Raw genomic sequence first — 44,528 nt, forward strand, 5'->3', positions numbered from 1 at the left:
AGGGTCGTCTTGCCATGGTCTACGTGCCCAATCGTGCCGATGTTTACGTGCGGCTTCGTCCGCTCGAATTTCTGCTTTGCCATAAGCTTGATACTCCACAAGGTTTTGAGGTAGTGCTGGTCACCACCCAACGTTATTTCACTTTATCTCGATGAGAGGGGGCCAAACCCCTCACTTTTCAGCCACTCACACCCACCCGAGGACGTGAAGAACAAATCCTTTTCCGACACACTACAACAGGTCAGACTGCACCTGATGGGGATGAAGCACATCCGACCAGCAGGCATAGAGGGCAGTGGGCAGCAAGCGCCCGGAGCGTTCTTCGCGGAGGGTCAACTCCCCCGCGCTTGTCGAACCTGAACGCCGACTGAAAGCTGCCGTCAGCAAATTGTACAAGGTCAACGCGGACACATTCGTCGCATAAGCATTGAGCAACAACCCAAGGGACTGGTCACTCAAGAGTTGCACACACTGCGCAACAAGTTCAGGCAAATGCTCATTCAAGCGCCAGATTTCCCCTTTGGGGCCACGGCCAAAGACGGGAGGATCCATCACAATCAAGTCATAGTGGCGTCCACGGCGAATCTCGCGTGCAACAAACTTGCCAACATCATCAACGAGCCAGCGAATTGGCGCTGCTTCGAGGCCAGAAAGGCGTTGATTATCCTGCGCCCACCGCACAGCTGGCTTGGACGCATCGACGTGGGTCACTGCGGCACCGTGAGCTGCGGCATAGATACTCGTCAAGCCAGTATAACCAAAGAGCACAAGCACCGACGGTCGAGGGCTTCTGGCGAGCACATCTGCGAGCCAGGGCCAATGAGCGCTATGCTCGGGAAAGATCCCGGTATGACGAAACGGGGTTGGGCGAACCCAGAACGCTAAATTGTCATAGTGCAACGGCCACTGTTCAGGCAACTGACGGCGCGCAACCCAGTGACCAGGGGTATCATCGCCGCTGCGAGCTTTCGCAAAGGTTGCATCAGCACGCAACCACTCTTGTTCGGTCAACGTCACCGGCCAGATCGCCTGGGTATCGGGCCGTACTAGGGTATAGGAACCAAAACGTTCGAGCCTGGCACCGCCACCTGTATCAAGGAGGGCATATTCCCGCCAGGGTGGCGGTGCCAGCAAATGCAACTCAGGCATGCGTACTCAACTCGCACTTCGCTTTTCGATAATCTCTTTCGCAAGCGCGTCGGGCAACGCCTCGTAGTGATCGAACTCCATCGAAGAGGTTGCACGGCCCTGGGTCGCAGAACGAAGGTCGGTGGTATAGCCAAACATCGTTGCGAGGGGCACATAGGCTTTGACAATCTGCGCATTGCCGCGTGCTTCCATCCCTTCAACACGGCCACGGCGCGAGTTCAAATCACCGAGCACGGTTCCAAGGAAATCCTCGGGGGTTGTCGTTTCGACCTTCATAATTGGCTCAAGCAACTGGGGGCGGCCCTTACGAACACCGTCCTTCAGCGACATTGAAGCAGCAATCTTAAAAGCCATTTCGGACGAGTCAACCTCGTGGAATGAGCCATCATAGAGGATTGCTTTGAGGTCAACCACGGGGAACCCGGCCATCACACCGGTCTGCATGGCCTCTTTGATCCCCTGTTCAACGGCGGGAATATACTCACGAGGAACCGTCCCACCGACAATCTGGTTCACAAACTCAAAGCCAGCCCCAGGCTCTTGTGGTTGAAACTTAATCTTCACGTGAGCAAACTGGCCTTTACCACCAGTCTGGCGAACAAAGCGAGTCTCGATATCAGAAGCTGTGCTAATCGTCTCGCGATACGAAACCTGAGGCTTGCCCTGATTAGCTTCGACCTTATACTCACGGCGCATACGGTCAACAATCACCTCGAGGTGAAGCTCACCCATCCCCTTAATAATCGTCTGACCGGTTTCCTGGTCGGTATAGACACGGAAAGTCGGATCTTCCTCACTGAGACGATTCAGGGCAATAGCCATCTTATCTTGATCAGCCTTCGTCTTGGGCTCAATGGCCAACTCAACAACCGGCTCGGGGAAGCGAATACTCTCGAGCACAATCGGCTTATCGGGGTCACAGATAGTATCGCCGGTAAAACTCTGCTTAGGACCAACCATTGCCGCGATATCACCGGCATAGACCGTATCAATATCTTCGCGATGGTTTGCATGCATCTGGAGAATGCGTCCGAGGCGCTCACGCTGACCGCGGGTACTATTGAGGACATAGCTCCCCTTCTCGATCGTGCCAGAGTAGACCCGGAAATAGGCCAACTTCCCAACGTAGGGATCGGCAACAATCTTGAAGACAAGGCCAGAGAACGGTGCCTCATCGGTAACCTCGCGCAGGAGCAACTCAGCATCGTCTTCGCCAAGCAGATGACCGGGGAAAGTCCCCTGGATAGGGGGGCGTTCGAGAGGCGAAGGAAGAAACTCAACGACAGCATCAAGGAGTTTCTGGACGCCCTTATTTTTCAGTGCAGCACCACACAGAACAGGAACGAGCTTGCCCTCAATTGTAGCCTTACGGAGACCACGCTTGAGTTCTTCAAGGCTCAAATCCTCGCCCTCAAGATAGAGCAGGGTCAACTCATCATCGGTCTCAGCAATCATCTCAACGAGATCGGCACGCGCATTCTGGGCGCGAGCAAGCATATTCTCGGGCACATCCACTTCCTGAACATCCTTGCCGAGATCGTCGTTATAGATTGTTGCGCGCATCGTCAAGAGATCGACAACGCCTTTGAAGGTATCTTCAGCGCCAATAGGCAACTGAATAACTGCTGGTTTCGCACCCAGGCGGTCAACAATCATATCAACACAGCGCTCAAAACTTGCGCCGGTGCGATCCATCTTATTGACAAAGCAGACACGGGGCACACTATACTTATCAGCCTGACGCCAGACCGTCTCAGACTGAGGCTCAACCCCAGCGACCCCATCAAAGACCACGACGCCACCATCGAGGACACGCAGCGAGCGCTCGACCTCAACGGTAAAATCAACGTGGCCGGGCGTATCAATAATATTGACCCGATAGACTGTATCACCGAGTTTCCACTGCGCCGTAGTTGCAGCCGAGGTAATCGTAATCCCGCGCTCTTGCTCCTGGGGCATCCAGTCCATCGTCGCGGTTCCCTCATGAACCTCGCCGATTTTATAGGTGCGCCCGGTATAGAAGAGAATGCGCTCGGTTGTGGTGGTCTTGCCCGCATCAATGTGAGCAATAATCCCAATATTTCGCACTTTATCAAGTTCGAACTGGCGTGGCATACCGTCCCCTACTCCTAGGTCAGGCGAGCATATCGCCTCTTATAGGACTCACAGCAAGCATCAAACAGGAGAACTTCTGTTGAGCGCTTAGAGCCGTCCATAATGGGCAAAGGCACGATTTGCCTCAGCCATCTTATGTACATCTTCCTTACGTTTAATCGTCGTCCCGGTATTGTTATAGGCATCTACAATCTCATTGGCGAGACGCTCGTGCATCGGGCGACCACTACGTGAGCGAGCAGCAGTCAAGAGCCAGCGCATTGCGAGGGCATAGCGGCGGTCGCTCTTAACTTCAACAGGCACCTGATAGGTTGCGCCGCCAACGCGCTTGGGTTTAACCTCAATAGCGGGACTGGCATTGCGTAGCGCAATCTCAAACACCTCAAGTTGCGGCTTCCTGGTGCGCTCAGCGGCAATATCGAGCGCATCATAGACAATGCACTCGGCGACGCTCTTTTTACCGCGTTCCATCACTTTATTGATGAACTTCTGCACCAACACACTATTGTAGCGTGCATCAGGTGGCGGGATCCGCTTTTCAATATTTCCACGACGGGGCATAGAATTTCCTCAATGCTTGTAGCTGACAGATTGTGCAGCAACGAAGGCTGACAGAGCGACCGTTTTGCTTTGCGCCGTGCAGCAATTAGCGCTTCTTGCCAATCGCCTGGGCATTCTTCTTGGTACCGTACTTCGAGCGACCCTGTTTACGACCATTCACCCCCTGGGTATCGAGGGTACCGCGCACGATATGGTAGCGCACACCCGGCAAGTCTTTGACACGGCCACCGCGGATCAGCACCACCGAGTGCTCTTGCAGATTATGGCCCTCACCAGGGATATAGGCCGTTACCTCGATCTGATTAGACAGGCGGACACGGGCAATTTTGCGCAGAGCCGAATTCGGCTTCTTGGGCGTCACCGTTGCAACCTTGGTACACACCCCACGCTTCTGAGGTGAACCCTTGCCACGCGTCAACTTGCCCTTCAACGAATTGTACGTGAACCGCAGTGCAGGAGCCTTGGTCTTCTTCTCGACCGGCTTACGCGGTTTCCGTACGAGCTGATTAATAGTTGGCATCCAGCACTCCTACAGACTAAAGCTCGCTCATCAACATCCAATGTTCAGACAAAATAATATCCGAGCCCCGTATCTGGTCATAGCAGAAGCTACGCCTTAGAGTGGGCCGGTTTGACACACAGAGGACTATTCAGCGCGTGCCATGGCACGACGATAAAGGAGTATACCATTTGGCGGGGGGGTTGTCAAACGAGGAAAGCGTACAATTTTCACTACCAATTGTTGCCAGAGTAATCATTGACGCAGTATAGTGCAAATGTTATGATAAGCAAAATTTGCGTGCTGCCAAGGGAAGAAAGGCCTGGCTGCGATATGGATGAACCAATTATTGTTGCGATTCGTGAGATCTACTGGAACGTAGATCGTTTTGGCAAACTGGCTCCCATCTTTCTCTATGGTCTGATCCTGGTCACATCAATTGTGATGACCTGGGGTATTTTGCGTGATATTGGGCGATGGCGTAAAGGGCGTCCTGATGCACGCATTGACCAACTTCCCGCACGTACCGTTGAGTTTCTGGCCCAAGTCTTTGGCCAAAAGAAGGTACTGCGTGATCGTCGGCCAGGGATGATGCATGCTCTAATCTTTTTTGGTTTTCTGACCCTCTTTATTGGCACCGACATTATTGCGGTTGAAGAGGATTTTACGTTGCCGATGATGGGGGAGGATGCAGGCAAGATTCTTGTCGGCACGTTTTATCAGAGCTACGAATTTATTATGGATACGCTAGGGCTTGTTTTTGTGGCAGGCCTGAGCTGGGCTGCGTGGCGGCGGTATCGGATCAAAGAACCGCGCCTTGATAATCGGCGTACCGACGCGTGGGTGTTGTGGGTTTTGCTCTTCATTGGCATTGGCGGCTTTTTGATCGAGGGGTTGCGCATTGCCAATCAAGAAATTGGCGGCATTCCCGTCTATGAGCAGGCGTGGGCACGCCTAGCATATGTCGGCTTTGCGCTAGCCGTCGTCTTCAAAGCCATCGGGCTAGGGGATGGCAGTGCCATCGGGCTCAACCTTCACATTCTGCTCTGGTTCACCCATGCGGCAGCGACGGGAGCATTCATTGCGACACTACCGTTTAGTAAATTCAAGCACATCTTTTACACCCCGCTCAACACCTTTTTTCGGGATACAGCGCCACGCGGTGCCCTTGAGACCATTCCGGCGCTGGAAGCGGAAATCGAGAAAGACGAGCCCCGTCTAGGCATTGCGACGCTGGGTGATCTGAGTTGGAAGCACCGGCTCGATCTTGATGCCTGTATGCGGTGTGGGCGGTGTCAAGCGGCCTGTCCGGCGCACGCATCGGGGGCGGATCTTTCACCGAAGTATATTATTACCAAATTGCACGACTTGATGCGGGAAGAGCCGATCCATTTCAAAGATGGCACCGTCAAACTTGTCGCGCAGCTTGACATGGATGGACAAGAGGATGAAGAGGGAGGCAGGGGAACGATTGATAACGAGCGGGTACCCCTATACGAAAACCTCTTTACCGAAAATGAACTGTGGAGTTGCACGACATGTTATGCGTGTGTCCACGAATGCCCGGCGATGATCGAGCATGTTGACGATATTGTGGGTGCACGGCGACACCTCACGATGATTGCGAGCGAAGTGCCACAAGGGGTCAAACGGGTGCTTGAAGGCATCGAGCGTGCCGGCAACCCGTGGCGCTTGCCAGCCGGTGAACGGACAGCCTGGGCGGAGGGGTTGGATATCCCGATTATGGCCGAGCAAGAAGAGGCGGACGTACTCTTCTGGGTTGGCTGTGCGCCGAGTTACGACGAACGCAGCAAACGGGTCGCACGAGCCTTTGTGCAACTATTGCAACAAGCTGGCGTTAACTTTGCCATCCTTGGTGACGAAGAGACGTGCAACGGCGATCCGGCGCGACGCATGGGGGAAGAATTGCTCTATCAAGCACAGGTAGAGCAGAACATCGAGACGATGAAGCAATACAAATTCAAGACCATCGTCACGACGTGTCCCCACTGCTTCAACACAATCAAGAACGAATATCCTCAGTTCGGTGGTGGTGCGGGCGTTGACTATGACGTTATCCACCACACCGAATTCCTAGCGCGGCTGGTAGCCGAGGGCAAACTGAAGCCAGTGAAGCCGCTTGGCGAAAAGGTCGTGTATCACGACCCGTGTTACATCGGCCGTTACAACGACATCTATGATGCACCTCGTGAGCTACTGAAGAGCATTCCGGGGGTTGAACTGGTCGAAGCGCCGGATCGCAATCGCGAGCGCTCGATGTGTTGTGGCGGTGGTGGTGGCAATGTCTGGCTAGAGGGTTGGGGCAAAGAGCAGGTCAACTACATCCGGCTCGAGCAGTTGACCGAGGCACAACCAGCGACACTCGCGATGAGCTGCCCATTCTGCATGGTGATGTTTGAAGATGCCGCCAAGAACACTGGGCGGGATGAAAGCCTACGGCGGCGCGATATTGCAGAATTGCTCCTGGAGTCACTGGAACCTACGGCATGAGGGAAGCAGACATATAGACGTACTGAAGGCCAGCAATGCTGGCCTTCAGTGTGTCATCAGATTAAATTTAGAGGGAAGCTAAATTAATAGCGGCGATTGCCAAAGCCACCACTATCATGACGGGGGCCACGCGGACCGCCTTTATCTTCAGCTTCATTCACACGAAGAGGACGCCCCCCGATCTCAAGGCCATCGGTGTCACGGATCACCTTGGCAAGATCCTCCACTTCCATCTCAACAAAACCAAACCCCCGCGAGCGCCCGGTATCACGATCATAAATAACGCGAGCACTCTGCACCGAGCCATGCTCACGAAACACAGCTTCGAGTTGCTGATCGTCAATACCCCACGCGAGATTACCGACAAAGAGCTTTACTTGCATTCCGATCCCACTCCTGCGTGCCAGGCTACACCGTGACACACTGCACCGGCAAGGGCAAGCGCCCCTGCGTTCATCAATTCGGGCGACACGTCGAAGCAATACATTGAGTCACTTCGTGGAGAAATGTCGTCAAAACAGGCAAACCTTCCGAAACGACTCGGTGGAAAGGCCGACACACACGATCTTCATTGTTCGTGTGCCATGGCCTAGCTAAGCAAACGCCGCGGGCTGCACCTCGGTCGGGGAGGCACATGCATTCAAGGAGACGAAACCTATTGCAAAGGAGGCTCTTGCGACATCGTGACGCTGTTAGATATGGAAAGTGTACCACATACATATCACTTTGAGAAGCCCCCATGATGACTTTCAGGCAAATTTTGTACAAATAGTACGAGAGGGCATCTATTCACACGATAGCATCAAAAGGTATCATGAGAAATTATTCTTTTTGCAATTATTGATTTAGCGTACTAGAGCAAACCTAACGAGTTTGTCAAAGCATTTACGTACTTGCTCACGGCTATGCCGCGAGCAAGCACACAGTACCTTTACAAATACTTAAGACCAGAGAAGAATTTTGGGAAGATATGATCGTTTTCGGGGATTATTTGTGTAATATGTCACAGATTTAGCAATCTACGTCCCGAGGGACGCTACTTTGCTCAAAAAAACAGCCCGCGTCGTGGGCTGTTTTTCGAGCGAAGCAGGGGATGGAGGAGATAGGCTAGCGGGTTAGCAATAGCGGTCAAACCAGGCGAGGGTACGCCGCAAATGGTCAACGCGGTGGGCAGGTTCACCGGTGCGGGTAAGTTCGTGGCCTTCACGGGGGTAGCGAACAAATTCAACAACTTTCTTCTGGCGACGGAGGAAAGAAAAGAGTTGTTCGGCCTCGCTGATGGGAACACGGTAATCACACTCGCTATGCAAAAGCAAGAGAGGGGCAGTTATTTTATGGGCGTGGGCAAGAGGCGAGTGAACCCACAACTCTTCGGCCATTTCCCAGGGATAGCCATTGAACTCAATTTCGATCAACTCGTGGGCATCGGATGTAGAGGGGTGAGAGATGAGATTGTAGACACCGCGGGCGGCTACTCCACAGACAAAACGATCAGTGTGAGCCAACAACCAGGCGGTCATATAGCCGCCATAGGAGCCACCGGTAACGGCAATGCGCGCAGGATCAATGCCCCCGCGGGACAGCATGGCGTCAACACCTGCCTCGATATCAGGGGCATCGGCATAGCCCCAATTGCCACGGATGGCATCGCGCCACTGTTCGCCATAGCCTTCGGAGCCGCGTGGATTGCAGAAGAAGACGACATAGCCTGCGGCGGCCATCGTTTGCCATTCATGCCACATCGAACGGAAAGCCGGCCCCCACATCGTATGCGGACCGCCGTGAATCGAGACAATCATCGGATGAGGTTGATCGGGTTGCCAGGCAGGCGGATAGAGGGCCCATCCCTGAACCTCCTGACCATCGGGGGCAAGGTAGAGAATTTCATTGAGCGGAACCACAACACGCTGGTCGAGGTAGGCTTGATTGAGTGTGGTCAACTGGCGTTCGGTGCCATCAGCGTGGAGCAAGAAGAGTTCACCGGGATTCGCGGGGCTACTAGCGAGAAACGCGATCGTGCCATCACGGGCGACATCAAAGCCATTGACCATGCGCAAGCCGGGGACAAGAGTTATGCCATTGCGGTAGGTTGGCGTACCAGGCAAGCCAAGACTATACAGATGCTGATCACCGCGCCAGCCAGCCGTAAAGATGATGCCCTGGCTATCGGGTTGCCAGCGGAACTGTTCCACATTGAGATCGGTATGAGCAGTCAAATCCTCTGGCTCGCCGCCCTCAGCCGGAATGATAGCGACACGGTTACCATCGGCGAGAAGTTTTTGCTCATCGAGGCAAAGAAAAGCGATCATCGTGCCATCGGGCGAAGGTTGAGGATCGAAATAGGAGAAGCCGGGTTTGGTAAGAACGATGGGTTGAGCGCCACTAAGGGGAAGACGGAGCACATCATAGAAAGCGAAGAGCGAGTCGGCCTCGGGATCACGAGTCGCGGTACTAAGCAGGCTCTGACCATCGGGCATCCAGGTAGGGGCACCAAAGTGGATATCGCCATCGGTAAGGCGGCGTGGCCGGGGAAGTTGTTCGACATCATCAAGCGGCACATCAATGACATAGACGTGGCGGCGACGGTGGTCAAAGAAACTGGTGCCACTACGATAGGGGAGGCGCGTGATCACGCGTGGATCGATGCACTGCTCTTCTTCATGACGGCGCTGCTCGACGGCGCGTTGTGCGTCCCAGGCGGTAGCGGGGGCAGGCGAGGGTTCAGCGTGCTCACGGGCACGTTCTTCTTCGCTAACAGGGGCAAGAAAAGCAATCTGGCGACCATCAGGGCTCCAGACCGGATCACTGGCGCCATTGGGCATGGCCGTGAGTTGTTGAGCCTCACCGCCGGCGAGTTGAAGGCGATAGAGTTGTCCCTGAGGATCATCGCGACGTGAAACAAAGACCAGACTCTGACCATCGGGATTCCAGCGTGGTTGATAATCGAACAGCCCATGGGTCAAGCGGCGTGAGTGTCCAGTTGCGACAGAGGTAAGCACAAGGCGACGATGGTAACGATTCTCGTGCTTATTGGTCGTCACATAAACCGACACAATCGACCGGCCATCAGGACTAATCCGAACATCTTCAAGGGAGCCAAGCGAATAGAGATCTTCAACGGTTATGGGAGTGCGCTGAGTATCCACAGAGCATATCCTTACACAAGAGTTACGATGGAACAAAAGACAGTTATACGCCTTCTTCACATACGATAATTGTACCATATCTTGAGCACCTGTTACTAGCTGAGCATCAAAAACAAACTTGACAAGTAATTTTATTCAGATTATACTCAACCTGTTGTAGATTCTACAGATATATGGCAACAGAAAAGACAACTTTTAAATATCTAAGCAGATTACTCTAACGAATTCTCAAACAAACGGCTTTCTTAAAAGACTGCGGACACAATAATCCCAACATAATGTACAAACCTGTCAGGAGGAGACGACATGTCTATACAAGGAATAATCGGTATGGAAGAGCCTATTGCAGTCTTATTATTTCACACGGCTATGAGCAGAGGCCAATCGTTAAGTGATTTTGCCGAAGAAGTAGGGATTGGAACAATCTCATTGCGGCAATTTATGCTGGGCAAAACGACACGGCCACGTGAACGCACCATGGAAGCGCTTAGTAGCGTGCTCGATCTACCCATAGAAGAGATACGGCAGCGTATGGGGCGCCAGCCAGAGGCAGCCCCACCGTTTGGTGAATGGCTGAAGGCACAGATGGAAGGGCGTTTTTCGCGGTCACGGTTGAACCGTGAGGCGAAGATCAGTGATGGTGCCATGCGCAACTATCTCAGTAATCGCACCTTACCGGATGCCGATCAGTCACAACGGCTCGCCGAAGTGCTAGGAGTTGACACTCTTGCGCTCGCACGGATCATTGTTGCCAACCAATTTGCCGAAGCAGGCATCGTGCTGACGAACAGCTCGATGGTGGCCCCGATCAATAACGAAGCCGAGGGAAGCGACGGAGGAGCGCCGGTTGCGGAGGCGGATCTTAACGGATCAGGCGGGAAGCCAAGCGGACAGGAACTGTCGAGCGACGAAGTGCAACTACTTGGCCTATGGCGACAGTTGCACCCACAGGCAAAACGAGCAACGCTGGGCTACCTAGCTATTCTCGCGACTGAATAAGACGCCCAGATTCACATGAGGGGTGGGCCGCTAAGCGGCCCACCCCTCATGCGGATCTGAGGGACAACGACAACTTGCGCCTGCGCTTGACTCCTGGTACGATGCCTCAGCCTAATAGAGGAGGCTATGCGATACGTGAAACCTATGCGACTTATGGTGAGCATGATCAGCTTGATGCTGCTCGGTGTTACGATGGTGGTGTTAAGCGGATGCACGACGCGACCACTGCTTGGCGAGGTAAGCCTGAGTGCAACGTCGTTTAACCCAACCGAAGCGAGTCGGCCCCTGGATATTCGTTATGCGGTAGGCCGTGACGCAACCGTTGATATTTATCTGAATGATAGTACTGGTGAGCAGTTTAACCTGCGACGCAGAGACATACGCCCTGGCAGTCGTGAACCCTACATTTTGCGGTTTGATGGTACCGTACCGGTTGACGACCCAATAATTGTGCGGCGGATGTTGTCACCTGGAACCTATGAACTGGTCATCGCAGCGGAGGGAAACGATGGGCAACGGAGTGAACAGCGGCACAACCTGACGATTACCGGCAATGAGATAGGGTTACCAACCATCGAGAACCTGGTCGTGTCGCCCTCAATCATTTCGCCCAATGCCGATGCAATTGATGACATTGCAGAAATCACCTACCGACTGCCGGTGACAGCAACCGTTGACATTATGATGACGGCACCTGATGGTGAAGTCATCCCAGTAGTCACCCGCGAAGAGGTAGGGCCATACGAACAGCACCACATCTGGAATGGCAAACGACCGAATCAATCGCTCTTGTCGGCGGGCATCTACACCTACACGGTGCGGGCAGAAGATGCATATGGCAACATTGTGCAGCAACAGGGACAACTTGGACTCGAAGATGTCGGGCAACCCGAAGCGCGCATTGTTGCGGCGCACATCGCCCCGCAGCGCGTCATGCTGGGAGACGTCATTACCGTGACCATGCGGGTGCGCAATACCGGCGATGTCCCGATCCGCACGTACGGGCCACCGAGCGGCTTCGCCTACACGACCGATGAAGTCTTTTCGTCGGTTGAGCAAGGACGTTACACGGCCCAGGCGGGTGGCTTCTGGCGGGTCGGCATGGATTGGGACGCCAATAGTGGGGGTGGACCGCGGCGCTACCCATTCCGCTGGGCCATTTCGCCCCGGCCAACCGAAGAGTGGGCGATCCCAGGGGTCGAAGACTTCTTGATGCCAGGCGAAGAGGTCGAGATTGTTGGACAGATTCGCATTTTGCAGCGTGAGACCCGAATGGGTTTTTATGTCGGGTTGATCCAGGATGGAGTCGGCTTCTTTCAGGATCGCACGGCACGAACAATTATCGAAGTCGGTTTCTAAACTATGGAACTTGGTGATATTCTGCGTACAGCCTTAGAGAATCTAGGGCGGCGCAAAGTACGTACGATCCTGACGTCAACCGGGGTCATTGTGGGCATCTTGACGATTGTCACAATGGTTTCGCTCGGTGTTGGCGTACAACGCGAGGTACGGGCGCAATTTGCGGCGTTAGGGCTGGAGAATGTCTTTGTCAACCCCGGCGTCCAGCGTAACGATGATTTTTTTACCCAGTTTGGCACACCACGCCGATCGAATCCGATCACGCCTGAGGTGGTTGCGCAATGGGAAGCCTTGCCAACGGTGCAGGGCGTCGTTGCCCAGATCAATCTTGATGATGTGACATCGTTGATCGAGTTTGCCAATGGCGATCTCACCTCGATCCGCGTGACAGGGCAGCAAGTCTTTGCCAACCCGTTTCGCAGTGAAGCGTCGGCGCTGGCAGGCGACATTAGCCCGGTGCAACAAGCAGGGCGAGTCGTGCTTGCGGCGGGTGCGTTGCCAGAGGGAGTTGAGGCGGGAGAACTTGTCGGACAAACAATCACGATTGTGCTCCGCAGTCCACGCGGTGAAAGTGAGCGCTTCCCGCTGATTGTTGCCGGGGTAAGCGACCTACCTGACAACGAAGTCCAGGCGACCGTCGCTGATATGGCGACGATGAAATCGTGGTGGTTCAATGTCCCGGACTACCTGCAAACCCAGGGGTACGATCTGGCGGTGGTGCGGGCAAATGACGTCGCAGCGGCGGCAGTGCTTGTGCGCACCTTTCGCGAAGAGGGGTACCGCGTACAATCACTCGAACTAATCCTCGAACAGGCGAACCGGGTTTTTGCGGTAATCAACGTCATGCTTGCCTCAGTTGGCGGATTGGCGCTCTTTGTGGCGAGCCTCGGGATCGTCAATACCATGATTATGGCGATCTACGAGCGCACGCGCGAAATTGGCACGCTGAAAGCGATTGGTGCATCACGGGGGGATATTCGCAACCTGTTTATGATCGAGGCAGGGCTAATCGGGTTGCTTGGTGGAGCGTTTGGGATTGTAGGCGGATGGCTACTAGGCCTATTGCTCAACGAAGTGATTGCCTGGTACATTGCGCGCGAGCAACTCCCGATTGCGGCGACCTTCTTTGTGACCCCGTGGTGGCTCGCGCTGGCAGCGCTCGTCTTTGCCGCACTGATCGGGATCGTGGCGGGACTCTACCCGGCAGCGCGAGCGGCACGGCTTGATCCGTTGGTAGCGCTGCGTTACGAATAAACACCGCCTTCGGCTTGACATGCCGTGCTCGGCCAACCTATGGTTGGCCGAGCACGGCGTTGTCTAACATACGCCTTTTGGCTGATGGCTAGCTCGCCCGTGTGTGCTACCCTGGCTGAGATGAGCAGATGATGGGCCCGGTTGCGCTTGGCGAGGCGCCGGTCGCGCTCTTGCAGATAAGGAGATGATTTTGCATCAGCAGAGCGAGTTTACAATTAAAGATGCCTATCAGTACAACCATGCAAGTCGGTGGCAATGGATTGTCGCGCATGTGGTGCGGTACAAATGGCTGGCGCTGGTAGCGATAGGCTGTTATATTTTGGGATGGATTGCCTATGCAGGTGCACAGGTCTTCATTGGACGTGCCGCCGAAGAGATTCTGCAGCCGAGTGCCGCCCAGGGGTTGCTGATGCTGGCGCTGATCATCATGGGGCTACTGGCGCTGGATGGCATTTCGATGCTGATTGGTACGCTTGCCGCTGAGACGGTGGCATCGCACTTCGAAGCCGATGCACGTCAGGAGCTCTATGCGAGTCTGCTGGGGAAGAATAAGGCGTTTCATGATCGGCAACGAGCTGGCGACATTATGGCACGGGCGACCGACGACACGCAGCAGTTGAGCAGCATGATCGTGCCCGGATCGAGTCTGATTTTTGAAACCATCCTGGGAATTCTGATTCCGATCACGTTTATCGCGCTGACACGGCTTGAACTAGCACTGATTCCCCTCGGCTTTGTAGCGGCCTATATTCTGCTAGCGCGGTCACATATTCGGCGCTTACAACCGGTGATCGACCGTCAGCGCGAGCAATACGGCACGCTGAACGCGGGGCTCGAAGAGAGTCTTTCGGGGATCGAAGTCGTGAAAGCGAGCGCACGCGAAATCTTTGAGCAAGGCAAATTTCGGCGTAACGCACGGATCTTCCGCGATCTCTTTGTGCAGCAAGGCGCTATCGAGGCACGCTATCTGCCACTGCTGGTCTATGGCATTGCGGCGGGCCTGACCTTCCTCCATGCGATGTGGCTTTATCGGCAGAGCGTGATTGATCTTGGCTCGGTCATTACGGTGATCGGACTGATGAATGTTTTGCGGTTTCCGACCTTTATTTCGATCTTTGCGTTTTCAGTTTTTCAGGCTGGTTTATCAAGTGCCGGACGTATTCTGAGCATTATCAAAGCCGAGACTGACTTGCATGAGAATGCAACCGGATATGCGGCCCCGATGCGTGGTGCCATCACGTTTGAACATGTGAGTTTTGGATATGCGCGGCGGGGGGCAACGGGCACAATTGAAGCACCATCGGCCGAGGCACACACACCTGCGGCAACTCTTGAGGCGGTATCGTTTGACGTTGTACCGGGGCAGACGGTCGCCATTGTAGGACAGACTGGCAGTGGCAAGAGTGCGCTGACACAACTCGTGAACCGTACGTATGACGCGACGAAGGGACGGGTTCTGATTGACGGGGTCGATGTGCGTGACTGGAGTCTTGATGCGCTACGGTCACAGATTGGCAAGATCGAGCAAGACATTTTTCTCTTCTCGCGGAGCATCGGGGAAAACATTGCGTTCGGGGCACCGGGAGCGACGCAGGCCGAGATTGAAGCCGCCGCCCACGCTGCTCAGGCGCATGCGTTTATCATGAGTTTTCCCGATGGCTACGCGACGGTTGTGGGGGAACGGGGCGTCACGCTTTCGGGGGGGCAACGTCAACGCATTGCGCTGGCGCGAGCCTTCCTGAGTAATCCGCGCATTCTGATCCTGGACGATAGCACGAGTGCAATTGATAGTGCAACTGAGGATCAGATTCAGCAAGCGATCCGCAAAGCCCAGGAGGGGCGCACCGTACTTTTGATCACCCACCGGCTCTCACAGATCCGCTGGGCCGACCAGATCCTGGTGCTTGACAGTGGCCGACTGGTAGCAGCAGGAAGTCACGACGAACTGCTACGATGCTCACGTCACTACCGGCGGATCTTTGCCCGATTTGACGTTGATCTGCCGCCACTCGAAGATGAAGCGACGCCGGTGCGGCGAGCAGCATAAGCGGTGGGTGGGGAATGTGCGTGGGCGGCAGGCAAGCCTGCCGCCCACGCACGGCAGAGGATGAAGGCTCGGCGGGGGCAACGCAAGGCCTGCCGCCCACGCACGGCAGAGGATGAAGGCTCGGCGGGGGCAACGCAAGGCCTGCCGCCCACGCACGGCAGAGGATGAAGGCTCGGCGGGGGCAACGCAAGGCCTGCCGCCCACGCACGGCAGAGGATGAAGGCTCGGCGGGGGCAACGCAAGGCCTGCCGCCCACGCACGGCAGAGGATGAAGGGTCGGCGGGGCAACGCAAGGCCTGCCGCCCACGCACGGCAGAGGATTTGGAGTGGCGTTCTTAAGACCTTCGCCGGAGGGTGTTTATCCTGGAGGAATCCATGGGTTTTATTTTTGACGGTCTGGATGCAGAAGAATACGACCGTAAATACGGCGATAAGATTCTAGTCAAACGGATTCTGAGCTACTTTCGGCCTGAAGCGCCGAAGATGATCATTGCTGCCGGGATGATTATTGCAACTGCGCTGCTTGATGCGGTGATACCGATCTTTATTGCACAGAATCTTGATCGTCTGCAGCCAGACACACCCTTTACGCAACTCGGCATGGTTGCCTTGGGCCTGGTCGCGCTGGCATCGACATCGTGGGTCTTCAACTTTATCCGTCAGACGCGCTCATCGCAGGCGGTCGGTGCGGTGGTACTCAAACTGCGCGAGGACGCGGCCGACGCCGTATTACGGCGTGATCTCTCGTTTTACGACCAGTTCCCGACAGGCAAGATCGTCAGTCGAGTGACGTCGGATACGGCAGCCTTCTCGCAAGTGATGGTACTGACGATGGAATTGATGAGTCGGCTGTTGCTCGTTGTGGTGCTGCTGATCTATCTGGCAACGATCAACCTGCAACTGACGCTCGTGTTACTGGGCCTGGCCCCTTTTATTGTCGGGGCAGCACTGGGTTTTCGAGCGCTAGCGCGGAAAACGATCACCGCATCGCGGCGGATGAATGCGACCGTGAGCGCCCATGTGCAAGAGACTGTGAGCGGCATCGGGGTCGCCAAGACCTTTCGGCAAGAGCCAGCGATCTACAACGAGTTTGTGCGGGTGAACAACCAGAGTCGGCGGGTGAATATGCGCACGCGCTACACCTTTAGCAGCATCTTCCCGCTGCTCAACATCCTGGCTGGCATCGGCACCGCGCTGCTTGTCTATCTTGGGGGCATGCAAGTACGGGGTGGTGGGCTGACACCAGGCGAATGGTTCCTCTTTATCCAGGGTTTGGCGCTCTTCTGGTTCCCACTGACCAGCATTGCCTCGTTCTGGAGTCAGTTCCAGCTTGGTCTAGCGGCAGGCGAGCGGGTCTTTGCCCTGATTGATGCCGAGCCAGAGGTCGTGCAACGAGGTGATGTGCGGCTACCGGAACTGAAAGGAGCGATCCGTTTTGCGCATGTCAATTTTGCGTACCGTCCAGGTGAGCCAGTTCTGCATGACTTCAACCTGACGATCCATCCGGGCGAAACGATTGCGCTGGTCGGACACACGGGGTCGGGCAAGAGCAGCATTGCGCGACTGGTTGCACGCTTCTACGAATTTCAAGAGGGCAGCATCACGCTTGATGGCACAGACATCCGCACCCTGAACCTGGCAGCATACCGCACACGATTGGGCATTGTCACGCAAGCGCCGTTTCTGTTTGATGGAACGGTACGCGAAAATATCCGCTATGGGCGACCGGAAGCCAGTGACGAAGCGGTGCGCGCAGTGGCAGAGCGGGTCGGTGGGGGAGACTGGATTGCAGGGTTGCCAGAGGGACTGGAGAGTCAGGTTGGCGAGCGGGGAGGGGGCCTCTCGATGGGGCAACGGCAGCTTGTCGCGCTAGCGCGGGTGTTGTTGCAAGACCCGGCGATCTGCATTCTTGATGAAGCAACGGCGAGCATTGACCCGTTGACCGAGACCTTGATCCAGGAAGGGCTAGACGAAGTACTGTTGGGGCGGACATCCATTGTGATTGCCCACCGACTGAGCACGATACGGTCGGCGGATCGCATTATTGTGCTGCGCAAAGGCGCAATCATTGAAGAAGGCAATCACGACCAGTTGATTGCAGCGAACGGACACTACGCCGAACTGTACAACACCTACTTTCGGCATCAATCGCTGGACTATATTGAAGGGACACGTCGGGCAGCGTAAGGGCACGGCAGCGCCGTGCCCCAACGACCGCGCCGTGCCCCAACGACCGCGCCGTGCCCCAACGACCGCGCGGGGGGGCCAACGCTCCCGCTAGAGCGTTGGGACATAGTAGATTAGGGTATAATGCAGCCTGGACTTGCCGATGTTTGCAGGTAAGGCCAGGCTGCATTTCTATGCCATAAGCACAAGATCTGGTGACGGAAAACTAGCTATGAACGAGCGCATTTATGTAGCGGTTGATGTTGAGACAACGGGGCTGGTTCCGGGGACGGATGAATTGATCGAAGTCGCGGCGGTTACCTTTCGTCGTCATGAAGTGCTCGACACCTACAGCCAGCTTGTGCAACCGCGCCAGCCGCTGCCACTCAAGATCACCCGTCTGACGGGCATCGCGCCCAAGGATGTAGCCGAGGCACCCTTCTTCAATATGATTGGGGGGGACTTTGCGCGTTTTATCAAGAGTTACCCGATTGTGGGGCACTCGGTCAGTTTTGACCTGAGCATGCTCCGTGCGCAGGGCATGAACTTTACGCAGCCGACGTATGACACATTTGAACTGGCAACCCTGCTGATGCCACAGGCACCGATCTACAAACTAAGCGCCCTGGCCGAACGGATCGGTGTACCGCACCCTGATGCCCACCGTGCGCTCAATGATGCGATCGTCACGGCGCATGTTTTCAACCACTTGCTTGACCTGCTCGAAGCGCTGAGTCTCGATGCCTTGAATGAGATCATGCGGTTGATCAACAAGATTGATTTCCCGATGCGCGATCTCTTTGAGCATACGGTGCGGGAGAAGACGCGGAACGCCTTTTTTGAGCCAGCGATGCCAGGGCGGATACAGCCACCCCCAACGATCTTTGAGATGGCACCGCCGCCAGGCCTGGGTGAGCCACAGCCACTCAAACCCACGGGTGACGCACGACCGCTTGACTATGATGACATTGCGGCCTTCTTTGCCCCAGATGGCCCACTCGGGCAACAATTTCCCGGCTACGAGCCACGGGCACCCCAGGTTCACATGGCGCAGGCCGTGGCCGAAGCCTTCAACCTGAGCGAACCATTGCTCGTCGAAGCGGGCACGGGTACTGGGAAATCGTTGAGTTACCTGATCCCCTCGGTCTTTTTCGCCACTCGCCGCGGCGAGCGGGTTGTCATTTCAACCAATACGATCAATCTACAAGATCAACTCTTCTTCAAAGACCTCCCGGCCTTGCAAACGATCATGGCCGCGAGTGGCATGCCTCCCTTTACGGCCTCATTGCTCAAAGGGCGCGGCAACTACCTCTGTCTCAAACGGTACTACGAAATGCAGCGGAGTGAGAACCTGAACCCGGACGAGGTACGGATGTTGCTCAAGGTTCAACTCTGGGTTCCTACGACCGAGAACGGGGATAAAGCCGAGTTGCTGCTGATGGATCGGGAAAACGTTGCGTGGAATCGGGTCAATGTCACACCCGAGACATGCATTGGCTCGCGGTGTCCACATTTTCGCGAATGTTTCTTTTTCAAGGCGCGGCGTCAGGCCGAAGCCTCGCATGTTCTGGTGGTCAACCACGCACTGCTCATTGCCGATCTCGCCGCGCAATCGCATGTCTTGCCGCCGTACGCGCACCTGATCATTGACGAAGCCCACAACCTGGAAGATGTCGCCACAGATCAACTGAGTTTCAAGGTAGATCAGGCGGCCATGCTAAAGTTTCTCGATGATATCTTTCAGACGGGCGGAGCACAAGTTGTCAGTGGGTTGCTGAGTGAATTGCCGGCGGCGTTGCAGGCCGGGGTAGACGAGCTTGTGGCAAAAAAAATTGCGCAAGCGAGCGACTTGATCCGTCCGGCGCTGGTACGGGCGCGCACCGCCGTGTACGAATGCTTCAACCTGTTGAATGCCTTTGTGATCCGCGAAGTGCAGGATAACCAGTATGACCCACGCCTGCGACTAACCCCGGGCATTCGCCAGAAGGCGGCCTGGCAAGAAGTACAAGTCGTCTGGGCGAACATGACCGACATCCTGACGGTCATTGGCACAGGACTGGCCGAGATCGAAGAGCAACTGCGCAATCTGGAGGCGAGCAAAGTCGACGGGTACGAGGAGCTCTTGATCCAGGTCGAATACCTGGGGCGGTTTGCCGTAGATGTACGGGTCAAGACGGGGCATATCATCTTTGGTGACGAAGCGATCATTGCCTGGTTGACGCTGGATCGGCAGCGCGACACCCTGACCCTAACGGCGGCACCACTCAGTGTTGCCGATATGTTGCAGGCCCAGCTCTTTGCGCAAAAAGCAACGAGTGTGCTTGCCTCGGCAACGCTGACGATCGAGACAAGCTTTGAGTTTGTCAAAGATCGCCTGGGGTTGCCTGAGGCCAACGAACTGGAGCTCGAATCGCCCTTCGACTACGAAAAACAGGCGCTAGTCTATATCCCGAGTGACATCCCCGAGCCGAATCAGCGAGGGTATCAACAGGCGATTGAGCAGGCGCTGATCGAACTCTGCACCGTCACAGGCGGGCGCACCCTGGCCCTCTTTACCGCGAATAACGCCCTGCGCCAGACCTACCATGCGATCCAGGAACCACTAGAAGCCCAGGAAATAGCGGTACTGGCGCAGGGGATTGATGGCAGTCGGCGGGCGTTGCTCGACCGTTTCAAAGAATTTCCACGCACGGTCTTGCTCGGCACAAACAGTTTCTGGGAAGGAGTAGACGTTGTCGGCGATGCGCTCTCGGTGCTCGTGATTACAAAACTTCCGTTCAGCGTACCGAACGATCCAATCTTTGCGGCCCGTAGCGAGCGCTTTCAGGATCCGTTTGGCGAATTTTCGGTACCGCAGACGATTCTGCGCTTCAAGCAGGGCTTTGGGCGTCTGATCCGGAGTCGCGAAGATCGGGGGATTGTGGTCGTGCTTGATCGACGGCTGTTGAGCAAGAAATATGGTCAGCAGTTCCTCGACTCCTTGCCCAACACCCGCGTGCGTACAGGGCCGTTGAATCAGTTGCCGGTGCTGGGGGAACGGTTTTTAAAATAATGGAGTTAGCTAGATGAATTCTGAAGATACAAGTCCGCGTCGCCCTTTTTCTGCGCTACGCCTCTTTTTGACCGGGTTTGCGATGGGCATTGCCGACCTGATCCCAGGGGTATCGGGCGGAACAATGGCGTTCATTCTTGGGGTCTACGAGCAATTACTCGATGCGATCAAATCCTTCAATGTACGCCTGTTGCAACTGTTCGGAAAGCGTCAATGGCGTGAGGCGTTTGGACAGATTCCCTGGACGTTTCTCATTCCGCTCGGTCTGGGCATCGGGGTTGCCATTATTTCCATGGCACGTACGATGCGTTTTTTGCTCGAGAATTACCCGATCTACCTCTTTGCTTTTTTCTTTGGCTTGATTCTTGCCTCGATTATCGCTGTTGGTGTGACCGTACGCTGGAATCCGACAACCCTGGTCGCACTCGTGGTTGGTACAGTTGCCGCGTTTATTATTGTTGGCCTGGTGCCACTCAATATGCCAAATGATCCGCTGACCCTCTTTTTGAGTGGCACTGTTGCGATTATGGCGATGATTCTGCCAGGTATTTCAGGATCTTTTATTTTGCTTATTCTTGGGCAATATGCCTATGTGCTCAATGCTGTTTCAGAGTTCAACCTGTTGGCGATCATTCCGCTGGGGCTCGGGGCCGTCGTCGGTTTGTTGGGGTTTGCGCGAGTCTTGAGTTGGTTGCTGAAGCATTATCACGGAGTGACCGTGGCAGTGCTCGTCGGCTTTATGGCGGGTTCATTGCGCAAAATCTGGCCCTGGAAAGAGGTACTCGAGACGATGCTTGATCGTCACGGTGAAATCGTCCCCCTACGCGAACGCAATATCTTGCCCGATTTTGCTGGCCCAGAATTCTGGATCGCCCTGCTGCTGGCGGTGATTGGCTTTTTCTTACTCAGCTTTATTGACCACCTGCAGACCAGAGCAAACCCGATCTTCCGTTGGATGGGCCCTCGGCGAGGAACCAAGCCTGTTGCGTCGCCATAAGGAGATCCTTTGAACAGACCACAAACGCCAACTAAGCTGGCGTTTGTGGTCTGTTCAGCAACAACGGCTTCCCTCTATCGCATGCGCCGCAATAATTCCATACAGGCACGGGGGTGTTGATAGGCCTGTTCGTAGATCCCCACTTTATAACGATCAGGCAGAGGAGTGCCGTCGAGCGCCAGGGATTTGAACCAGTCCCCATGTACTCGATCAATGAAATGGTCTTCGATGTAGAACCAGATGTTCGCCGCTGCTTCGGCGAAGCAGGCTTCGCCTGAGAGCTGAAAGGCGGTATACATACCAATCAGGGTTTCGGCTTGTGCCCACCAGCTTCGTTCAACACTGTTGGTGACCGGGCGCACCCCGCCATCAGGGTCGATGCCATCTTTGTAGACAACAGTAGCAAGCCCCAGAACCGCTTCACGCACCCGCGCCTGGAGATCGCGGTTCCCCTGAACAGTGGCAGCCTCAACGAGAAACCAGCTACTCATACTATCGTGGCCGTACGAAATATTGCCAGTCAGGGGCCGCCAGGTTGTATCAAAGCAGAGCCGTAGATGGCCCGTCACTGGATCAATGCCTCGCGTAAGGATGTTTTCGATCATCGCACGCTGGCGCTCACGCAGCAGGCTATCGTCCCAGATGCGCAAGAGATTCGTGTAAGCTTCGAGCAAATGCAGCAGCGTCGGCATCGAAAGATAGACATAGTTCGAGGTGTAGCGCTCATCTTCCCAGACCGGCACATGCCAGGTACGATTGGAACCCTCACTATAGCCATCACAGCGCGGATTGTAGATACTCGCCTCGATCAACTGGAAGATTTCTTTGGCAAGCTGCAAGCTATTGGGGTCGCCGGTTGCGCTATGATGTTCAGCGAGGCCATACACGGCCATCGCCTGCGCAACGGTCGTCTTGCGGGTATCGAGCGGTCGCCCCCACATATCGACTGTCCAAAAGATCCCACCATATTCTTCATCCCAGAAGGCGAGGCGCAGATAACGGAACGCTCGACCGGCCATTTCGAGGTATTCGGGGCGACGGTAGGTGCGATAGGCAGCCGCAAAGATCCAGAGGATCTGCGCACAGATCAATGCCACGCGTGGAACTTCGTTGAGTGACCGCAGATCACGGGTGACCGCACCATAAAAACCGCCACGCGGACGATCAACGACACGGTACATCCAGAAGGGCAAAATATTGCCCAGTAACTCCTCTTCAATTTTCTGGCGCAAAAATATGCGCTGCAGGCCTGGCGCTGCCCGGATTTGCTCTATTTCAGACATGGGGCTCTTCTCCACTCCACCAGGACTTGCTTGTTTTGGGGGCCGTTCGATCAGACTGTAGGTCATACCACACCTGCGAATGCATGCCACGTTGCCTTCAACACGTTGCCTACCTGGGCTAACGACACTCATGAGATAAAGACTTGTCCTCTTCCAGCATACACGCTCCGGTTTCAAAGAACTTGATTTGTACTATCCGTACTATAATAAGGGCAAGGGTTTGTGCGATATAAGTCCCTGCGGGGCACCGCTGGTTCACCAGCAGCATTTTTCTTGGGGAGAGACGGATGGATCCTATTGCGCACATGCTTCAGATGCATCCTTTTCTGGTGCTTGATGGAGCGATGGCAACCGAACTTGAGCGACGCGGCTGCAACCTCAATGATCCGCTCTGGTCGGCCAAGATCTTGCTTGAGGCACCCGAGTTGATCCGGCAGGTTCACGCTGACTATTTTGCGGCCGGGGCTGATGTGGCAATTACGGCAAGTTACCAGGCGACCTTTGAGGGCTTTGCCAGCCGGGGGCTTGAACGAGCGGTGGCCGCAGCGTTGATGCAGCAGTCGGTGCGCCTTGCGCTTGAGGCCCGTGATCATTTCTGGGCCAACCGGGCCAACCGAGTGGGCCGTTCACGGCCGCTCGTGGCTGCGTCGGTTGGGCCATATGGTGCGTTTCTCGCCAATGGCGCTGAGTATCATGGTGACTATGGGTTGAGCGAAGAGGCCCTGATGGAGTTTCATCGTCCACGTATGGCGGTACTCGCGTCCGCAGGGGCCGACCTCTTTGCCTGTGAGACGATCCCCTGTCTCGCCGAAGCGCGTGCGCTGGCACGCCTCTTGCCCGAATTTCCCGAGATGTGGGCCTGGATCAGTTTTACGGCACGCGACGAGAAGACGATTGCGCAAGGTGAGTCTTTTGCCGATTGCGTGGCTCTACTCGAAGCGTATCCCCAAATTGCCGCTCTCGGCATCAATTGCACGGCTCCTCGCTATCTCAACGGGTTGATCCGTACGGCCCGCCGCGTAACGACGCGGCCCATTTTGGTCTATCCAAATTCGGGTGAAGAGTACGAGGTCGCATCACGGTCGTGGTCGGGAGAATGCTCGAGTGCCGATTTTGGGACACAGGCGCGTACCTGGTATGCGCTCGGGGCAAAACTCATCGGTGGGTGCTGCCGGACGACGCCAGACCATATTCGAGCGGTGCGGTCGATCTTGTATACATAAAAGGTGACGCCCTGGCCGTCGGGAAAGGCCGGTCCCTCGGCTGTAGGCGTCGCGTTCACACCAAGGATTGGAGCAAGAGCGGCGGCTTCTTCCTTGGCGAAATAGCCCGAAAGCAGGAAGATCGCGTCGGGCTCGGCTGGCTCTGAAAGCTCTGCGCCCGCAAAGCTCTGCACGACCAGGCCAGTGGTGAGAAAGGCAAAGACCGGGTCGCTGCGCACAACTTCGGGGACATAGACCTGGGTTGCGAGTGTCCCGCCATTTGCTTCGGCAAGCTCACGGACATACGCGCCCATCTGGCTCTGCACCGGGTAAAAGACGAGAAAGACTTCGCGCTGCGGCGGCATGAGCACAAAATAGACCGCTGCATTGAGCGCAAGCACAAGAGTGACCAGCGTTGCGCCAACACCCTGCGTTAGCCACCGCGGTCTGCTTGCGGCAGGCCAGCGCTGCGTCAAGCTGTGCCACAGGGCGATCCACCCCACGGCGGCGATCATGAAGGCAAAGGCCGCCGCTGAAAACCCACGCAAGCCGTGTGGCCCATTGACGGCAAGCGCACTCGGCACCAGGCCAAGCGCCAGCGCCCCCGCAAGCATCAGGCTCCGCCAGTCAAGTGGGTAACGGAGCAATCCGGCAACCCCGAGCAGCATGCCGATACCCGTCACATAGTCGAGCATCGGACGCCCCGGGGCGTGATGACGCCCATTCAAATCACCTTCGCCGTGAAACATCAACAGATGCTGCCGCAGGGTTGTGTCAAGCATGCGTAGCGGCGGTTCCCCACGCCGGGCTTCTTCACTCAAGAGAAAGACCTGGCTCACCCGGTCATTGAAGGCGTCGGGCTGATTGAAGGCATAGATCACCAGCGGCGTGACGGTGAGCACCAGACCCACCGCCGCCGCCAGGCTGCCCACCAACCACCCGCGCCAGGCCTGCGGCGCACGCACCAACAAGAGCAGCGCCAGCCACGCCGCAATGATCGGGGCCATTCGCCCGGTGTGGTAGGTCTGCACCGCCAGACCAAGGCAAACCCCACCGAGCAAGCAGGCGAGCAAGGCACGCATACGTTGCCCAACCGACAAGACGGTCAACTCTTTCTCCGCACCGGCGGAAGGCTGAGCGCAAAGCCCCCAGCCAAGCAACCAGAGGCCGCAGAGCGTCAACAAGGGGTCAAAGACGGTAGGAAAAGCGAGGCGACTGACGGTGATATGCCAACTAGAGACAGCGAGGAAGAGCGCCGCGAGCAACCCGATGCTGCGACGGCCACTGAGCCAGGTGGCAAACCCATAGAGCGGCAAGACGGTCAGCGCCCCGGCGAGACCACTGACAACGCGCATTGACCAGAGATTTTCGCCCCAGAAGTGCAGCGCAAGCGCAAAGGGGTAGAGGCCGAGCGCCGGCATATTGACGCGGTTGCTGGCGATATAGATCGGGCGATAGTCAGCGTAATCGCGGATCAACTGCGCAAACATGCCGTGACGCGCCTCATCACGCCACAGGCCAAAGGGTAGTTCATGAAGCCGATAGAAGCGCAGCCCGAGGGCAAGCAGAAAGATGAGGCCGAGTAACAGTAGGGCATATTTCCGGGAAAGATCGGGGCCTCCCTGCGCCCAGAGATCCTTGCCGAGCCCATACGGGCCACCGGTCATCAGCATAAGGGCCACGAGCGCCAGGATCAACCCGCCGGCGACGCTGAGTTGCGTATTGAGCAGACCAACCGCCACAGCAAGCAGCGCCATCGCTGCGCTCAGGGTCAGCGCACCAGACGCCGACGGGGCATTGGACGCATTGCGTGGACGAGACGCCCACGCTCCCAGGAGCGGGAGGGTGCTGACGGACACAACAACCAGCAACAGAGTGGCCGTGCCGAGGATCCACGGCGTGGGCGGTAGCGCCCAGGCGAGACCAGAGGGATCACGGAAGGCCCAGACAAGCAAGAGTGCACCGCCGACCGCACTCACCAGACTCGCCCGCCGCCAGAGATGCCTGCGTTGGCGCGGCAAGAGCAGTGCATCGAGCCAGGCAATCGCGGCAACGATCACCGCGAGCACCCAGGTCAGCCATACTGCACGAGCAAACGCAGGCGTCTGGATGCCACCGATGCGTTCAAGTTGAAGAGCGGCGACAGGAATGCCAAGGGGGCGAAAATCAAGATCATCGGCGGTAACACCGGGATCGCTGACGGCTGTGACCAGATTGAGTGGGCGAGCCACGCCCGATGCCGTCGCAACGGTATCAGGGGGCAAAAGCAGCGTATAGGTACGCCAGCCATCCTGCACATCAAAGCGCACAACGTCAATTGAAGCCTGTTGCAACCTCACCGACGGCGTTTCCTCGGCAAGCAAACGCTCACCATTGAGGCGCAGACGCAGGAACGATGGCGCCGGCGTAGCGCCGTGCAAGAGCAACCGAGCCTCGGGGCCACTCCAGCGAAAGGTTTCACCGGCCCCAACCTCGGGCTGATAAAACCCGCTCACAAAACGGCTATCGCCAGGCACGCCAAGGTCAACAAAAAGCGGCGGTGCCAGGCGCAGTACTAACCCAAGCAGCGGAGCGACCAGCATCAATACGAACAAAGGCACCAGGTATAGGCCCTGAGGCAAACGAAAACGAGGCAAAGCGATCATAGTTGTTCTCTCGTTTAGCGACGGGGCCAACCACGTCCCAGCAGGAAAGCTAGAAGAACCAACAATGGCCAGAGCCAGATCACGTCGCCTGGCCCACCAGATCCAGCGAGAGGAGCAACGCGACGCAAACGCAGCAACCGGTAAGAGGCAGTGCCAGCATCCAGATCCGCATCGCTCAGACGGTGGGGGTTTATCCCGGCCAGATAGGCGGCAAAGCCACTTCCCTGGAGCACATCACGCATGATCGCCGTCTTGCCCGCGCTCTCGGTGACATCCTCCACCTCAACGAGCCAGCGTCCGTCGGGGAGCCACACCTCAGTGCGCGGCTGAGCCATAAGATTGTGATACCAATCGGCGCTGCGGCCAAATCCTGACGTAACATACACGTCACCATCGCGTTCGGCGTAATTGACTGGCGTGCGATAGAGGCGCCCGCTTTTGCGACCCGTATGGATCAAGATAAGAAAGCGCCCGATTCCTGACGGCCAAAAATTAAGGTACGCTCCCATGCCTACGCGCCAATGCCATAGCATCAGAGGATTTAGCCGTTTGAACATCTGCCGCAAGAGGTGCTCACTGGTTTGTGACATAGATTTAGCTCCTTACCCGACAAGGCTTGCGTCAAGGTAGTATAACGCACTTGTTCACGAGGAGTCAGGGGGCGCATGCCACCCTGGCGAACAACCAGGCCGCCATCGCCGGCGATGCGATCTACGAAGATTCCCCGCAGACCCGGGCCAATCCGGGCGTGGTGCAGCTTGTGAACACGGTCATCTTTGGCTATCCGGTCAACTGCGATGGCGGGCTGTTTCAATCGCTCGGTCGCGACCTGAGCCAGGGCAGTTGCGCGTCGTTGAGCACCGCCATCGATCGGGATGCCTTCACCGGTGATCTGTTGCTCGGCAATCTGACCTATAACGGCGGACGCTTCCCGATGCAAACCCTGCTGCCGCAACCCGGTAGCCCACTCATTGACGCCGGCGATCCGACGGCTTGCCAGGCCACTGATCAACGCGACGCCTCCCGCGTGGGCACATGTGACCTGGGTGCCGTGGAATATGGGGCACGTGCGTTTGCCGTGCTTATGCCTTTGATCAAGCGATAGCGATCGCACAGAGGCATTGCGAGGCCGTGCAACATTTTTTCGCCAGCAAAAAAGCCAGCAATGCTGGCTTTTTTGCTGGCGAGCGAGAGCAAACATCACGGCGATACACCCACCTCATACATATAAAACGTCACCCCTTGCCCGTCAGGAAACGCTGGTCCACTGCCCGTCGGTGCGGCGTCTGTTCCAAGGATCGGGGCGAGCACAGCGGCCTCTTCGTCGGCAAAGTAGCCCCCAAAGAGAAAGAGTGCCCCTGGTTCCGGCGGCGCCGATAGGCTTGCCCCGCGAAAGGTTTCGATGTGCAGGCCTGAGGTCAGAAACATGAAGATCTGATCATTTTTCAGGCCTTCAGCGACGTAGATCTGCCTTGGCAGTTCGCCGCCGTTTTCGTTTGCGACGGCACGAATGTACGCCCCCATCTGGCTCTGCACTGGGTAGAAGACGAGAAAGACTTCGCGCTGCGGTGGCATCACGACAAAATAGACCGTTGCGTTGAGCACGATCACCAGGCTCGCCAGCATTGCCACGATGCTGCGGCGCATGCCCCGCGCAAGCTGCACCCCGCGCTGGCGCAGGCTCCACCCAAGGGCGCTCCAGCCCAGGGCCGCAATGATCACGCCATACGCAGCGGCGTTGAGGCTTCGCATGCCGTGGGGGGCATCGACCGCCAGCGCGCTCGGGGCCAGGCCCAGCAGAAACAAGCCGGCCACGATCAGGGTGCGCCAATCACGCACCGAGCGGAGCAAGACGACGCTGCCGAGCAGCAGGCCAATGCCGGTGACATAGTCGAACATCGGTCGTCCGGGGGCGTGGTGCCGCCCATTCAGGTCGCCCTGCACGTGAAACATCAGCAGGTGCTGCCGGAATGCCTGGTCAAGCATTTCTAGCGGCGCGGCCCCTTGCCGCGCCTCGTCACTCAAGAGAAAGACCTCGCCCACCCGGTCGTTGAAGGCTTCGGGTTGGTTGAGCGCAAAGAGCAGCAGCGGTGTCACGGTCAGCAACAGCCCCAGGCTTGCCACAAGACTGCCACGCAACCAGCCGCGCCACGCCTGTGGCTCGCGCAACAAGAGCACCAGCGCCAGCCACGCCGCCGCCACAGGGGCCAGCCGTCCCGTGTGATACGTCTGCATCGCCAGACCAATGCTCGCGCCCCCGAGCAGACAATACGCCATCCAGAAGAACCGGTGGTGCCCCGGGCGAGCATCAGTTCCCCTCGCCAACGGGCTGCCCGTCGTGTGCGACAGGATCGGTGGGTACACGTGCGCTGTTCGCCCCCCTCCGCTCAGCCCCAACCCGAGCAACCAGAGGCCACTGAGGGTCAGCAGTGGGTCAAAGATCGTAGGAAAGACGAGCCGACTGACCGTAATATGCCAACTTGAGACCGCCAGCAAGAAAGCCGCAACAAGCCCGATGCTGCGGCGCCCGCTGAGCCACGTCGCAAAGCCGTAGAGCGGCACGACCGTCAGCGCCCCGCCGAGGCCACTCATCACGCGCATCGACCAGAGATTCTCGCCCCAGAGGTGCAAGGCGAGCGCAAAGGGGTAGAGCCCGAGCGCAGGCAGGTGGATCGAGAGCGGTGCGGCATTGAGGTCGAGTTGCGATGCATCGAGGTTCTCGTTGGCGATATAGATCGGTCGATAATCAGGGTAATCACGAATGCGCTGGGCAAAAAGACCGTGACGCGCCTCGTCGCGCCACAGGCCAAACGGCATCTCATCAAGTCGAAAGAGCCGCAACCCGATGGCGAGCACCAGGATCAGGCCGAGCAGCAGCAGGGCATATTTCTGGGAAAGATCGGGGCCACCATGTGCCCACCCATCCTTGCCGAGCCCATACGGGCCACCGGTCACCAACATAAGGGCCACGAGCGCCAGGATCAACCCGCCTGCCAGACTTGTCTGCGTATGCAACAGCCCAACCGCGACCGCCAGCAGCGCCATCCCCGTCACCAGGGCGAACCCCGACGTTCCCCCCACCCCCAACCCCTCCCCCACGAGGGGGGAGGGGCGTTTTCCCGCACCGCCTTCAGGCGTTTGCGCATCACCTCGCTCCGCGTCCCCCGCAAGCGCGAAAACCAACCCAACCCCCAGCAAGAGCGTGCCTGTCCCCAGGATCCACGGCGTGGGTGGCAAGACCCAGGCAAGCCCGAAGGGATCGCGTGCGGCCCAGAGGATCAGGATTGTTCCACCAAACCCGATCACCAGACTCGCCCGTAGCCACAGGCTTGCTCGTCGGCGCGGCAAGAGCAGCGCATCAAGCAAGGCCAGGCTGCCAGCAACCAGCGCCAGCAACCAGGTGAGCCAGAGCGACCGGATAAGCGCGGGCGTGTGTGGCCCTTCCAGGGCAGCGACGCCAACATGCGATACGGGCAGCCCAAGGGGGCGAAAATCACGGGCCGTATCGCTGGCCCCAGGCGTGCTCACCGCAGTCTCGAGGGCGAGCGGAAGCGCAGAACCAGCGGGCGTCGCCACTGCCCCCGAGGGCAGCAGGATCTCATAGCTACGCCAACCGGCCTGCACCGCAAAGCGCGCCACCTCGCTGGTACCCTGGATAAGCGCAACCTCGGGGGCGCCCTGGGCAAGAAGGCGCTCGCCACTCAACTGGAGCAAGAATACCGTAGGATCCGCAGGGGCACCGTGCAACACAAACCACGCCTCGGGACCACTCCAGCGAAAGCTTTCGCCAAAGCCAGTTTCAGGGGTATAAAAACCGCTGAGAAAACGAAGATCGCCCTCGTCGCCAACATCAACCTGGAGCGGCGGGGCCGTGCGGAGAGCCAGCACCAGGAGCAGGGCGGTAAGCCCGAGCAACAGCAGAGGAACAAGCGAACGAGTGAAACCCTGGCGAAGAGCGCGACCAGCCCCCACTACTGACGCTCACCAAGAATAGCCTCGCTATGATGTGGACTGATCACATCAGCCAGACGAGCACTAAACTGACGATAACGGCGCAGACCAGCGCGGTGCAGCATCATGCGGCGCAGGACATTAAGCGTTGCGAGCCCATAGACAACCGAGCGCTGAAAATTGACTGAGGATGCCTCTTCAAAATAGCGGGTTGGCACCGCAATCTCGCCAATGCGAAAGCCGTACTGCACCGCCTGCACAATCATCTCGGTATCAAAGACAAAATCATCCGAGTTGAGCAAAAACGGTACGGTCTCAAGCAAACGACGGTTGTAGGCGCGAAACCCGGTATGAAACTCAGAGAGGTTGAGGCCGAGCACAGCATTTTCACAAATCGTCAGAAACCGGTTCGAGATATACTTCCAGACTGGCATGCCCCCGTCGAGCGCCGGAATACCATGTTGACCCGGCTGGCGCTTCAAACGCGAACCAAGCATCATATCGTATTCACCGGCAACGATCGGGCGAATCAACTCAACAATGCGCGTCGAATCATACTGATAATCGGGGTGGAGCATCACCACAATATCGGCTCCATCGCGTAACGCCTCAAGGTAGCAGGTCTTTTGGTTGCCCCCATACCCGCGATTCTGGATATGGATCACCACCTCGATCCCGAGTTGCCGAGCAATCTCAACCGTCTCATCGCGGGAAACATCATCAACCAGGATGACGTGGTCAACCACACCAGGCGGAATATCATGATACGTCCGTTCGAGCGTACGAGCGGCATTATAGGCAGGCATCACGACAACAACGCGAGGCTTCTTCATCCCAGGCATTCTCCGCATACGACACAACGCGAGCAAACCACCCTGATTATAGCAGAATTTGGGTGATGGATGGCGCTGCTACGCAGCGCCATCCATCACCCAAGTATGAGCCAGGCAAAGCTCTCATTCGTTCTACCGATGGGCTAACAGGCGCAAGCCGTTGAGCACAACGATAATCGTACTCCCCTCGTGCCCGACGACGCCAAGGGGCAACGGGATGCCGATGGTGAGCGTCGCGATGACAAGCACCACGACGACAGTGAGGGCAAAGCTGATATTCTGCCAGACGATGCGCTGGGTGCGTTTACTCAGCTTGACGGCATAGGCAATGGCACTGAGGTCATCACGCATCAAGACAATATCAGCCGTTTCGAGGGCCGCATCGGTGCCCGCCGCGCCCATCGCAATGCCACTGGCGGCAGCGGCCAGCGCCGGAGCATCATTGACCCCATCGCCAACCATGGCCGTCGGCCCATAGCGACGGCCCAGATCCTCAACAATGCGCAGCTTATCTTCGGGCATCAGGCTGGCGTGAACTTCGTCAATGCCGAGACGACGCCCCAACGCTTCAGCGACACGCTCATTGTCCCCGGTGAGCATCACAATGCGTTCGATGCCTGCGGCGCGCAACTCAGCCAGTTGCGCGGCAGCATCGGGGCGCTCGCGATCCATCACGGTAATCAGACCCAACCAGCGCCCACCACGGGCTGCCAATAACACCGTGCCACGGCCTTCGAGCGCCAGACGATCTGCTTCGTCCAGCAATTCCTGGGGCACCGGCAAACCGGCGTGGGCAAAGAGTTTTGGTGCGCCAACGAGGGTCTCTTGACCCTCCCAGGTCGCACGCACGCCCATGCCCGTCACCGCCTCGAAAGCTTCGGGTTCGTCGGTCTCCAGACCTTGGGCCTCGGCGTATGCAAGGATCGCCCTGGCGATCGGATGTTCGCTTTGGGCCTCGGCACGGGCCACTGCCGTGAGCAACGCATGCGCTGTTACGCCGGGCTGCGGCAAGATATCGGTCACTTCAGGGCGACCATAGGTGAGCGTCCCCGTCTTATCAAAGGCAATGACCTTGACGCGACTCAACTCTTCAAGATGGGCACCACCCTTGAAGAGTACCCCTTTGCGCGCAGCGTTGGCGATGGCACTGAGCAGCGCAGCGGGCACGCTGATCACCAGAGCACACGGCGATGCAACGGTCAGCAAAACCATACCACGATAAAAATTATCGCTGAAGTTCACCCCAAAGAGCGGTGGCACCAGCAGAATAAAGAGGGCCACAGTTGCAATGACACCCATCGCATACCACTGCTCGGCGCGGTCGAGAAAGCTCTGCGTTTGCGCCTTGCGGGCCTGGGCATCGCTGACCATGCCAATAATGCGGGCCAGGGTGCTCTCTTCGGCCGTTTTCGCAACCTGCATATCAAGGGCACCACTCTGATTGAGCGTACCGGCCAGGATCGTCGCACCGACACCCTTTTGCACCGGCATGGACTCACCGGTGATGGCCGACTCATCGAAATTACCGGTACCCTGAATGATCACGCCATCAAGCGGCACCCGATCACCTGGGCGCAGCACAACGAGATCGCCAGGCACAATTGCCTCAAGCGGCACCTCTTCAAGCTCGCCATCACGCCGGATCGTCACCGTATCAGGGCGCAACTCGAGCAGTGACGAGATCGCGCTGCGGGTGCGATTCATCGCATAGTTCTGTAACACATTGCTCAGCGAAAAGAGGAAAAGCAGGATCGCCCCCTCGGTCCAGGCGTCCACATAGGCCGCTCCAAGCGCTGCGAGCACCATCAACAGATCGACCTCAATCGTGCGCTCGCGCAGGGCTTTGATGATCGCAATGACGGCAAAGAAACCACCGACAAAATAGGTAGCCATCCGCACCGTCAAAAGCAGGCCGGGGGCCGCCTCTACGCGTTCTAGCAGAACACCGACAACAATGCCGACCAGGGTCAATAGAACAAACAATTGTTCAACAAAAGTCGCATCAAACTGAAGACGACGTTCAGGCTTTGTTTCAGGACGTGAGGTTGATAACGTAATCATATGGTGTTCCTTTAGGAGGCGTGTGCCCCCCAACCAGAGGCTACCGTGCAGCGCAACGGGCCGCAGGCCTGCTGCCCAGCACGTTAACGTAACACCTGACGATCTTCAGGTGGCAGCAATTCAAGCAATTCAGGGCCCAGACGAGCAAAAATGCGCTGGGCAAAGAGTTCCATCCAGATAAACTGACGGGCAATCAAGACCATATTTGGGTTCGTTGTGACGGTGGCCGAGGTGACCATATGACCGCTAGCAATGAGAAATTCACACTCATCCGCAACCACAATCAGCGTCTCTTCCATGCGGTGCAATTCAGTTTCCCGTTTGGGATGACGTACCACCTGGCCAAGCTCAAAGGGGGTGTCACCGGTGAGAATGACCCCCAGCGCAACCCCACGGGCATGAGCATCTTCGAGACGATGGCGCAAAGCTTCGATGTCGGCATCGGTAAAGACAAGCATCAGTTCACGTTTGGCCCGATCAATGAGATCGCCGGCATAGGCTAGGGCCTCGTTACGCCCACTGAAATTCCAGAGCCGTCCGGTCTTTTCTTGATGGTACAGGGGCAAAAGTTCGGTACGCAGATTGGCCGCACGCTCACGGGCTTCACGCTCGTAGCGATCCAGCAACAGCGCCGGCGAAACCGGTCGGTACAGCGTTGCCTTCTCCTCTTCGGATTTGAGCGCCGCCCCACGCGCCTCGAGCCGCCCCAAGGCCTCGTAGACCATCGAACGCGGAACACCCGAGCGCTTGCTGATTTGATAGCCAGTGGCCGGGTTTTCACTCAGTAGCGCCAGGTAGACTTTCGACTCATATTCAGTCAATCCGAGCGCAGCAAGTTGATCAAGAAGCTGTACAGTTGCCATACCAGAGATTCTCTTCTACGTATCTTTTTATAGTAGTTCAAATCCGAACTACTATAAAGTCTACACGTTTTTGACGCTTTTGTCAACCCTCAGAGTACAAAACCCCCTACCGCACAGCCGCTGCAAATGGTATACTATGAAAAGATGTGCATGGGGCGATAGCCCCGGAAAGGATTGCTTGTATGCGTAAAAAAGAGCGTCGTGCTATTCAGATCGCCAGTGCCCTGGTGATCGGCTTTCTTGCGTTTGTCTTGATCGTGACGGCGGTTGTACCCTATTAGTCTAGAACGTCGTGTTTTATGTCTACTCATCAGTATGCGCTGTTGTTTGATGGCAAGTGTCGTATCTGTAGTAGTCAGGTCGAGACCATTGCTGCCTATAACGACGATGGTCTCATCGAATTGCTCGATATGAATTCGGCTGAGGCGCGTGAGCGCTTTCCACAGGTCACCCCTGAAATGGCGCAACGCGAGCTGCATCTGGTGGCACCTGATGGTACCTTCTATCAGGGTGCCGACGCGGTGCGTGAAACACTGCTCCGCTTACCATCATTGCGCGGTCTGGGCGAGCTCATGCGCTTGCCCGGTGCAATGTTCCTTGCCCGCCCACTCTATGCTTGGGTTGCCGCAAATCGTTATACGATCGGTGGTCGTACCGAAGAGTGTGCCGATGGTACCTGTCAACCCTACCGCTCGCAGAGTTGAAGTGAGACTATGCGCGTTGTGGTTGTCTCACTGGTACTGTTGCTTGTGATGCTCGTTGCTGGTTCGTCAGGCTACGAACGGGTTGCGCTCGCTGCGCTACCCCTGTTTGTGCCTGACCAGTGCGTGCATACCTGTCAACCCTTCTTTGAACCCGAACCAACCCCCAACGATGGTGAATACGAGCCAAAACCACTTGGCTATGGAGTGGTTCTGGCGCTAGCCTGTCTCTTTGGGTTGTCAATCGTCGCCCTCACCGGCGGAATCGCCATGAAACGTCGGTTTGATGCGATAAGCCCCGATGAATAGTGCGAATCTGAGCAAATCTCCCTTGCCAGACATGGCAAAACTGGTGCATAATAGGAACAGAGGCTGGTCAAAAGATGTGCGTTAGCGTGCATTTGCTGTGCAAGCACTATCTGTACACCAACAAGGTAGATTTGCGAAAGAGGAGCTCGTCGTATGCCTACGCTATTGCACTTGGTGATGACTGGTGTCTGGGGGATGACGCTTATCATCCATACACGGCGTCTGTGGCGCCTTGCCTGTGTTGAGCAGTTGCGTCATTGGGAAGACGAGCAGCGCCTCCGCACGGGGTGGAACCGTATCTGGTGGTGGCTCGGTCAGGACGAGTTCTGGAATGAGGTACGCTCGGATTGCCTCAAGGCAATTGAAATTACGCTCATGATTTTTCTGCTTGCGTGGGGTATGAGTCAATAGAAGCTTTTTTGACATCTGACCGTGGGGTGCAGTGGATTGCAGTCGCAATTGGCTGGATGGTTGATTTTTCCCTGCGTATTTTGCTTCAGGTGAGCCTCTTCTGGTTTGGGTTGACGGCTTTTTTTCGTGAACCCGAGATGACCAATCCCATTCATCTGGTGATTCTTGGGCTCGTGTTGCTCTCGACGGCCATTGGCGGTTTTGTTGCCGCCCGGGTTGCCGAACGCTCTGAGGCACTGCACGGGATGCTCGTTGGTCTCGTCGGTATTCTGGCCGTCGCAGCAACCAGTATCGGGCTCCAACCGACACCGCTCATCTTCATTGTTGCCCAGATTCTCAGTGTGGGAACGGCAACCCTCGGTGGTCTGCTGGCGTGCCGTTTTCGCTTACCCTAAATCACCAGGAGAGAAAGACCGATGCCCTATGTCCATATCAAAATCACCCGCGAAGGGGCGACCGCTGAGCAGAAGGCTGAGTTGATCCGCCGCTCTACCCAGATGCTGAGTGAGGTGCTCGGCAAGAATCCGGCGACGACCTTTGTGATTATCGAAGAGGTCGAGACGGATAACTGGGGTATCGCCGGGGAAAGTGTGACGGTTCGCCGTCAGCGCGGCTCATAAGGCCGCACGCTCAACCCAGTCGCGCAGATCCTCGGGCAAGGGGCAGTTCAGTTGGAGTGGTTCGTGTGTCACCGGGTGCGTCAGGCTGAGTATGCCGGCATGCAGAAGATGTCGTTTAATTGGCACCCCGGAAACCTCGTTCGGCCCACCATAGGTGGCGTCGCCGAGGATCGGATGCCCCAGATGCGCCAGGTGAAGCCGAATCTGATGCGTGCGCCCGGTGTGCAGTTCAGCCTCGATCAGCGCGTAGTCACCGTACCTGTGCAGGCACTTGAAACTAGTCTGTGCTCCTTTGATGCGCCCGCCACCTTGCGGTAACGTCTGACCAATCTCATCTTCCCCATAGAGACGCCAGCGCCCGTGCGCTGACCGTCCGTGGCCTGTCGTCAGAGAGCAATGCATCCAATCGGGGCTGCCAGCACATACCGCCAGATAGCGTTTGATCACGCTACGCCCAGCAAATGCATCATGCAGCGCACGATTGATGCCGGCGTCGCGACTAAAGAGCAGCAACCCCGAGGTGTCGCGGTCAAGTCGGTGCGCCGGATGCAAGACGAGGTCTGTACCGTCGCGCGCCATGAGGTAGGTTTTCAGCGCAACCCATACATTGCCAAACCGATCCCACGGGGTTTCGATGGTGTACCAGCCAACCGCTTTATTGAGCACAACCAGCCAGCGATCTTCGTACACAAGATCAGCCGCCGTCACGACCGGCTCGGCATAGATACCGTTCGGAGGCAGGCGTATCGTCACCTGATCCCCAGGTTCCAGCGTCAAATCCAACGCCAGAACCCGTCGCCAGTTCACCCAAACCCCGCCACGTTCCAGCGCTGTTGTCCCCACTGTGCCAGCCATAGATGCGACAAGTTCGGCGAGAGGCACCGCACTCTCACCTTCACTGACCGTATGCATGATAATGGAGGGCAATGCCGCTGGATCAGGCCCACTGCTCACGGGGTCTGCACAAGCACAACGTGGAGTTCGGGCGGCCCGTGAATGCCCAACGAGAGCGTCATCTCAATATCAGCCGTGCGCGAGGGACCACTGATAAAGGTCAGATTACTGGTGGCATCAAAGAGTGTTCCAGCATAGCGTTCACGCAAGCGAGTCATCGCCTCACCGAGCCCTCGGACGATCTGGTCGCTCCGGATAACTGCAATGTGCGTCGGGGCCAGCAACGAGGCCAGCCGTGGGCGGCCCGGCCCGTGGTAGAGCACCAGGCTGCCACTCTCGGCGATCGCAAACTCGGCCCCCGAAAGACAGACCGGGGCCGGTTCGAGCACCTGCAACTGCGCCTTCCGCGCCTCGTCGCGCACCACCGGATCGAGCACCTGCACGCCACGTTCAGCCAACAGTGTATCAAGACCGGGGAGCCCAATCTGCGCACGATCCCAGGCGACTGCCATCGTGGCCTTGCGCGCCTCAAGCAGCGTCGCAATGGTTTCGAGGGCCTCTTCATCATCAGCAACCTGATATACGCGGCCCTCCAGTTTCGTCAATTCGGCGGCAAACTGGGCCGCCAGATCATCGGCGGGAGGCAACACAAACGGTGGTGGCGTATGCGGGGCCTTCTGCGCCTCCGCCTCAAGCCAAGCCCGGTTCGAAGCAAGACTCGTCCGTAACGTTGCTAAGATCTGTTCACGACTCATTGCGTACGCCCTTTCTTCTGGCGTTCTTCCCACCATTCGCTAAAGCTCTGCGAGCCATGGGGTTGCGGGAAATCGCGCCCATGCGTCCAGAGGTGCAAGGGAGGCGGGAGATGACGAATCCGCCCTTTGCGCCCGATGAGGCGTGAACCGAGGCGAGCAGCACGGCCACCAGCGCGATAGACCAGCGGATTCTTCATCATAAGCGCGTAGCTCTTGATACCTGCCGTTTCTACCGGATGGGCCTTGCCTGCCTTGACGGCATCGGCGCGCAGGCGTAGCAGCATATCGGGGATCGCAATCCCAACGGGACAGACCTCCTGGCAGGCTCCGCAGAGCGAACTCGCCTGAGGCAAAAGGTAGGCATCGGGCAGATCGGGCTGAAGGAGCGGGGTAAGGATCGCCCCAATGGGGCCTGAATAGACACCGCCATACGCATGACCACCGATCGCCTGATAGACCGGACAAGCATTGAGGCAGGCCCCACAGCGAATGCACATCAACGACTCGACATACTGCCCGCCCAGGATGCGCGAGCGACCATTGTCGAGCAACACCAGGTGAAACTCTTCGGGGCCATCGGCCTCGTCGGGACGAGCCGGGCCGCTGATGATGCTCGTATAGACACTCATTTTCTGGCCGGTGGCCGAACGAGCCAACACCTGAAGCATCACCGCCAAATCATCAAACCGCTCGACAATGCGCTCGATGCCCATAATCGCCACATGGATGCGCGGCACCGTCGTCGAGAGGCGGGCATTGCCCTCGTTCTCAACAATTGCGATGGCACCCTCTTCGGCGACACCAAAATTGACCCCGCTAATGCCCATTTCAGCCTGGAGAAACCGTTGCCTCAGCGCCGTCCGGGCGGCGCGGATCATCGGCGGCACTTCGGTCGTCGGTGTCATCCCGAGGTGCTCTTCGAAGAGCGCGCTTACCTGTTCACGAGTCTTATGAATCGCGGGGGCAATAATATGCGACGGCGTTTCGCCGGCAAGCTGAATAATATACTCGCCGAGATCAGTTTCGACCACCTCAAAGCCAGCGTGTTCGAGGGCATGGTTGAGGTGAATCTCCTCCGAAGCCATCGACTTGGATTTGACGATGCTCTTGACCCCACGGTCGCGGGCAAGATCGACAATATAGCGGCGGGCGGCTTCGCCATCAGCAGCCCAGCAGACCTTGCCACCACGGGCCTCGACCTGATCGGCCAGACGTACCAACAACGCATCGAGTTTACTCAACGCATTGGCCCGTAACGCCCGCGCCTGACGGCGTAGCCCATCAGCATCTTCAAGCGCATCAATCGCCCCGGCTCGATTGCCCACAAACCGTGTGGTTGCCCGCTCCAGCGCCGTCTTCAAGGTCTCGTCATGCAGCGCCGTATCAACCCTGTCGTGAAAATGAAGCGTCTGGGTAGCCATAGCATGAATTCTAGTGGATTGCTACCACGAAGATGCAGTTGTCATGCGATCAGGTCAGGTAGATGTCATACGAACACGACCTGGAGCGATCTCCCGCAACATCATCGTAGCGACCCGATAGCTATTGAATGAGGAATTGGCTATAGTGTACCATAAAAGGTACAATAGAGAGCGAAAGGAGCACAAAGATGCCACGCACAATCCGCCGCACGCCTCGTCGGCGTCTCCAGCATGCCAATCGCCTCTACCGAGTGCTGAGTCGGGTCAGTGAGACGATTGTGCGCCGGAATGACCGCCTGCTGCTTTTTGCCGATGTCTGTCAGATTGCGGTGGAAGAAGGGGGCTTCAAACTCGCCTGGATCGGACTGGTCGATGAACGGACGGGTCGCGTGGTGCCGATGGGCGTCAGCGGGGAAGCGTCCTCATACCCCTATGCGATCAAGGTGACGAGCCGGGATGAACCGGCGGGTCGCGGGCCGACAGGCACCGCTATTCGTGAAGGGCGTGCGGTAGTCTGCAACAACATTGCCGACAGCGTCAACACACGTCCGTGGCACCATCTGGCGGCCCATCATGCCTTACGAGCCTCAGGGGCGTTTCCGCTCGTTGTTTATGGACGGGCCATCGGTGCGCTCAACCTCTATGCCGATAGCCGGGGCTTTTTTGATCGGCAGGAAGTCGGCATGCTCGAACAGGTCGCAAATGTAATCTCGTTTGCGCTCGAAAAACTGGAAGAAGAAGAGCGCCGCAACCGCGATGAGACCAACCGCCAGCTTGATATTGAACGGCAAGAGGCCCTGCTGCACCTGACCGAGATGACCAGCCAGAGCGAACGTGAGGTAATCGAGTATGCACTCGAAGAGGCAGTGCGACTGACCAGCAGCAGCATTGGGTACCTCCACTTTGTCCTTGCCGATGGTGTCAACCTCCAACTGTTTACCTGGTCAAGTAGCGTACGCGAGGCGTGCTCGGTCGCCGCGAACACCCACTATCCCATCGCCAGCGCTGGCGTGTGGGTGGATTGCCTGCGCACGCGAGCCCCCGTCTTCCACAACGATTATCAAAATCTCCCCGATCGTCATGGCTACCCCGAAGGGCATATCCATCTGATCCGCCATATGAGTGTCCCCCTGATCGACGGCGACCAGATCGTGGCAATTGCCGGCGTGGGCAATAAACTTGATCATTACGATGAGAAAGATGCCCGTCAGTTGCTCCTCTTTATGAGTGGCATGTGGGCGATGATCCAGCGCAAACGCGCCGAGTCGGCCCTCCGCGAGAGCGAAGCGCGCTACCGACGCCTTACCGAACATGCCCCTGACATCATCTATCGGTACCGCCTGCACCCCGATCCAGGCTTTGAGTATGTAAGCCCGGCGGTCACGACCCTGACTGGTTATACCCCAGACGATCATTATGCCGATCCGCAACTTGGCTATAAATTGATCCATCCTGAAGATCGCCATACCCTGAAAGATATGGCGGAAGGAGGCTTGAGTTTCAAGCCAATGGAATTGCGCTGGGTATGCCGCGATGGTGCTGAACTCTGGGTTGAACAACGCAATGTACCTGTCTACAATGCCACTGGCGAGATCATTGCGATCGAAGGGATTGCGCGTGACATCACGGATCGTAAACTCGCCGAGACGACCCTGCGGGCTGAGCGGGCCCAACTTGAATACTGGGTGATGGAGCGAACGCGCGATCTGCGCCACGAACGTGATCGCACCCGTGCGATGCTCGAAGCCTTGAGCGAAGCCGTGATTGTCGTTGATCCAAACGGGGTCATTGATTACCTCAACCCTGCCGCGACTACCCTGACTGGGCTGCACGGCGGGATCAGTCCGACCGTCTGGGCATGGTGGCGCACACAGACGGCTGACGCAAACCCGAATGCTCAACTCTGTGCAGCGCTGAAGACTGGACGCCGCTGGCAGGGTGAGGTGACGCTGGTTGATGCCAGTGGTATTCCCTACGATGCGGCGATCACGGTTGCCCCCCTCTTCGATCCTGATGCACCAGGCCATCCCGTGCGTTTTGTGACGGTTCACCGCGATATTACGGCAACCCGGGCTGCTGAGCGGATGAAGGATCAGTTTGTCTCGAATGTCTCGCACGAGTTGCGCTCACCCACCTCGTTGATCACCATGCTTTCGGGCAATCTCGAATTGCTCTACCACCGGCTTGATGATACCCGTCGCCTCGCGATCATTGCGGATATTCGTGCCCATACCCGTACCCTGAATGAACTCATCGGCAGTGTCCTGGAAATTTCACGCATTGACGGCGGGCGTGTGGATGGTGAACGCCACAGCATCGATCTGATGCGCCTGGTACGCGACGAGGTAGCCCAGTTTCTGCCGGTAGCGCGGCGCAAACATTTGAACCTGACAGTCGAGCGCGGTCAGGCCCTGCCCATCATTGCGGAAGAGGGCCAGATACGCCAGGTCTTGCGCAATCTCTTGACCAACGCGCTCAAGTTCACGCCTGAGCATGGCCAGATTGTGTGTACAGGGGTCATCGTTGCCGATCAACTTGATCATACCTGGCCTGGGCACGTACGCCTGCCAGCTGGGCAATGGGTGGCCCTACGGATCAGCGATAATGGCATCGGCATTCGGACAACGGATCTACCACATATCTTTGAACGTTTCTATCGTGCCGAAACCCAAGGCAACATTCCTGGTACAGGGCTGGGCCTCTCGATTGCCAATGAACTGGTGCGCCTGCATGGCGGCACGATTGAAGTCAGGTCGACCCTGGGAATGGGCAGTACCTTTGTCATCTACCTGCCCCTTGACAGTGATGAAGAGGTCGTATGAAGAGCATGGCTGCGATTCTCGTCATTGACGATCAGATCGAGCATCTGCAAGCCGTACAGATGCTACTCGAGGCCGAAGGGTATCGCGTGACGCTGTGTACCTCGGCGAGCGAAGCACTGACCATCCTTGAAACAGAGCCGATCAATCTGATCCTGGCTGATGTCGCGATGCCGCAAATGAATGGCTACCAGTTGCTCGAAACGATTCGCCGTCGGGTTGAATGGACCGGTATTCCCCTGGTCTATCTGACCGGCCGTGCCCTTGACAGCGATATTCGGTTTGGCAAAGCGCTCGGTGCTGACGATTACCTCACGAAACCGATTCAACCAGAAGATCTCCTGGCCGTGGTCGAGGGCAAATTGCGACGATATGCCCAACTGCTCCAGCAGACACCCGCTGTCCAGCCAACCAGCGTCGAGCAACTACTCCAGCTTGGGCCGCTGCTAATTGATCCTGAGCGCCACCGCGCCTGGATACACGAAGAAGAACTGATGCTCTCCGCACGAGAATTCACCCTGCTCACCTGTCTCGTGCGTCAGGCTGGCCGCGTCATGTCAGCACGAGAGTTGGTACGCATCACGCACAAACTTGACCTCGACGACACCGACGAAGCCCGTGAACTGGTTCGTCCCCTGGTACGTACCCTCCGGCAGAAACTGAACCTTTCACCTGGACAACCAGGATCCATCGAAACCGTGCGCGGCCTGGGCTATCGCATGCTCGAAGTACCTCCGCTGTAAGCTCACCAAACTTCACGCAAACTTCCCGTAAGTTATGCTTCTCAGCATCGACATGCTCGGTTATGCTGTACACAAGCTTGCCAGAATATTGACAAAGTATGTTCAGAATGCACTTCGTTATGACCCAGCACTTGCCAACCACCCCCGACACTGATAGTCGTTCACAACTGCGTGCCACGATCAACCTGAGCGGATCAATCGTCTCCCTCGATGGAGCCTGGCATCAACAACTTGGGTGGCCCGCCGAGGGCTTGCTTGACACGATTTTTGTCACCCATGTCTATCCTGATGATCTCGAGCACGTGATCAGTGCGATCCATCTGGCGGTCAGTAACGAACAACCTGTGCGCTTTCGTTGCCGCTACAGCCACTACAACAACTCGTATCTGCCAATTAACTGGCAGGCCCACTTCAAGCTTGATACCCTCTACATTGAACTGATCGGGCTCCTTGCACGATAATTCCACAAATTGCACGGAAATTGCACGCCTGATAGCAATGACATTGAACGCACAATCCGGTATGCTCCATGCTATAGGCACATCCCCGTAACGCCAACATCCAGGTCAGTTGTGTCCTCAATTATTTTTAGCTCACGCACAATGGAACAGTTTTTCCATGCCAGGATCGCATGAACACAGGGGCTGCTTCCAATAAGGCATTCAAGGAAAATGTACCATGGTTATCAAACACACTGTGCCTGATCAGCCCGACAAGCTACAACTCACCTTTTCTGTACCCTCCTCGATCTGGGCTGACCAGATCTATCTAGTCGGTGATTTCAACGAATGGAACGCCCGAGCCACACCACTGCGCCGCTATGAGGACGGTTGGAGTATCGCCCTCCTGGTTGACCGTGATAACCGTTACGGCTATCGCTATCTGCTTGACGACCATTCAGATATGTGTGACTGCCACGCCGATGCGTATGCACGCGCGGCTGATGGTAGCGCGATGTCTGTCGTTGTAAGTTAATACCACGCCGTCAAACCTCAGGGCGATTGCATCATACGAAATCGGATACAACGGGGCACCCGCAAGGGGTGCCCGTACAGGGCCGGGGGCCGATCCCGGTGTAGGGGCACCCCTTGCGGGTGCCCTTGCGGGTGCCCTTGCGGGTGCCCTTGCGGGTGCCCTTGCGGGTGCCCTTGCGGGTGCCCTT

35 protein-coding genes are annotated in these 44,528 nt (G+C 56.9%); 19 read left to right on the forward strand and 16 right to left on the reverse strand.

Annotation, left to right across the window (positions count from 1 at the left end):
* From A9Q02_RS24890 to rpsL, 5 genes are all read right to left on the reverse strand, one after another.
* On the reverse strand, positions 1–83 hold an 83-nt coding region (locus A9Q02_RS24890; protein WP_245860208.1), incomplete at its 3' end, for a GTP-binding protein.
* A gap of 148 nt (positions 84–231) precedes the next feature.
* Positions 232–1,149, reverse strand: a complete 918-nt coding sequence (locus A9Q02_RS13810; RefSeq protein ID WP_097653671.1) for a class I SAM-dependent methyltransferase — start codon at positions 1,147–1,149, stop codon at positions 232–234.
* A gap of 6 nt (positions 1,150–1,155) precedes the next feature.
* A complete protein-coding gene (gene fusA, locus A9Q02_RS13815; RefSeq protein WP_097653672.1) occupies positions 1,156–3,264 on the reverse strand; it encodes an elongation factor G in 2,109 nt (702 codons plus the stop codon).
* An 87-nt stretch (positions 3,265–3,351) separates the two neighbouring features.
* A complete protein-coding gene (gene rpsG / locus A9Q02_RS13820) occupies positions 3,352–3,825 on the reverse strand; it encodes a 30S ribosomal protein S7 (protein WP_097653673.1) in 474 nt (157 codons plus the stop codon).
* Positions 3,826–3,910: 85 nt separating this feature from the next.
* Positions 3,911–4,345: a 30S ribosomal protein S12 gene (gene rpsL, locus A9Q02_RS13825; protein WP_097653674.1), complete on the reverse strand. Its 435-nt coding sequence runs from the start codon at positions 4,343–4,345 to the stop codon at positions 3,911–3,913.
* A 312-nt stretch (positions 4,346–4,657) separates the two neighbouring features.
* Here rpsL and A9Q02_RS13830 point away from each other — a divergent pair, with 312 nt between their 5' ends.
* A complete protein-coding gene (locus A9Q02_RS13830; protein ID WP_097653675.1) occupies positions 4,658–6,835 on the forward strand; it encodes a heterodisulfide reductase-related iron-sulfur binding cluster in 2,178 nt (725 codons plus the stop codon).
* 83 nt (positions 6,836–6,918) lie between these two features.
* On the opposite strand, the gene A9Q02_RS13835 is transcribed toward A9Q02_RS13830, so the two are convergent.
* Together A9Q02_RS13835 and A9Q02_RS13840 are read right to left on the reverse strand one after the other, a co-directional pair.
* Positions 6,919–7,218: an RNA recognition motif domain-containing protein gene (locus A9Q02_RS13835; protein WP_097653676.1), complete on the reverse strand. Its 300-nt coding sequence runs from the start codon at positions 7,216–7,218 to the stop codon at positions 6,919–6,921.
* A 732-nt stretch (positions 7,219–7,950) separates the two neighbouring features.
* Complete coding sequence (locus A9Q02_RS13840) at positions 7,951–9,981, reverse strand: S9 family peptidase (protein ID WP_245860549.1); 2,031 nt, start codon at positions 9,979–9,981, stop codon at positions 7,951–7,953.
* Positions 9,982–10,311: 330 nt separating this feature from the next.
* Between A9Q02_RS13840 and A9Q02_RS13845 the strand changes: the two genes are divergently transcribed.
* The 7 genes from A9Q02_RS13845 to A9Q02_RS13875 all read left to right on the forward strand — a co-directional run bounded on the left by A9Q02_RS13845 (position 10,312) and on the right by A9Q02_RS13875 (position 21,855).
* Positions 10,312–10,980, forward strand: a complete 669-nt coding sequence (locus A9Q02_RS13845) for a helix-turn-helix domain-containing protein (RefSeq protein ID WP_097653678.1) — start codon at positions 10,312–10,314, stop codon at positions 10,978–10,980.
* Positions 10,981–11,106: 126 nt separating this feature from the next.
* Entirely contained in the window at positions 11,107–12,339 is a 1,233-nt protein-coding gene (locus A9Q02_RS13850; protein ID WP_097653679.1) for a hypothetical protein, read from the forward strand.
* A gap of 3 nt (positions 12,340–12,342) precedes the next feature.
* Complete coding sequence (locus A9Q02_RS13855; RefSeq protein ID WP_097653680.1) at positions 12,343–13,593, forward strand: ABC transporter permease; 1,251 nt, start codon at positions 12,343–12,345, stop codon at positions 13,591–13,593.
* 190 nt (positions 13,594–13,783) lie between these two features.
* On the forward strand, positions 13,784–15,640 hold the full coding sequence (locus tag A9Q02_RS13860; RefSeq protein WP_245860550.1) for an ABC transporter ATP-binding protein: 1,857 nt from the start codon (positions 13,784–13,786) through the stop codon (positions 15,638–15,640).
* 375 nt (positions 15,641–16,015) lie between these two features.
* A complete protein-coding gene (locus tag A9Q02_RS13865; protein WP_097653682.1) occupies positions 16,016–17,827 on the forward strand; it encodes an ABC transporter ATP-binding protein in 1,812 nt (603 codons plus the stop codon).
* A gap of 211 nt (positions 17,828–18,038) precedes the next feature.
* Complete coding sequence (locus A9Q02_RS13870) at positions 18,039–20,858, forward strand: helicase C-terminal domain-containing protein (protein WP_097653683.1); 2,820 nt, start codon at positions 18,039–18,041, stop codon at positions 20,856–20,858.
* Between the two features lie 13 nt (positions 20,859–20,871).
* The gene (locus A9Q02_RS13875; RefSeq protein WP_097653684.1) at positions 20,872–21,855 is read left to right on the forward strand and encodes a DUF368 domain-containing protein; all 984 of its coding nucleotides are present in this window, start codon (positions 20,872–20,874) and stop codon (positions 21,853–21,855) included.
* 74 nt (positions 21,856–21,929) lie between these two features.
* On the opposite strand, the gene A9Q02_RS13880 is transcribed toward A9Q02_RS13875, so the two are convergent.
* Positions 21,930–23,138, reverse strand: a complete 1,209-nt coding sequence (locus A9Q02_RS13880) for an AGE family epimerase/isomerase (RefSeq protein WP_172450974.1) — start codon at positions 23,136–23,138, stop codon at positions 21,930–21,932.
* A gap of 287 nt (positions 23,139–23,425) precedes the next feature.
* Here A9Q02_RS13880 and mmuM point away from each other — a divergent pair, with 287 nt between their 5' ends.
* A complete protein-coding gene (gene mmuM, locus A9Q02_RS13885; RefSeq protein ID WP_097653703.1) occupies positions 23,426–24,361 on the forward strand; it encodes a homocysteine S-methyltransferase in 936 nt (311 codons plus the stop codon).
* A gap of 2,638 nt (positions 24,362–26,999) precedes the next feature.
* Here the strand turns inward: mmuM and A9Q02_RS13890 are convergent.
* Positions 27,000–27,575: a nitroreductase family deazaflavin-dependent oxidoreductase gene (locus A9Q02_RS13890; RefSeq protein WP_097653686.1), complete on the reverse strand. Its 576-nt coding sequence runs from the start codon at positions 27,573–27,575 to the stop codon at positions 27,000–27,002.
* Between the two features lie 50 nt (positions 27,576–27,625).
* On the opposite strand from A9Q02_RS13890, the gene A9Q02_RS13895 reads away from it, so the two are divergent.
* A complete protein-coding gene (locus A9Q02_RS13895) occupies positions 27,626–28,090 on the forward strand; it encodes a choice-of-anchor Q domain-containing protein (RefSeq protein WP_097653687.1) in 465 nt (154 codons plus the stop codon).
* A 95-nt stretch (positions 28,091–28,185) separates the two neighbouring features.
* On the opposite strand, the gene A9Q02_RS13900 is transcribed toward A9Q02_RS13895, so the two are convergent.
* The 4 genes from A9Q02_RS13900 to A9Q02_RS13915 form a co-directional block, all read right to left on the reverse strand.
* Entirely contained in the window at positions 28,186–30,957 is a 2,772-nt protein-coding gene (locus tag A9Q02_RS13900; protein WP_097653688.1) for a phospholipid carrier-dependent glycosyltransferase, read from the reverse strand.
* Entirely contained in the window at positions 30,957–31,769 is an 813-nt protein-coding gene (locus A9Q02_RS13905) for a glycosyltransferase family 2 protein (RefSeq protein WP_216361520.1), read from the reverse strand. Before A9Q02_RS13905 ends, A9Q02_RS13900 begins: the two co-directional genes overlap by 1 nt.
* Before the next feature lie 132 nt (positions 31,770–31,901).
* A complete protein-coding gene (locus tag A9Q02_RS13910; RefSeq protein WP_097653689.1) occupies positions 31,902–33,830 on the reverse strand; it encodes a heavy metal translocating P-type ATPase in 1,929 nt (642 codons plus the stop codon).
* An 83-nt stretch (positions 33,831–33,913) separates the two neighbouring features.
* Positions 33,914–34,693 carry a TrmB family transcriptional regulator gene (locus A9Q02_RS13915; protein ID WP_097653690.1) on the reverse strand — a complete coding sequence of 260 codons (780 nt, stop codon included), beginning with the start codon at positions 34,691–34,693 and terminating at the stop codon, positions 33,914–33,916.
* Between the two features lie 299 nt (positions 34,694–34,992).
* Here A9Q02_RS13915 and A9Q02_RS13920 point away from each other — a divergent pair, with 299 nt between their 5' ends.
* From A9Q02_RS13920 to A9Q02_RS13940, 5 genes are all read left to right on the forward strand, one after another.
* Positions 34,993–35,397, forward strand: coding sequence for a thiol-disulfide oxidoreductase DCC family protein (locus A9Q02_RS13920; RefSeq protein WP_097653691.1), 405 nt, complete (start codon positions 34,993–34,995; stop codon positions 35,395–35,397).
* A gap of 9 nt (positions 35,398–35,406) precedes the next feature.
* Positions 35,407–35,703: a hypothetical protein gene (locus tag A9Q02_RS13925; protein WP_097653692.1), complete on the forward strand. Its 297-nt coding sequence runs from the start codon at positions 35,407–35,409 to the stop codon at positions 35,701–35,703.
* Between the two features lie 153 nt (positions 35,704–35,856).
* Positions 35,857–36,114: a hypothetical protein gene (locus tag A9Q02_RS13930; RefSeq protein ID WP_097653693.1), complete on the forward strand. Its 258-nt coding sequence runs from the start codon at positions 35,857–35,859 to the stop codon at positions 36,112–36,114.
* Between the two features lie 8 nt (positions 36,115–36,122).
* A complete protein-coding gene (locus A9Q02_RS13935; RefSeq protein WP_097653694.1) occupies positions 36,123–36,509 on the forward strand; it encodes a TIGR04086 family membrane protein in 387 nt (128 codons plus the stop codon).
* Between the two features lie 21 nt (positions 36,510–36,530).
* Positions 36,531–36,734, forward strand: coding sequence for a tautomerase family protein (locus tag A9Q02_RS13940; RefSeq protein WP_097653695.1), 204 nt, complete (start codon positions 36,531–36,533; stop codon positions 36,732–36,734).
* On the opposite strand, the gene A9Q02_RS13945 is transcribed toward A9Q02_RS13940, so the two are convergent.
* Genes A9Q02_RS13945 through A9Q02_RS13955 form a run of 3 tightly spaced genes read right to left on the reverse strand, consistent with a single transcriptional unit; the run spans position 36,729 to position 39,804 of the window.
* A complete protein-coding gene (locus A9Q02_RS13945; protein WP_097653696.1) occupies positions 36,729–37,688 on the reverse strand; it encodes an RluA family pseudouridine synthase in 960 nt (319 codons plus the stop codon). The two genes, A9Q02_RS13940 and A9Q02_RS13945, sit on opposite strands and share 6 nt — an antisense overlap.
* Positions 37,685–38,383 (reverse strand): LutC/YkgG family protein, encoded by a 699-nt coding sequence (locus tag A9Q02_RS13950; RefSeq protein ID WP_097653697.1) that lies wholly within the window; start codon positions 38,381–38,383, stop codon positions 37,685–37,687. The genes A9Q02_RS13945 and A9Q02_RS13950 overlap by 4 nt, the downstream gene beginning before the upstream one ends.
* Entirely contained in the window at positions 38,380–39,804 is a 1,425-nt protein-coding gene (locus A9Q02_RS13955) for a LutB/LldF family L-lactate oxidation iron-sulfur protein (RefSeq protein ID WP_097653698.1), read from the reverse strand. The genes A9Q02_RS13950 and A9Q02_RS13955 overlap by 4 nt, the downstream gene beginning before the upstream one ends.
* Positions 39,805–39,992: 188 nt before the next feature.
* On the opposite strand from A9Q02_RS13955, the gene A9Q02_RS13960 reads away from it, so the two are divergent.
* The 4 genes from A9Q02_RS13960 (at position 39,993) to A9Q02_RS13975 (ending at position 44,341) form a co-directional block, all read left to right on the forward strand.
* A complete protein-coding gene (locus A9Q02_RS13960; RefSeq protein ID WP_097653699.1) occupies positions 39,993–42,626 on the forward strand; it encodes a GAF domain-containing protein in 2,634 nt (877 codons plus the stop codon).
* On the forward strand, positions 42,623–43,366 hold the full coding sequence (locus A9Q02_RS13965) for a response regulator transcription factor (protein ID WP_097653700.1): 744 nt from the start codon (positions 42,623–42,625) through the stop codon (positions 43,364–43,366). The genes A9Q02_RS13960 and A9Q02_RS13965 overlap by 4 nt, the downstream gene beginning before the upstream one ends.
* A gap of 119 nt (positions 43,367–43,485) precedes the next feature.
* Positions 43,486–43,827, forward strand: a complete 342-nt coding sequence (locus tag A9Q02_RS13970; protein WP_172450976.1) for a PAS domain-containing protein — start codon at positions 43,486–43,488, stop codon at positions 43,825–43,827.
* A gap of 217 nt (positions 43,828–44,044) precedes the next feature.
* A complete protein-coding gene (locus A9Q02_RS13975) occupies positions 44,045–44,341 on the forward strand; it encodes an isoamylase early set domain-containing protein (RefSeq protein ID WP_097653702.1) in 297 nt (98 codons plus the stop codon).
* Positions 44,342–44,528 lie beyond the last annotated feature (187 nt).

Origin of the sequence: Candidatus Chloroploca asiatica (assembly GCF_002532075.1) — a bacterium.
GTDB lineage: Bacteria > Chloroflexota > Chloroflexia > Chloroflexales > Chloroflexaceae > Chloroploca > Chloroploca asiatica.

What these genes read in the sequence shown, in the direction of transcription:
- A9Q02_RS13905 (WP_216361520.1), bottom strand. Translation starts at nt 31,769, where the DNA reads ATGAAGAAGCCTCGCGTTGTTGTCGTGATGCCTGCCTATAATGCCGCT.
- A9Q02_RS13850 (WP_097653679.1), top strand. Translation starts at nt 11,107, where the DNA reads ATGCGATACGTGAAACCTATGCGACTTATGGTGAGCATGATCAGCTTG.
- A9Q02_RS13890 (WP_097653686.1), bottom strand. Translation starts at nt 27,575, where the DNA reads ATGTCACAAACCAGTGAGCACCTCTTGCGGCAGATGTTCAAACGGCTA.
- A9Q02_RS13930 (WP_097653693.1), top strand. Translation starts at nt 35,857, where the DNA reads ATGCCTACGCTATTGCACTTGGTGATGACTGGTGTCTGGGGGATGACG.
- A9Q02_RS13925 (WP_097653692.1), top strand. Translation starts at nt 35,407, where the DNA reads ATGCGCGTTGTGGTTGTCTCACTGGTACTGTTGCTTGTGATGCTCGTT.
- A9Q02_RS13940 (WP_097653695.1), top strand. Translation starts at nt 36,531, where the DNA reads ATGCCCTATGTCCATATCAAAATCACCCGCGAAGGGGCGACCGCTGAG.
- rpsL (WP_097653674.1), bottom strand. Translation starts at nt 4,345, where the DNA reads ATGCCAACTATTAATCAGCTCGTACGGAAACCGCGTAAGCCGGTCGAG.
- A9Q02_RS13975 (WP_097653702.1), top strand. Translation starts at nt 44,045, where the DNA reads ATGGTTATCAAACACACTGTGCCTGATCAGCCCGACAAGCTACAACTC.
- A9Q02_RS13830 (WP_097653675.1), top strand. Translation starts at nt 4,658, where the DNA reads ATGGATGAACCAATTATTGTTGCGATTCGTGAGATCTACTGGAACGTA.
- rpsG (WP_097653673.1), bottom strand. Translation starts at nt 3,825, where the DNA reads ATGCCCCGTCGTGGAAATATTGAAAAGCGGATCCCGCCACCTGATGCA.
- A9Q02_RS13855 (WP_097653680.1), top strand. Translation starts at nt 12,343, where the DNA reads ATGGAACTTGGTGATATTCTGCGTACAGCCTTAGAGAATCTAGGGCGG.
- A9Q02_RS13960 (WP_097653699.1), top strand. Translation starts at nt 39,993, where the DNA reads ATGCCACGCACAATCCGCCGCACGCCTCGTCGGCGTCTCCAGCATGCC.
- A9Q02_RS13955 (WP_097653698.1), bottom strand. Translation starts at nt 39,804, where the DNA reads ATGGCTACCCAGACGCTTCATTTTCACGACAGGGTTGATACGGCGCTG.
- A9Q02_RS13915 (WP_097653690.1), bottom strand. Translation starts at nt 34,693, where the DNA reads ATGGCAACTGTACAGCTTCTTGATCAACTTGCTGCGCTCGGATTGACT.
- A9Q02_RS13880 (WP_172450974.1), bottom strand. Translation starts at nt 23,138, where the DNA reads ATGTCTGAAATAGAGCAAATCCGGGCAGCGCCAGGCCTGCAGCGCATA.
- A9Q02_RS13910 (WP_097653689.1), bottom strand. Translation starts at nt 33,830, where the DNA reads ATGATTACGTTATCAACCTCACGTCCTGAAACAAAGCCTGAACGTCGT.
- A9Q02_RS13865 (WP_097653682.1), top strand. Translation starts at nt 16,016, where the DNA reads ATGGGTTTTATTTTTGACGGTCTGGATGCAGAAGAATACGACCGTAAA.
- A9Q02_RS13965 (WP_097653700.1), top strand. Translation starts at nt 42,623, where the DNA reads ATGAAGAGCATGGCTGCGATTCTCGTCATTGACGATCAGATCGAGCAT.
- A9Q02_RS13920 (WP_097653691.1), top strand. Translation starts at nt 34,993, where the DNA reads ATGTCTACTCATCAGTATGCGCTGTTGTTTGATGGCAAGTGTCGTATC.
- A9Q02_RS13810 (WP_097653671.1), bottom strand. Translation starts at nt 1,149, where the DNA reads ATGCCTGAGTTGCATTTGCTGGCACCGCCACCCTGGCGGGAATATGCC.
- fusA (WP_097653672.1), bottom strand. Translation starts at nt 3,264, where the DNA reads ATGCCACGCCAGTTCGAACTTGATAAAGTGCGAAATATTGGGATTATT.
- A9Q02_RS13970 (WP_172450976.1), top strand. Translation starts at nt 43,486, where the DNA reads ATGACCCAGCACTTGCCAACCACCCCCGACACTGATAGTCGTTCACAA.
- mmuM (WP_097653703.1), top strand. Translation starts at nt 23,426, where the DNA reads ATGGATCCTATTGCGCACATGCTTCAGATGCATCCTTTTCTGGTGCTT.
- A9Q02_RS13835 (WP_097653676.1), bottom strand. Translation starts at nt 7,218, where the DNA reads ATGCAAGTAAAGCTCTTTGTCGGTAATCTCGCGTGGGGTATTGACGAT.
- A9Q02_RS13875 (WP_097653684.1), top strand. Translation starts at nt 20,872, where the DNA reads ATGAATTCTGAAGATACAAGTCCGCGTCGCCCTTTTTCTGCGCTACGC.
- A9Q02_RS13950 (WP_097653697.1), bottom strand. Translation starts at nt 38,383, where the DNA reads ATGAGTCGTGAACAGATCTTAGCAACGTTACGGACGAGTCTTGCTTCG.
- A9Q02_RS13870 (WP_097653683.1), top strand. Translation starts at nt 18,039, where the DNA reads ATGAACGAGCGCATTTATGTAGCGGTTGATGTTGAGACAACGGGGCTG.
- A9Q02_RS13845 (WP_097653678.1), top strand. Translation starts at nt 10,312, where the DNA reads ATGGAAGAGCCTATTGCAGTCTTATTATTTCACACGGCTATGAGCAGA.